Here is a 57,083-nt window from a genome sequence, read left to right on the forward strand (position 1 = left end):
CCGCACCCCGGAACCCGGGGTGCGGGGCCTCCCGCAAACGAGGTGTTGGCCAGCGCGACGTCAGTCGCGCGCCTCCGCGTCGGACGCCTTCGCCGTGCGCAGGTCCGCCATGAACCGGTCCACGATCCCGCTCTCGCGCGCGAAGTCCTCGACCGGCTCGCCGACGACCTTGCCCGCCAGCTCCGTCGCCAGCACGCCGACCTGCTCGCGCAGCTCCGCCTCCGCGACCGCACGCTCCGCGTCGATCACCGCGTGGCCCGCGGCGATGATCTCCTCGCGCTGGCGCTGGCCCTCGGCCCGCAGCTCCGCGATGATCGCGTTGCCCTGCTCGAGCGACTCCTGGCGCAGCCGGGCGGCCTCGTGCCGCGCCTCGGCCAGCAGGGCCTGGTACTCCTCGTGCACCCGCGCCGCCTCGGCACGGGTCTCCTCGGCCTCCTCGAAGCGGCCGTCGGTGGCCTGCTCGCGCTCGGCGAGGACCTTGTTGATCCGGGGCAGGACCACCTTCGCCATCAGGGCGAAGACGATGAAGAAGCACACCAGCCCGAGGACGAGCGGTGCGGGCTCGGGCTTGAGGGGTCCGACGTCGAGAGCAAAGTTCATGGCCATGGGAGCAGATTAGTCGAAGTCGCGGCCCGGCTCCGCAGCCGCACCCCACTGGCCGCGGCCGTGCGGGCTTAAAGGGCGCCCTTACCACCATCGGGCGAACCAGCTCCCACCAGGGGGTTACCGGGCGTGCGCGCTCGGTAGCTTGAGGCAGTTCGTGCAGGCCCGGGCCGGTGCCCGGGCCTGCCCTGCGCCATCAGCCAACCCAAAAAGGGGCAAGTCCACCATGCCTGCGCCCGCCGCCGACCATTCCCCCGCAGCGCTCGCGGGCGGCGCCCAAGGAACTCGCGCCCTGCGCCCCCTCGTCGACACCGCCCTGCACGCCCTGGCCCGCGGGGCCACCGCCCGCGGCGGCCCGCTCCCGGCCGGCGGCCCCCCGGCCGTCGACGCCCGCATCACCGCCGCCGCCACCCCCGTCCTCCCCGAGCACGGCACCGGACCGCATGAAGCCCTGCGCACCCTCGTCCAGGCGCTCGCCGAGGGGGCGGCCGACCCCGCCGACCCGCACTGCGCCGCCCATCTGCACGGTCCCGCCCTCGCCGTCGCGGCCGCCGCGGACCTCGCCGCCTGCGCCCTCAACCCCTCGCTCGACTCCTGGGACCAGGCCCCCTCCGCGACCGCGCTGGAGGCCCTGACCACCCGCGCCCTCGCCGCCCTCGCCTACCCCCGGCGCCCCGCCCCCGACGCCCTCGTCACCACCGGCGGCACCGAGTCCAACCAACTCGCCCTGCTCCTCGCCCGGGAGAACGCCCGCACCTGCGCCCACCGCCCGCTGCACGTGGTCTGCGGGGCCAACGCCCACCACAGCATCCCCCGTGCCGCCTGGCTCCTCGGCCTCCCCGCGCCCCACACCCTCCCCACCCCCACCGGCACCCTCGACCCCACGGACCTCGACAAGGCCCTCGGCGAGCACCACACCGACGCCCCCCGGCTCGTGGTGGCCACCGCGGGCACCACCGACGCCGGCCTCATCGACCCGCTGCCCCGCATCGCCGACGTCTGCGCCGCCCGCGGCGTCCCCTTCCACATCGACGCCTCCTACGGCGGGCCGCTGCTCTTCAGCGACACCCTCCGCCCCGCCCTCGCCGGCCTCGACCGCGCCGACAGCATCAGCCTCGACCTGCACAAGCTCGGCTGGCAGCCGATCGCCGCGGGCCTGCTCGCCGTCCCCGGCACCGAGGCCCTGGCCCCCCTCGGCCACCAGGCCGACTACCTCAACGCCCACGACGACATCGCCGCGGGCCACCCCGACCTCCTCCACCGCTCCCTGCGCACCACCCGCCGCCCCGACATCCTCAAGATCGCCGTCACCCTCCGCGCCCTCGGCCGCACCGGGCTCGGCGAACTCATCGAGCGCGTCTGCACACTCGCCCACCGCCTCGCCGATCTCATCGACGCCCACCCCTCCTTCGTCCTCCACTCCCGCCCCACGCTCAGCACCGTCCTCTTCCGCCCCGCGAACTCCGACGACCGCACCACCGGCAGCCTCCGCCGCCGCCTGCTCCACCACGGCCACGCCGTCCTCGGCCGTGCCACCACCCCCGAAGGCCTCTGGCTCAAGGCGACCCTCCTCAACCCCCACACCCGCACCGACGACCTCCGCAACCTCCTGGAACTCGTGGAAGGCCACACCACCGGATGACCACCCCGCAGCCCGCCCCCTCGGCGGCCGACCAGCCCCTGGACCTCGCCGGCATCGGCATCGGCCCGTTCAACCTGTCGCTCGCGGCCCTCGCCCACCCGCTGCCGGACCTCCGCGCGGCCTTCTACGACCAGAACACCGCCTTCCAGTGGCACCCCGGCCTGCTCATCGAGGGCACGACCGTGCAGGTCCCCTTCCTCGCCGACCTCGTCACCCTCGCCGACCCCACCAGCCCCTGGAGCTTTCTCAACTATCTGAGGACCCGCGAGCGCCTCTACCCCTTCTACTTCGCCGAGCGCCAGCACATCCAGCGCGCGGAGTACGACGCCTACTGCCGCTGGGTCAGCGAGAACCTCGACACCCTCCACTTCGACCACCAGATCGACGCGGTCCGCTGGAACCCCGAGCGCGTCCTCTTCGAGATCGACTACACCCAGCTCGACCGCGAGGGCGAGGCCGAGGCCCTCGGCCGCGCCTACACCCGCAGCCTCGTCCTCGGCGTCGGCACCGCCCCGTACGTCCCCGAGCCGCTGCGCCCGCTGGCCGAGGCCCCCGCCGTCCCCGTCATCCACTCCGCCGACTACCTGGCCCACCGCGAACGGCTGCTCGCCGCCGAGCACATCACCGTCATCGGCTCGGGCCAGTCCGGCGCCGAGATCTTCCTCGACCTGCTGCGCCAGCGCCCCGCCGGGCGCGAGAAGCTCCACTGGATCGCCCGCACCCCCGCCTTCGCGCCCATGGAGTACAGCAAGCTCGGGCTCGAACACTTCACGCCCGACTACACCCATTACTTCCGCGCGCTCCCCGAGGGCGTACGCGACCAGCTCCTGCCCCAGCAGTGGCAGCTCCACAAGGGCATCGCGCCCGACACGATCACGGCCATCCACGACGAGCTGTACCGCCGCAGCCTGCACGGCGGCTGGCCCGATGCCACGCTCACCCCGGGAGTCTTCGTCCGCACCGCCGGACGCGTCGGCACCACCCGTGTCGAACTGCACCTGGAACACACCCAGCAGAACGCCCGCTCGCGCCTCACCACCGACGCCGTCGTCCTCGCCACCGGCTACCGCGAGCGCCGCGTCGAGACCCTGCTCGCCGCCCTCGACCCCTATATCCGCCGCGACTCCAGCGGCCGCCCCCGCATCGACGAGCACCACCGTCTCGTCCTCGACCCGCTCGTCAAGGGCGCCATCCACGTCCAGAACGCCGAGATCCACACCCATGGCGTCGGCGCCCCCGACCTCGGCCTCGCCGCCTGGCGCAGCGCGACCATCCTCAACGCCGTCACCGGAAAGGCCGCCTACCCCCTCCCGGACCGCACCGCCTTCACCACCTTCGGCCTGGAGCCGCGACCCGTGCCGCGGCCCCAGCACCCGGCGTCAGAAGACCGGAACGCCATCCCGCGTCAGCTTCCAGTCCACTGAGCCGAACCGGCTCACGTCGATCGCCCCCTGCGTCTTCACCCAGTTGATGATCGTGTTGCGGATCTCCTCCGAATTCGCCCACAGCTGCCTGGCCTTCGCCACGTGCGGGAAGTTCCCGCCGCCGCTGGCCCGGTAGTTGTTCACCGCCAGCACGAACCGGGCCGCATCGTCCAGCGGCTTCCCGTCGAACGACAGCTTCGCGATCCGCTCGCCCGGAGCCTTCGCAATGTCGATCTCGTACGAGAGGCCGCTGAGGACGTCGTAATTGAAGTCCGGAATCGACTCGGCGTTCGTCAGCTTCGCCGGGTCGACGGGAGCGCCGGCCGCGGTCCGCGCGTAGTAGTGCGCCGAGAACTCCAGGTACGCCCGCAGCTGCGCACCCGTCATCAGGCGCGCCTCCAGCGTGTTCTCGAACGGGTAGAGCCCGGCCGCCTCCCGGATCGTCACCTTCCCCGCCGGCATCGCGGCCGTCCGCGAGAAGCACGACGCCTGCGACAGCACCGGCAGCGCGGCGTACTGCGTGCCGGCCAGCGCCGCCTTCACCGTCTCGACCTGCACGTGGTTGATGAGCTTGATGATGGGCGTGTCCTTGTACGGGGCCTCCGCCGCGCTCATCGCCGCCGACGACGTGCCGATCACCTGGTTCACGTACGTCACCACCTTGCGGTGCTGACCGGTGAGGAGGTCGGTGATCTTCTTGTCCTCGGCCACCGTGTTGGAGTTCAGCACCTTCGCCGACGCCGACTCCACGTGCCAGCCGCCCCGCTCCCACACCAGGGCGAAGTCGAACACCGTCAGCCGCTGGCCCCACTTCAGCGGCTCGGACAGCACCACCTGCTTGCCCGTGGCCTTGTTCGTCACCCGGAGCTCGGGAATCTCCACGTGCGCATGGCCCACCAGCACCGCATCGATCCCCGGCACCTTCTCGGCCACCAGCGCCGCCGAGTTCTCGACGTACGGCAGCTGGTCGCCGTACGACGAGGTGCCGCTCGCCCCCGCGTGGGCGGCCACGATCACCACGTCCGCGCCCATCGACCGCAGCTTCGGCACCCACTTCGCGGCCTGTTCCTCCAGGCCCGGGAAAAGCATCTTGCCCTGCACATTGGCCTTGTCCCAGATCGCGATCCCCGGATTCGTCAGGCCCAGAATCGCCACCCGCACATCACGGCCGTGCGGCGTGTGCACCCGCTTGATCACATACGGCCGGAACGCGGGCTTCATCGTCTTCGCGTCCAGTGCATTCGCCGCCAGCAGCGGAAAACGGCACTGCTCCTCGAACTTCCGCAGCACCGGAATGCCGTAATTGAACTCGTGATTGCCGACGGCCGCGGCGTCGTAGCCGATCGCATTCATCGCCGCCGCCATCGGGTGCACCGGACCGTGCGCCCGCGTGATCGGCTCCACCCGGGCGTAGTAGTACGACAGCTGGGTGCCCTGAATCGTGTCGCCCGCGTCGATGAGCAGGGTGTTGCGGCGCCCCTTCTCCTTGCGCACCCGGTCCACCAGCGTCGAAATCTTCGCCAGGCCCACGTCGTTGTTCGCCTTGTCCTGGAACCGGGCGTCGGTGAAGTAGTCCCAGTCGAAGACATTGCCGTGCAGGTCCGTGGTGCCCATCACGGTCAGCGCAAAGCGCTTCTTCCTGCCCCCGGACCGGTCCGGGCCGGCCTCCGCGGCCACGGCCGCGGGAGCGCCCAGCCCTCCCGCGAGCGCCACCCCCGCCCCGGTTGCAGCGGTACGCCCCAGAAAGTCCCTGCGGTCGATCGGCATACGTTCTCCCCATCCCTATCAGCACAACATGCCTACAACGCGCGTAGATTCTGACCGAGCAACCCGTCCTGCAACACCCTCGCCAGGTTGCCATCGGATAACTCCCCGGCCACCCTTGCCCGCATGACCGAACACACGATCCCCGCAGGCCAGGCCCACCTCCCGTACGGCACCCCCGACGCCCCCCGCATCGCCGTCCGCGGCGAGGCCCGCCTGGAGGTCGACCCCGAGATCGCCCGCATCGGCATCTGCATCAACGCTCGCGGCACCGACCGCCGCGCCGCCCTCGACGACCTGACCCGCCGCAACCAGTACGTCATCGACCTGGTCCGCGGCTACGGCAGCGAGGTCGAGCAGCTGGAGACCGGCTCCTTCACCATCACCCCTCAGCTCACCGAGCGCGGCCGGCACGAACGCGTCCGCGCCTATCACGGCACCGTCCACCTCACGGCGGTCCTCAACGACTTCACCGCCCTGGGCGAACTCGCCACGCGCCTCGCCGACCTCGACCTCACCCGCGTCGACGGACCCTGGTGGGCCCTCCGCCCCCACTCGCCGGCATACCGCGAGGCCCGGCAGCAGGCGGTCCGCGAAGCCGTCCAGCGCGCCCGCGAATACGCCGCGGCCCTCGGCGCGGAACTCACCGCCGTCGTCGAAATCGCCGATGCCGGTGCGGAAAACGCCGTCCAGCCCGGGCTGCCCCCCGCCCCCGGTGGAGTGATGCGCGCGGCCTACGGCGGAGCCGCTCCGGCACCCGCTCCCGCACTCGACCTCGAACCGCAGCGCCAGACCGTTTACGCCCACGTCAACGCGCGCTTTACGATGACCCGCCCGGTTCTCTGAGAACCCCCTGGAAGTGCTCATCAGAGCGGCACCCCGCACGTTTCACAAGTTGTCAACAAGCTTTTACATAACGGACGTTGGGGAGTTGCGGTGCGCCAATTCTCTACCCACTGGTAGGCCCTAAGGTCGTGCCATGCGCCGAGCGAAAATCGTCTGCACCCTGGGGCCTGCCACCGACTCGTACGAGCAGATCAAGGCCCTCGTCGAAGCCGGCATGGATGTCGCCCGCTTCAATCTCAGTCACGGCACCTACGCCGAGCACGAGGCGCGGTACCAGCGAGTACGCAAGGCGGCCGAGGAAACCGGCCGCAACGTCGGCATCCTCGCGGACCTTCAAGGCCCGAAGATCCGCCTGGGCCGCTTCCGCGAGGGCCCCGTACTCCTTGAACGCGGTGACGAATTCACCATCACCGTCGAGGAGATCGAGGGCGACCGGCACCGGTGCGGCACCACCTACGAGGGCCTCGCCGGGGACGTCACCAAGGGCGAGCGCATCCTCGTCGACGACGGCCGCGTCACCCTGGAGGTCACCGAGGTCGACGGTCCGCGGGTGAAGACCATGGTCATCGAGGGCGGCATGGTCTCCGACCACAAGGGCCTCAACCTGCCCGGCGTCGCCGTCTCCGTCCCCGCGCTCTCGGAGAAGGACATCGAGGACCTCCGCTGGGCCCTGCGCAGCGGCATCGACATCATCGCCCTCTCCTTCGTGCGCACCGCCCACGACATCGACCACGTGCACCGCGTGATGGACGAGGAGGGCCGCCGCGCCTTCGTCATCGCCAAGATCGAGAAGCCGCAGGCGGTCCACAATCTGGAGAGCATCGTCGCCGCCTTCGACGGTCTGATGGTCGCCCGTGGCGACCTGGGTGTCGAAATGCCCCTGGAATCGGTCCCGATCGTGCAGAAGCGGGCCATCAAGCTGGCGAAGCGGAACGCCAAGCCGGTGATCGTCGCCACGCAGATGCTCGACTCGATGATCGAATCCTCGCGCCCTACACGGGCGGAGGCCTCGGACGTCGCCAATGCGGTGATCGACGGCACGGACGCCGTCATGCTCTCGGGTGAGACGAGCGTGGGGAAGTACCCCGTCGAAACGGTGAAGACGATGGGCCGCATCGTGCGCGCGGCCGAGGAGGACGTCCTGGCGAAGGGCCTTCCCCCGCTGACCGAGCGCAGCAAACCCCGCACCCAGGGCGGTGCGGTGGCCCGCGCGGCCGCCGAGATGGGCGACTTCCTGGGCGCCAAGTTCCTGGTCGCCTTCACTCAATCCGGTGATACGGTGCGCCGGCTCTCGCGGTACCGGTCGCCGATCCCGCTGCTGGCGTTCACGCCGGAGCCGGCGACGCGGTCGCAGCTGAATCTGACGTGGGGAGTGGAGACGTTCCTGGGCCCGATGGTCCAGACGACGGACGAGATGGTCGAGCAGGTGGACGAGTACCTGCTGCGGATCGGCCGTTGCCGCAAGGGCGACATGGTCATCATCACGGCGGGCTCCCCGCCGGGCATGGCCGGAACCACCAACCTGGTGCGGGTGCATCACATCGGGGAGGACGATGCTCCGGCGACGACAGGGGCCGGTGGGGTCTGACGGCACCGCGTCAAGTTTTGTTCGTTGGTGCCTGCAGGTTTCGGCCACGCCCGGCCGGTCCCATGGGCCTCACACGTGTCCGGCCGTTCGGGGGAGCGGGGCGCATCGGCGCTGTGCAAGGGCGCACTGCGATGCACGCGCGGGCGCACTCTCCCCGCGCCGTGTGCCCGGCGAACGCCCGTCACGATGGCCGGAGTTGACGCTTATTCTCCCTCTGGACAGGTGCACACTGGATATACGCGTTCGAGGCACCGCCTCCGACGGCATCCCCTGGCCCGGCTCTGGGATCCACGCGTGCTGATCGGTTCAGGAGGGGTCTCTTGGTCACGGTCCTGCTGTGCGCGCACAACCTGCTGATCCGCACGGGCCTGCGGAAGGTCCTGGAGGACGACGCGTACATTCACGTGGCGGCGGAGACGGGGAGCGCCGACGAGGCCATCGAGCTCGCGCGTCGGCATCAACCGGACGTGGTGTTCGTCGAGTTGGACATGCCCCGCGGCGAAGGCCTGCGGATCGGGCGCATGCTGACCGGCACCGGGGACCGCCCGGCCGGAGTGGTGTTCATCGCGCAGTCCTTCGACTCGACCACTGCACTGCGGGGACTGCTCGCCGGGGCCCGCGCGTTCCTGGCGAAGAGCGACACCCCCCGTCAACTGGTGGCCGCGGTCCATGCGGTGGCAGGCGGGTACACCGTGCTGCCGTCGGCGGTCACCGCCGCGCTGGAGCCCTGGGCGATGCTCTCGACGGCCTTCGCGGCCCCGGGGTCCGCGGACGTCTTCGGCCTGCTGACGGACCGGGAACTGGAAGTGCTCCGGCTCATGGCCACCGGGATGTCCAACGCCGAGATCGCCGAGTTCCTGTCGCTCGGCGAGGCCACCGTGAAGTCGCACGTGTCGCGGCTGCTCTCCAAACTGGGCCTGCGCAACCGGTCCCAGGCGGTGGCCAGGGCCTACGGCACGGGGCTGATGGGCGTCCCCGCCCGGGCCGCCCAGTAGCCGGGCTGCCCGGCCGCACGGATCACGCGGTCGTCACGACGTCCAGGACGGCGAGACTGCCCGGCGCGATCTCCCGCAGGGACATGCGGAACAGCGCTATGCGGTCGGCGGTGTCGACGAAGAGCAGCATCAGCGGACGGTCCTGCGCGAGCCGCAGCCCCCGCCGCCGGCGCAGGGTCCGGGTCTCGCCGAAGCCCGCGACGCAGGGCAGCACGGTCGCGCCGCGCAGACCGTGCTGCCGGGCGTGCCGGACGATCTCGACGTACAGCGGGGAGTGCCCGACCGTGTCGGTGGTCCTCACGAACACCGTCAGACGATGCATGGTGGCCCCCCGCGGGGTGTCGTCGGATCGTTCGGGCGCGCCCTTCCGCCGCCCGGACCGGATCACTGCCTCAGTAGCGGTAGTGGTCGGGCTTGAAGGGGCCGTCGGGCGATATGCCGATGTAGTCGGCCTGTTGCTGCGTGAGCCGGGTCAGGTGGACGTTGAGCGCCTCCAGGTGCAGCCGGGCGACCTTCTCGTCGAGGTGCTTGGGCAGCCGGTGCACTCCGACGGGGTACTCCTGGGAGCGGGCGAAGAGTTCGAGCTGGGCGATGACCTGGTTGGCGAAGCTCGTCGACATGACGAAGCTGGGATGCCCGGTGGCGTTGCCGAGGTTGAGCAGCCGCCCCTCGCTCAGCACGATCACCGCGTGGCCGTCGGGGAACTCCCACAGGTCCACCTGGGGCTTCACGGTCACCCGCCGGACCCCCGGGAACGCCTCCAGGCCCGCCATGTCGATCTCGTTGTCGAAGTGCCCGATGTTGCCCACGACGGTCTGGTGCTTCATGCGGGCCATGTGCTCGGCCTTGACGATGTCCCGGTTGCCCGTGGCGGTCACGACGATGTCCGCCGTGGGGAGCATCTCCTCCAGGGTGGCGACGGAGTAGCCGTCCATGGCGGCCTGGAGCGCACAGATGGGGTCGACCTCGGTCACCGTCACCTTCGCCCCCTGGCCGCGCAGTGCTTCTGCACAGCCCTTGCCCACGTCCCCGTAGCCGCACACCACGACGGTCTTCCCGCCGATCAGCACATCCGTGCCCCGCTTGATGCCGTCGATGAGCGAGTGCCGGCAGCCGTAGCGGTTGTCGAACTTCGACTTGGTCACGGAGTCGTTGACGTTGATCGCGGGGAAGAGCAGATGACCCGAGCGGTGCATGTCGTACAGCCGCAGCACGCCCGTCGTCGTCTCCTCGGACACGCCCCGGACGCCCTGGGCGACGGTGGTCCAGCGCCGGGCGTCCTCGGCCAGGCTGCGCCGCAGGAGTTCCAGGATCACGGCCTCGTCCCGCGAGGCGGCCGAGGCTGCCGGCGGGACCGTGCCCGCCTTCTCGTACTCCACGCCCTTGTGGACCAGGAGCGTGGCGTCGCCGCCGTCGTCCACGATCAGGTGGGGCCCGCCCTCCGGCCAGGTCAGCGCCCGCTCGGTGCACCACCAGTACTCCTCCAGGGACTCGCCCTTCCAGGCGAACACCGGTACCCCGCGCGGCTCCCGGTCCGTTCCGTGCGGTCCGGCGACGACCGCGGCGGCCGCGTGGTCCTGCGTGGAGAAGATGTTGCAACTCGCCCAGCGCACCTGCGCCCCGAGCGCCACCAGCGTCTCGATCAGCACCGCGGTCTGCACGGTCATGTGCAGGGAGCCGGTGATCCGGGCGCCCTGCAGGGGCTGTGCGGCGGCGTACTCCTCCCGCAGGGCCATCAGGCCCGGCATTTCGTGCTCCGCCATGCCGATCTCGCGGCGGCCGAAGTCCGCCAGCGACAGGTCGGCCACCTTGAAGTCGGACACCACCGGCATCGGTTCCGGGGAAACAGCCGCCACCGCACACTCCCATCATCGGGTCGCGTCACAGGGATTCCGGAGGAAGTGTCGCTGTATTCACCGGCGGCATCATCCCCCTGACTGCTGAATTCCGGGATCCCTCCGGAGGGGGAGTTTCCAGCCGCTTCCGACTTCCGGTTGAGACCGCAGGGTTGAGGAGCGGAGCGCGGTGGTTGAACTCTGTTGGCTGCATGGACGGTTCGCCGTCGTCGGCGGTATCAAGTAATTCGGTGGCCGGGGGAGCCGTCGCGGAGGGGAGCGTGCGAATGTCTCTGAGTGTCGGCCAGGTTGCGCAGGTACTGATTGCGCTGATCCTGCTGGTGATCGTCGCGCACAGCACCGCGTACGCATTCAAGGCGCTGAAACAGCCGCCGGTCATCGGCGAGATTGTCGGCGGGCTGCTCCTGGGGCCGACGGTGCTCGGGTACTTCTGGCCGGGACTCCAGGAGGACCTCGTTCCGTCCAAGGGGCCCGCCGCCTCGGCGCTGGGGGTCGTGTACGAGCTGGGGCTCCTGCTCCTCGTCTATCTGACCGGTACGGAACTGCACGGCCGGGCCACCCGGGAGGAACGCCGGACGATCACGTTCGTCGCGCTCTCCGGCCTGTTGGTGCCGTTCGCCGTCGGGCTCGCGGTCGCCCAGGCCTTCGGCGTCGAGAAGCTGTCGGGCCCCCACGGGTCCCGGACCACGCTGGTGCTGGTGTTCGGCCTCGCCATCGCCCTCACGAGCATCCCGGTGATCTCCCGGATCATGCTGGACCTCGGCGTGCTGCGGACGCGGTTCGCGCGCATCATCCTGACCGTGGCGGTGATGGAGGACGTCGTCCTGTACGTCGTGCTCGCCATCGTGATGGGAATTGCCGGCGCCTCTTCCGGTGACGCGTACGGAATCGGGACGTTGCTGAAGGGTGAATCGCTCGGCTGGCAGGCGTGCTACTTCACCGTGGCGCCGGTCGTGTTCCTCCTGTTCCTCGTCCGTTACGGCCGGAGGCTGTTCGCCGCCCTCTCCGGAATGCGCTGGAACCTGCTGGCGCAGCGCAGTCCCACGGCTTTCCTGATGATTTTCGTGTTCGCGCTCTGCCTGGCCTGCAGCGGCCTGGGGATCGATCCGATATTCGGTGCCCTCACGGCGGGGATGTGCGAGGCGGGTGCGGCCCGCGGCGACCAGGCGCGGGAGACGCTCCGCACCATCTCGCTCGCCTTCTTCATCCCCGTGTATTTCGCGATCGTCGGGCTGAAGCTGGACCTGATCCACCATTTCGACGTCGTGTTCTTCCTGTGGTTCCTCGGCCTCGCCTGCGTGGTCAAGTTCACCAGCGTGTGGATCGGCGCCCGGCTGGCCGGGCAGGACCGCACCGCGTCGACCGACATCGCCGCGGCGATGAACGCCCGGGGCGGGCCCGGCATCGTGCTCGCCTCCACGACCTTCGGGGCCGGCATCATCGGCGAGGGCTTCTTCAGCTCCCTCGTGGTCCTGTCCATCGTCACCTCCCAGATGGCAGGGATCTGGTTGGCCAGGGCGGTGGACCGGGGCGGACCGCTGCTGGCCCGGTTCCCGGAGGAGCCCGTGCGGGCGGACACCCGGGCGGGTGCCAGAGACGACGACCGGCAGGAGGCTGCCAGCACATGACACGGGGCCCGGAACGCACGACCACGGCAACGCTCGTGAAATCGGCGGACGTCGGCATCGCCATCGTGGACGAGAACGTCATCTTCCGTGCAGGGCTCGTGCACTTCCTGTCCGCGGAGGACGCGTTCACGGTGGTGATGCAGGCGGCGACGGTGCAGGAGGCGGCGGAAGCCGTCGGGGCGCTGCAGCCGGAGGTGGTGCTCGTGGGCGTCGACCGCGTCACGGCCGACGTCCCCGAGGACCTGACGACGCTGCGCGCGGCCGCGCCGCTGGCGCGCGTCGTCGTCCTCCTGGCCCAGGAGGACCCCCTCGCCGTCAAGCGCCTGCTCACGGCCGGGGTCCAGGCGGCCATCCCCCGGCAGGCGTCCCCCCAGGAGCTTGCAGGAACGATTCGCGGCATCGTCCACGGCGCCGACCGCATCGTGCTGTCGGTGGCTCGCAGCACCCTGGCCTGCCTGCGGGGGCAGGGGGACCCGCAACTCACGGCGCGGGAACGGGAGATCGTGGCCCTCGTCGCCCGGGGGCTGCGCAACTCCCAGATAGCCCGCCACCTGGTCATCACCGAGGGAACGGTGAAGCGCCACCTCTCCAACGCCTACGCGAAGCTGGACGCCTCCTGCCGCACCGAGGCGGTCCGCAAGGCGGTGGAACGCGGCATGATCCCGCCGGTGGTGTCCGTCATGGCCCCGCCGGAGGGCTACGAGGCCGCCGGATAGGTCATGACGAGCACGGCGTCCACCCCGGGGCGCAGGGCCTCGTAGAAGTGCTCCACGTCCGCCGAGAACGTCACGAAGTCCCCCTCGTCCAGGTCCACCGGGGCGTCCACCGGGCCCACCCGGAGCGCTCCGCGCAGCACGACGATGCGCTCGACCGTCCCCTTGCCGTGGGCGGGGCTGTCGATGCGCCGGCCGGTCCGGGCGATGCGCACCCGCCAGATCTCGCTGAGCCCTCCCGCGCCGATCCGCTCCAGCAGCTCCTGCTTGCTCTTCTCCGGCTCGGCGGTGCCCCGCCGGAGCACGGGGGTCTGCGGCACCACGTCGACCAGGAGGTCGCCCAGGGGCAGGCGCAGGGCGACGGCGATGGCCGAGATCGTCTCGATCGTCGGGTTGCCCCGCCCGGACTCGATGCCGGACAGGGTCGCCCGGCTGACGCCGGACAGGCGCGACAGCTCCGCGAGCGACAGCTCGCGGAAGGCCCGCAGACGGCGCACCTGTGCGCCCACCGTCGCTCCCACGCCCGGTGCCGTGTCCGTCGTCGTTCGCTGACCGCCCATGCCGCAGTTCTCTCCCGTGCGCCCCGTACTCCAGGGACAGAGCGTACGGGTTGCAGCGCCCCGTAAGGGGCGCGGGGAACTGCGCGACAAGCCCCCACCGGCCCGCAGCCGACGCGCTACCCCAGGGGTCCGGGGCGAAGCCCCGAGTACTTCGACTGCGGGAGCGTCGGGGCTGGTCGCGCAGTTCCCCGCGCCCCTGACGGGGCGCCGGTCAGCGGCGCCGCACGGCCCGGCGGGCCAAGCGCTCCACCAGGTCCCGGCACTCCTCGTACCCGGTGGCCCAGAAGACCAGGCCGTGCCGGCGGACGTACATCACCTGGCTCTTGGCGGCCCCTTCCGTGACGGCCTCGGCCAGCGAGACGCTCCCGTACTCCTGCGGGGGCAGGACCAGGACGTCCCCTTCCTCCTCCAGCTCCCGGTCGATGATGCAGTGGTTGTGCACGATGTACGCGGCGCCGGTCCTCTCGCGCAGCAGGTGGTGCATATAGGCCTCGGCGGACGGGGGGCCGTCGCCCCGGCACCGGAGCGTCCAGCCGTCCCGGCCGGTGATCTCCGTGAAGTCGGCCGGTGCGAGGTCCTTGATGTAGACGCCGCTGGCCGTGACGAAGTGCCGGTTGTCCGCGTCCGTACAGCTGATGTTGCCCGCCGAGTCGATCTGGTGCGGGAAGCCGCCGGCCAGCACGCCGAGGGCGTGGGCCTGTTCGAAGAGGCTCCCGGGCGGGCGGGCGGCGGCCGGGGCGAGGCGCACGCCGATCCAGCGCGGACGGGCGGCGGGCTCCGCCGCCGGAGGGGCGGACAGCGTCACGGACTCCCGGGCGGGGGCGGCGTCGTCCGTGCCGGTGTAGAGGATCTCCCGGTGCCGTCCCACGAGTTCGACGATCCTCGGGCGGATGCGCTCCGGCTCCTCCTCGCCCAGGATCAGGGGCGCCAGCAGGCCGGCGACCTCGGTGAGGGCGGCCCGGTCCAGCCCCCTCCGGGTCACCTCCTGCACGCCGAACCTCAAGGTGTCCCGGTGGTTGAAGGCGACGACCCGGTTGGCCGAGATGTTCGCCCGCACCAGCCGGTCGAGCACCGCGGGGCCGCTGCCCACCGAGCGGGTGTCGACGAAGAACATGTGGTTGGCCGTGAAGCCGCGGTCCGCGGCGAGGACCGGCACACCGCGGGCGTACAACTCCTCTGCGAGGAAACGGGCGTTGGCCACGACGCGTGCCGCGTAGGCACGCCCGTCGTACCACATCTCGTGCAGGGCGACGAAGAGCGCGATGGTGGGGGCGGTGTGCTGGCTGCTCACCATGCCGGACGAGAGGGTGTAGCCGACGTTCTCCATCAGGGTGCGGTCGGTGCCGAGGACGATGCCCTTCTGCGGGCCGAAGAGCGTCTTGTGGGTGTTGGCCTGGAGGATGTCGGCGCCTTCGTGCAGCGGGTCCTGGAACTGCCCGCCCGCGATCAGCCCGAGGGTGTGGGACGCGTCGAACACCAGCGGGGCGCCGCCCGCGATCTCCTTGAGGTCCGCCAGGGGGAACGGGAAGAGGTAGTTCATCGCGTCCACGTAGAGGAGGGAGGGGCGCTCCCGCTCGATGACCTCACGTGTCCGGTCGATGTCCACGGACATGTTCTCGTCGTAGACGTAGGTGCAGCTGCGCCGGCCGAACGACCGGCAGATCAGTTCCGTCAGGAAGTGGCCGCCGTCCTTGGTGGCCACGCGCATGACCGTGTCCCCCGGCTCCGAGAGCGCGGCGAAGGTCGTCTGCATGGCGTGCAGCCCCGAAAGGCAGCGGAACTCGGCGTACTTGCTGCCGAAGAGCCGGTGGCAGACGCCGGTCGCCGACTGCTCGATCGTGCTGATCCGGTCGAGACCGCGCAGCAGGAGGTTGTTCAGGCGCGCCGGTGACGACTCCCTCATGTCCAGGTGCTCCAGGAGGTACCGCTCGGAGAGCGGGCTCGACAGCACCTGCTGGGCCAGCGGCGACAACACGGTCTCGTTCGCGGTCAGATGGAGGACCTCCGACTGCTCCTTCTCCTCGGCCGCCACGAGCTCGCGGATGGCCTGTATCGACAACGGCGTGCCGGTAACGGCTTCGGGTGGCACGGCTGCTGGCTCCTTCCGTCATCGGGCCCTTGGTCAAGGGCGGAAATGCGGCGCCGGGCCGGCCGCCGACCGGATACGGATCGGCGGCCGGCCCGGCGCACCGGTCGTCAGCGTGCTTCCACGCGGACCTTCAGACCGGCCTTCAGGTTGTAGGGGTAGGCGAGACTGGCGGCGTTGCGGGCCAGGGACAGGTACCCGCGGCTGTTGAGGTAGAAGGCGATGTTGCCGATCGCCCCGGCGTCCGCGAAGGTCGGGGTGAGGGGGGCCTCGAACGGCAGGACGTCGTCGAGGATGATCCGCAGGTGCTTCCCGTGGCCGATGCCGGCCTTCTCCAGGTCCACGCGGTGGATGTTGGTCCAGATGTTGCCGAAGGGGTGGTCGATCGCGGTGACGACGCCGGAGAGCGCCTCCCCGGAGATCTCGACCGAGGGCCGGTGGAAGCGGACGATCTCGCTGTCGTCGAGGCGGCGGCCCACCTCCGCCAGGGGGAAGCCGGCGGCGAGGTGGGCGGAGGGGATGGCCACCATCTCGCGGCTGTAGAAGGTCGGTTCCGGGGCCGCGGGGATGACCTTGGTGGACGTGACCTCGTAGGCCTCGATGTATCCGTGCTCTTCGAGCACGGTGGTCAGCAGGCCGTTGTTGGGCGCGATGTAGATGTACGAGCCGTCGGCCCGCTCGAAGCCGTCGCCGGAGCCGGCCCACTGGCCGCGGGCGCCGCCCTTGGCGGCCTGCCGGATCCGCACGGCCACGGAGCGGGTCGTGGTGCCGGTCGCGGGATAGGTGGTGGTGGCGAACACCGTGCCCTCGGGGAAGAAGCGGGGGAGGTCGACGATGTAGCGCGCACCCTCCTCGACGTCCCACGGCGTCATGGAGTGGCAGACGTCCACCACCGTGACGCCGGGGCAGATGCTGTGCATGAGGCCCTTGCACTGGGCCACCGAGTCGTCCGTGGTGCCGAGGTCGCTCATGAAGGCGATGATGGGGCGCTGAGAGCCGTTTGCAGCCACGCGAACTCCTTCTGCCTGTGATCACCCGGATTGCTGTGTCAACGAAGCTAGGCAGGAAGCGCAGCGATCTGAAGGGAACGGAGGTTCCGTATCTCTCTGCATCCAAAGCTGTAGCGGAACCCGCCCCCCTTTGCGTCATGCAACTGCCCTGCGGGCGCTGCTAGGTTGCGGGCCCACAACCATGCCAGCTGGAGGGTTCTGTCATGCGAGAATCGGGCGGCGCGGCCTTCTACTCGGCCGACCTCGGCATCATCGGCGGCAGCGGGCTCTATGCCTTCGACGGCCTGCAGGACGTGACGGAGGCCGAACTCAGGACTCCGTACGGCGACCCCAGCGGGCCGCTGGTCCTGGGCACGGCCGGGAACCGCCGCATCGCCTTCCTGCCGCGCCACGGGCGCGGCCACCGCATCGCCCCGTCGCAGGTCCCGGCGCGGGCCAACGTCTACGCGCTGAAGTCCCTCGGCGTCCGCGAAGTGATCAGCGTCAGCGCCGTGGGCAGCCTGCGCGGCGACTACGCCCCGGGCGACATGGTCGTCCTCGACCAGCTCTTCGACCGGACCGCGGGGCTGCGGCCCGCCTCGTTCTTCGGGGACGGGATGGTGGCCCACGTGTCGATGGCGGACCCGTACTGCGGCCGGCTGCGCCCCGTCCTCGAACAGGTGGCGGCCGAGGAGCATCCCACGGTCCACGGGTCCGGGACGTACTGCTGCATCGAAGGGCCCCAGTTCTCCACCCGGGCCGAGTCCGAGGTGTACCGCTCGTGGGGGATGGACGTCATCGGCATGACGGCGCTGCCGGAGGCGAAACTCGCCCGTGAGGCTGAACTCTGCTACACCGGGCTCGCCCTCGTGACGGACTACGACTGCTGGCACCCGGGCCACGCGTCGGTGGACGCCCAGGGGGTCGCGGAGATCATGGAGGCCAACGTGGCCGCAGCCCGCAGGGTCGTCATGCGGTTCGCCGAGTCGTCGAAGCCCGCCCCCTGCGTGTGCCAGCGGGCTCTGGACAAAGCCATTATGACGGACAGTCAGATCATTCGGGGAGGTCCGGGGAACACGGTGCCCACGCTCCTGCGCGACCGGATCGCGCCGGTGGTGTGAGCCCGCCCGTGTCCCGCCGGAGCCGCGGGCGCGGACGGTATGGTGCTCCGCAGGCCGGTCGGCACCGACGGGCCGCCCCCGGCGGGAGCGTCAACTCGGCGCCCTTCCCGCCCTGTTCCCAGCGCCGCTTCGGGCGGCTGAGAGGTGTCCGGTGGAAACCACGGAGAGCACGGAAGTCACGAAGAACATGTACGAGAAGCTGGTGGAGCTGCTCGACCGGCACGGTGCGGAGTACCGGCTGATCGACCACGAGCCGGAGGGGCGCACCGAGATCGTCAGCCCCATGCGGGGCAACGACGTCGCCGATGCCGCCAAGTGCATCGTCGTCATGATCAAGTTGGGCAAGAAGGTCACCAAGTACGTGCTGGCCGTCGTGCCCGGCGACGCACGCGTCGACCTCAACGGCATCAAGCAGCTGCTCGGCGGCACGTACGTGTCGTTCGCGAACACCGAGGCCGCGGAGCGCCTGGCGGGCAGTGTGGCGGGAACGATCCTGCCCTTCACCTTCCACCCGGACCTGGAGCTGATCGTCGACCCGTCGCTGGTGGAGAAGGAGGAGATCTTCTTCAATGCCGCGCGCCTCGACCGGTCCATGGCCCTCCGGGTCAAGGACTACGTCGCCATCACCTCCCCGCGGCTGGAGCGCATCGCGGCGCCGGCGAACTGAGGCCCCCGTCCGGCCGTGGCCGCCGGACGCCCTACCGCTGCCCATGGTGTTCGGTATAATAGATACTCCTGTCACTCTGCTGGACACCGTGGGGAGCGCGCTCACCTGCCTGTCCGGGCCGGGAGAGCCGTATGCCCTTACCCGCTCCCTCCCGCGGAGCCGCGCACGAGCACCGCCGTTCCCTCCTGATGTCCGACGCCTCCGTGCTGCTGGTGGCCGTGATCTGGGGATCCAGCTACGTCGTCATGCAGGACGTGGGCGAGTCCGTCTCCGCGGCGAGCTTCCTCTCCCTGCGGTTCCTGACGGCGCTGCCCGCCATCGCCCTGATCGCCGCCCCGACCCTGCGCAGGATCACCCGGTCCGAACTGCTGTCGGGCGCGTTCTTCGGCACGCTGCTCTTCGGGATCCTCATCCTGGAGACGGTCGGCGTGAAGCACACCTCGGCGGCCAACTCCGGCTTTCTCATCACCGTTTCGGTCGTCCTCATCCCCGTGCTCGAACGGGTCATCAGCCGCCGCCGGCAGTCCGTCATGGTGTACGCGGCCACGGTCACGGCGCTGGTCGGCTGCGGTCTGCTGGTGCTGCAGGGCGGGCTGCACCCGCAGTCGGGCGACCTCATCATCCTCGGGGCGGCACTGATCCGCGCCACCCAGATCACGCTGTTCGGCCGGCGCAGCGGCGCGAGTGCCGCCCAGTCGCTCTCCAACCTGACGCTCGTCGAGTTCGTCGTCGTCACTCTTCTCGCAGGCGCCGCCTCCTGTTTCACCCCGGAACCGGTCTGGCAGGCCGCCGGCGCGGTCAGCGGCCAGAACTGGCTGCTCATCGCCTACCTCGGGGTGCTCGGCACGTCGTACGCCTTCTTCATCCAGCTGCGCGCGGCCCGCACGTCGAGCTCGACGAGGGTGGGGCTGATCCTGGCCACCGAGCCGCTCTTCGCGGCGGTGTTCGCCGTGCTGACGGCCGGTGAGGGCATCGGGCCGGCGCAGGGCATCGGCGGCGGCCTCATCGTCCTCGCCGCAACGGTCGGCCGGCACTTCGAGGGGCGGGTCGCGGCGAGCCCGCCGACGCACGAGGAGGAGCCGGCCCCGGCGGACCGTGCAACGGCCGCCTGATCAGCCGTCGCCGTCGCCGGCGATACGGAAGGCGTGCACCTCGTCCAGGACGACCAGGCAGTCGGCCAACAGGTGTTCGGCACCGGCCAGGAAGGAGCGGAGGCGGTCCTCGACGTCGATGATCGTGATCACCAGCGGCAGATCGTCGCTGAACGACAACAGCCGGTCGGTGTGCAGGGCGGACGGTCTTCCGAAGCCCTCGGTGCCCCGCGAGAGCGTCGCTCCGGCGAGTCCGCGCTGCTGCGCCCTGCGGATGATCTCGTCGTGCAGCGGCCGTCCCTGCCAGGTGTCCCCCTCCGAGAGGAACACGGTCGCCCGGATCGCCGGACCGTTCAGACTCATCCCGCGGCTCCGGCTGCTCGATGCCTTGTCACGGTGCGTAGTGATGGTGCGTGTGAACGGACTCTGTGTGCCGGGTGCGGGATTCGAACCCGCAAGCCCTCTCGGGCAGATGTGTTTGAGACATCCGTGTATGCCATTCCACCAACCCGGCCGGGGCAGCCCGGACAGCTTACCTTGTGGGGGTCTGCGGCGTCGCGCAGGTAGGCTCATACGGCATCACCTGTACTGACGAGGAGTCCCGTGAGCGCCGCCGAGCCCCAGCCGCCCGTCGACGACGAGCCGCAGCACACCCCTCCCCAGACGACCCGTGTCGTCATCGCCGAGGACGAGGCCCTCATCCGGCTCGACCTCAAGGAGATGCTCGAGGAAGAGGGCTACTCCGTCGTCGGTGAGGCGGGCGACGGCGAGACCGCCGTTGCGCTCGCCCGGGAGCACCGGCCCGACCTGGTCATCATGGACGTGAAGATGCCCGTCCTCGACGGGATCTCCGCCGCGGAGCGGATCGCCGCCGAGTCCATCGCGCCGGTCCTCATGCTGACCGCCTTCTCGCAGCGTGACCTGGTCGAGCGGGCCCGCGACGCGGGCGCCATGGCCTACCTGGTCAAGCCGTTCAGCAAGAGCGACGTCGTCCCGGCCATCGAGATGGCCGTCTCCCGCTTCACCGAGCTCAAGGCACTGGAACAGGAGGTCGCCGACCTCTCCCAGCGGCTGGAGACGCGCAAGCTGGTGGACCGCGCGAAGAGCGTGCTGCAGACGCAGTACGGGCTGACGGAGCCGGCCGCGTTCCGCTGGATCCAGAAGACGTCGATGGACCGCCGTCTGTCGATGCAGCAGGTCGCCGAGGCGGTCATCCAGGACGCCGCGGAGAAGAAGGCCGCCAAGGAGCAGTAGTGCGCTTCGGCGTGCACGAAGGGCCCGTGTCCGGGTGCCGGACGCGGGCCCTTCGCGTTCAACCCTTCGCGTTCAGTCCTCGCCCAGATACGCCTTGCGGACCTTCTCGTTGTGGAGGAGTTCCGCCCCCGTGCCGGACAGCACGATCCTGCCGGTCTCCATGACGTGGCCCTGGTCGGCCAGGGACAGCGCGGCCTGGGCGTTCTGCTCGACGAGCAGGATGGTGGTGCCGCCGGCCCTGAGCCGGGCGATGGTCTCCATGATCTTCTGCATCATGATCGGGGAGAGGCCCATCGAGGGCTCGTCGAGCATGAGCAGCCTGGGACGGGACATCAGGGCCCGGCCCATGGCGAGCATCTGCTGCTCCCCGCCGGAGAGGGTGCCGGCGGCCTGCCCGGCGCGTTCCCCGAGGATCGGGAAGAGCTCGTAGACGTGCCGGACGTCCTGGGCGATCCCCTCCTTGTCCTTCCTGAGGAACGCTCCCAGCTGGAGGTTCTCGGCGATGGTGAGGCGGGGGAAGACGTGGCGGCCCTCGGGGGAGTGGGCGAGGCCGAGGGCGACGATGTCGTGGGCCGGGACGCCGGCCAGCGGGCGGCCGGCGAAGCGGATGCTGCCGCCGCGGGGCGCGAGCAGTCCGGAGAGGGTGCGCAGGGTCGTCGTCTTGCCTGCGCCGTTGGTGCCGATGAGGGTGACGATCCGGCCTTCCTCGACGGTGAAGCCGATGCCCTTGACGGCTTCGATCTTTCCGTAGGCGACGCGGAGGCCGGTGACCTCCAGGAGGGGTGCGGTCATCGTCCCTGTCCCTCCGGTTCGGCCGCGGCCTCCTCAGCCGCCTCCACTTCGGCGACTTCCTCCTGTCCGGGTGCTCCTTCGAACGGCGTGCCCAGATAGGCCGCGACGACGCGCTCGTCCCGCTGCACCGCCTCCGTCGTCCCCTCGACGAGCTTCTCGCCCTGCACGAGGACGGTGACGCGGTCGCAGAGGTTGAAGATGAAGCGCATGTCGTGCTCGATGACGAGGACGGCGGTGCCCCGGTCGCGGATGGCGAAGACGAGTTCCTCGGTGGCGCGGGTCTCCTGGGGGTTCATCCCGGCGGTGGGCTCGTCGAGCAGGAGCAGGCCGGGTTCGCTGGCGAGGGCCCGGGCGATCTCCAGGCGGCGCTGTTCGCCGTAGGGAAGGTTGCGGGCGAGGTGGCCGGCCTTGGCGGCGAGGCCGGTGAAGGCGAGGAGTTCGGCGGCGCGTTGGGCGGAGGCGGCCTCGGCGCGGTGGAAGGCGGGTCCGCGGACGAGGGCGGAGAGGAGGCCTTCCCTGGTGCGGGTGTGGCGGCCGACGAGGACGTTTTCGAGGACGGTCATGTTGGCGAAGAGGCGGATGTTCTGGAAGGTACGGGCGATGCCGGCCCGGGTGACGAGGTGGGGCTTGGACGGCAGGGTGCGCCCCCGGTAGGTGACGGTGCCTTCGGTGGGGGTGTAGAGGCCGGTGAGGCAGTTGAAGAGGGTGGTCTTTCCGGCTCCGTTGGGGCCGATGAGCCCGACGATCTGGCCGGGATGGACGGTGAGGCCGACGGAGCGTACGGCGGTGAGTCCGCCGAAACGCATGGTGACGCCGGTGGCGGCGAGCAGCGGGGTGCCGGTCATGGTGGTCATGCCTCCGCCTTGACTGCGGTGTCCTCGTGGAATTCGAGCTGTTGCCGCCGGTTGGGGATGATCCCTTCGGGGCGGAAGCGCATGAGGAGGATGAGGGCGGCTCCGAAGGCCAGGAGCTGGTAGTCCTGGAGGAACTGGAGCTTGGCCGGGATGAGATAGAGCAGGGCCGCGCCGAGGAGGGGGCCGGTGATGGTGCCCATGCCGCCGAGGATGACGGCGGCGAGCAGGAAGGCGGAGTTGGGCGGCACGGGCCCGGCGAAGACGTACTGCTCGGGCACGACGGTGTGTGCGACGTGGGCCTGCACGGTGCCGGCGAGTCCGGCGAGGGTGGCGCCGAGGGCGAAGGCGAGGAGCTTGAGGCGGAAGGCGTTGACGCCCATGGCGCCGGCCGCCGTCTCGTCCTCGCGGATGGCGACCCAGGCGCGCCCGATACGGGAGTTGCCGGCGCGGCTGAAGACGAGGACGACGATGACGGTGAACAGCAGCATCAGGAGGTAGTAGTTGGCGAAGGGACTGAGGGTGATGCCGCCGACGGAATGCTTGTCGCCGAAGCTGTAGCCGAAGATCTCCAGGTCGGGGATGTTGGGGATGCCGTTGGGGCCGTTGGTGACCGAAGGACCGGAGTGGCCGTCGAGGTTGTTGACGGCGAGGCGGAAGATCTCGCCGAACCCGAGGGTGACGATGGCCAGATAGTCGCCGCGCAGGCGGAGCGTGGGGGCGCCGATGACGACGCCGAAGACGAGGGAGGCCGCGGCGCCGGTGAGCACGGCCGCCCAGAACGGGAAGCGGACGTGCAGGGTGGAGGCGGTGGAGCCGGAGACGAGGGCGGCGGTGTAGGCGCCGACGCCGAGGAAGGCGACATAGCCGAGGTCGAGGAGTCCGGCGAGGCCGACGACGACGTTGAGGCCGAGCGCGACGGTGGAGAAGATCAGGATGTTGACGATGATGAGGGTGTATTCGTCGGTGGCCTGGGTGAGGGGGAAGAGGGCGGCGGCGACGAAGGCGGCGGTGACGGTGACGTTGCGGTGCCGCGCGGTGAGGCTTGCGAGCCGCGCGGTGAGGCCGGACCGGTGGAGCGCGGCGGCGCAGAAGCCGGTGAGGAACAGGAATCCGGCGAAGAGCTCGCCGTAGCCGGTGCCGATGCCGTAGGTGAGGACGGCGAGGGACACACCGAACGCGGCGGCGATGAGCAGGATTTCGGCCCAGCCGGGGAGCGGCCGTGCGGGGGGCAGGGGACGGCCGGTGCGGCCGGGGCGCAGGGTGCGCAGGACGCCGCGGACGGCGGCGAAGCGGCCCTTGGCGACGTCGGTGGTGGTCGTACCGCGGTCGAGGGGGAGGGCGAGGGCGCCGGTGAGGGTGAGCAGGGCCGCTGCGCCGGCCACCCAGCCGCCGGGTTCGAGGTTGGCGAGGCCGCCGAGTTGCACAGTGATGGCGATGAGGGTGTACCAGGTCGTGGCGAAGGTCCCGGCCGCGGTGTAGGCGGTGGCGCCGTGGCCGCCGGCGGGGTCGATCCAGCGGAGTCCCCTGGTGCCCCAGGCGGCCAGGAGGTGGACGAGGGTGAGCAGGGCGCCGGTGAGGGTGAGGAGTTGGAGTCCGCCGGGGTAGCCGGTGACGGTGAGGTTGCCTGGGAAGGCGTCGGTCCAGGTCCAGGAGAGGAACGTGGAGAGGACGGTGAGTGCGGCGCCGGTGGCGGTGAGGATGCGGGCGGTGATGAGGGGGAGCGGGATGATGGGAGCGGTCTCGACACCGCTGTGCTGCTGAGGGTTCTGCTGCGAGGTCATGGGTCTCACGCCCGATCCGCGACGCGTTCACCGAGCAGGCCCTGCGGCCTGACGAGGAGGACGACGATGAGGAGGACGAAGGCCCAGACGTCCTTCCAGCCTCCGCCGCCGAGTTGGCTCATGCCCGGGATGTTCTGGATGTAGGTGATGGCGGCGGCTTCGGCGATGCCGAGGACGACTCCGCCGAGCATGGCGCCGTAGATGTTGCCGATGCCGCCGAGGACGGCGGCGGTGAAGGCCTTGAGGCCGAGGACGAAGCCCATTTCGAAGTTGATCGTTCCGGTGCGCAGCCCCTGCGCGACGGCGGCGACGCCGGCGAAGGCCCCGCCGATGGCGAAGGCCACGGCGATGATGCGGTCGGTGTTGACGCCCATGAGCCGTGCGGTGTCGGGGTCCTGGGCGGTGGCCTGCATGGCGCGTCCGGTGCGGCTCCTGGCGACGAACCAGCCGAGGGCGAGCATGCACACGGGCGCGGCGATGAGCACGAAGAGGTCGTCGCGCTGGATCCGGAGGCTGCCGGTGAGCTGGAAGGAGTCGCCGAACTGGGGGAAGGGGCGGGGTTTCTTGGCGTTGGGGTAGAAGGCCCAGACGATCTGCTGGAGGGCGATGGACAGGCCGATCGCGGTGATCAGCGGGGCCAGGCGGGGAGCGTCGCGCAGCGGCCGGTAGGCGAAGCGCTCGGCGGCGACGGCGATGGAGACGGAGACGAGGGCGCCGCCGAGGAGCATCAGCGGGAGGGCTGCGGCGAGCGGGAGGCCGGGGAACCAGAGGTGGACGGTGAGGGCGCCGAAGGCCCCCGTCATGACGATCTCGCCGTGGGCGAAGTTGATGAGCTGGACGATGCCGTAGACCATGGTGTACCCGATGGCGACGAGGCCGTAGAGGGCACCGAGGGCGAGTCCGTTGACCAGTGTTTGCGGCAGTTCGTGCACCGCTGGCCTCCGAGGGAAGTGTCGGATGTGGCGCCGCGCGAGGGCGTTGCCGGCGTCCTCGCGCGGTGGAGTGCGGTGGTCCGTGTGCGGTTGTGGGCCGGGCGGTGCCGGCTGGCCGTCAGTCCTGGAAGGTGGCGCTCTTGAGGGCCTTCCAGGCGCCGTTGGTGACCTGATAGACCGTCAGCTGCTTGTTGGTGGTGTCCCCGTACTGGTCGAAGGAGACGTGCCCGGTGACGCCGTCGAAGGAGACCTTGGACAAGGCGTCGACGATCTTGCCGCGGGCGTCGGAGGGAACCTTTCCGTTGTTGTCGCCGACGGTCTGCTTGACGGCCTGGACGAGGGCCCAGGCGGCGTCGTAGGCATAGCCGCCGTATGCGGCGTAGGGGTCCTTGTATCCCGCGTCCTTGTAGTTCTTCACGAAGGCCTTGGCGGAGTCGAGTTGTTCGACGGGATAGCCGACGGAGGTCGCCAGGTCGCCGTCCTTGTTCTCGCTGGAGGCGTTGATGAATCCGGGGTCGTAGATGGCGTCGCCGCCCATGAGGGGAATGTGCGCCCCCGCCTTCTTCACCTGGCCGGAGAGCAGGCCGGCCTCGGGGAACTGGCCGCCGAAGTAGACGGAGTCGGCGCCCGAGTTCTTGATCTTCTCGGCGATGCTGGAGAAGTCGGTCTCCTTGACCGTGAGATGGTCGGTTCCGGCGACCTCGCCGCCCTGTTTCCGGAACTCCTCGGCGAAGATGGTGGCGAGCCCTGCGCCGTAGGCCTGTTTGTCGTCGACGACGAAGACCTTTTTCTTGTGGGCCTCCTTGAACAGGTACTGGGCGGCGAAGCGGCCCTGGATGATGTCGGTGGTGCAGGTGCGGAAGTAGGTGGCGAAGGGGCGCTTTTTCTCGCCCTTGGTCCAGCCGTTGCCCTGGCTGAGCGCGGGATTGGTGTTCGCGGGCGAGATCTGGGCGAGGCCGGCTTTCGCGAAGACGCCCTGCATGGACTGGGACACCCCGGAGTTGAGGGGTGCGACGGCGCCCAGGACGGCTCCGTCGGCGACGAGTTTGGCGGCGTTCTGCTGGCCGGTGCCGGGAACGGCCTGGTCGTCGAGGACTTCGGTCTTGAACGTGACGCCCTTGACTTCCTTGTTCTTGTTGGCGGTACGGACGGCGAGATCGACACTGTTCTTGATCCCCAGGCCCACGGGGGAGAGCGATCCGGTCATGGGGCCGTCGACGCCGATGACGACCGTGGTCTGCTTGCCGGTGTCGCCGCCGCCGGTGCCGCTTGTGCTGTCGCGTGACCCGCAGGCGGTCAGGGTGAGGGCGCCGGTGGTGAGTGCGGTGGTGAGGATGAGCAGGGAACGGCGTTGCACGGTGATTCCTTTCCCTCGCGCGGCGGCCTCGTGCCGAGGTGCCGGTTCGCCGGCCGGATGCGGCAAGGAAGGGATGGTGCTGGGGTGTTGACCGCCCGGCGGGGTGTGATGGGCCGTGACTTTAGGGGGTGCCCGGCGGTGGCGGGCAGTGGTGCAGGCCATGCTGTGACTGTCTTGTTATGACGCAGATCACGTTCCGGATATCTGTGCAGAGTGGGGCTCTTGGGAATGACTCGGCCCGGCCGCCATGACGAAACGTTACGGCGGCCGGGCCGGGCAGGAGAAGAGGCGCGGGAGAGAGCTCTCCCGACTCTGTCAGAAGGCCTTTCCGGAGGCCTCGGCGTCGCGCACCACGCAGGTGAGGCGCGCGGAGCAGACCCGCTTGCCCTGCTCGTCGGTGATGGCGACCTCGTAGGTGGCGCTGGTGCGCCCGCGGTGGACCGGCGTGGCGACGCCGGTGACCAGACCGGAGCGCACGCCGCGGTGGTGGGTGCAGTTGAGATCGACGCCGACGGCGAGCCGGGAGGGGCCGCCGTGCAGCATGGCGCCGATCGAGCCGAGGGTCTCGGCGAGCACCGCGGAGGCGCCGCCGTGCAGCAGGCCGTAGGGCTGGGTGTTGCCCTCGACGGGCATGGTGCCGACGACGCGCTCGGGCGAGGCCTCGGTGATGCGGACGCTCATGCGCTCACCGAGGTGTCCTGCGGAGAACAGGGTGGGAAGGTCCAGCCCGCTGTCCGCCCACTGGTCCAGGATCTCCTGCGGGAAGTGGGTGGTGCTGTGCTCGCCCATGTGCTGCGGCTCCGATCGTCGTTGGCCGTACGGGTCTACGGGCCGTACGGGGGTGAACCGTCCTGTGCCGGACCGTCCTATCAGGTGGCGACGGAGCCCTCTCCGGCCGGGTCGGGCCGTGCTGCGCTCTCCAGCCTGATGACGAGCGACTTGCTGGCGGGGGTGTTGCTGGTGTCGGCGGTGTGGTCGAGGGGGACCAGGACGTTGGTCTCCGGGTAGTAGGCGGCGGCACAGCCGCGCGCGGTGGGGTAGTGGACGACGCGGAAACCGGGGGCGCGGCGCTCGGTGCCGTCCGTCCACTCGCCGACGAGATCGGCGTACGAGCCGTCGGCGAGGCCGAGTTCGCGGGCGTCCTCGGGGTGGACCAGGACGACGCGGCGGCCGTTCTTGATGCCCCGGTAGCGGTCGTCGAGGCCGTAGATGGTGGTGTTGTACTGGTCGTGCGAGCGCAGGGTCTGCAGCAGCAGGCGGCCTTCGGGGGCACGGGGGTACTCGACGGGCGCGGCCGTGAAGTTGGCCTTGCCGGTGGCGGTGGGGAAGGTGCGGCTGTCGCGCGGGGCGTGCGGGAGGGTGAAGCCTCCGGGCCTGGCGACGCGGGCGTTGAAGTCCTCGAAGCCGGGGATCACGCGGGCGATGCGGTCGCGGACGGTGCCGTAGTCCTTCTCGAACTCCTCCCACGGGGTGCTGCTCTGCGCACCGAGGACGCGGCGGGCCAGGCGGCACACGATGGCGGGCTCGGAGAGCAGCCGGTCGCTCGCCGGGGCGAGGCGGCCGCGGGAGGCGTGGACCATGCCCATGGAGTCCTCGACGGTGACGAACTGCTCGCCGCCCGCCTGACGGTCGCGCTCGGTGCGGCCGAGGGTGGGCAGGATCAGCGCGCGGGCGCCGGTGACCACGTGGGAGCGGTTGAGCTTGGTGGAGACGTGGACGGTGAGCCGGGCGCGGCGGACCGCGGCCTCGGTGACGTCGGTGTCGGGAGTGGCGGAGACGAAGTTGCCGCCCATGGCGAAGAAGACCCTGGCCTCGCCGTCGCGCAGGGCGCGGATGGCGCGGACGACGTCGAGGCCGTGGTGCCGGGGCGGGGCGAAGCCGAACTCCTTCTCCAGCGCGTCGAGGAAGGCGGGGGCGGGGCGCTCGAAGATGCCCATGGTGCGGTCGCCCTGGACGTTGCTGTGCCCGCGGACGGGGCAGACGCCGGCGCCGGGGCGGCCGATGTTGCCGCGCAGGAGGAGGAAGTTGACGACCTCCCTGATGGTGGGGACCGCGTGCTTGTGCTGGGTGAGGCCCATGGCCCAGCAGACGACGGTGCGGCGGGAGGCGAGGACCATGCGCAGGGCGCTCTCGATCTCCTCGCGGCGCAGGCCGGTGGCGCGCAGGGTCTCGTCCCAGTCGGCCGCGCGGGCGGCGCGGGCGAACTCCTCGAAGCCGTGGGTGTGCTCGCGGACGAAGGCCTCGTCGACGGCGCCCTCGGTCTCCAGGACCAGGCGGTTGAGGAGGCGGAAGAGGGCCTGGTCGCCGCCGAGGCGGATCTGCAGGAAGAGATCGGTGAGCGGAGTGCCGCCGCCGGCCAGGCCCTTGGCGTTCTGCGGGTTCTTGAACCGCTCCAGGCCGGCCTCGGGCAGCGGGTTGACCGTGATGATCCTCGCTCCGCCGGACTTGGCCTTCTCCAGGGCGCTGAGCATGCGGGGGTGGTTGGTGCCGGGGTTCTGCCCGGCGACGATGATCAGGTCGGCCTTGTAGAGGTCTTCCAGCAGGACGCTGCCCTTGCCGATGCCGATGGTCTCCACCAGGGCCGAGCCGGAGGACTCGTGGCACATGTTGGAGCAGTCCGGCAGGTTGTTGGTGCCGAACTCGCGGGCGAACAGCTGGTAGAGGAAGGCGGCCTCGTTGCTGGTGCGGCCGGAGGTGTAGAAGACGGCCTCGTCGGGGCTGTCCAGCGCGGCCAGTTCCTCGCCGACGATGTCGAACGCCCGCTCCCAGGTGACCGGCTCGTAGTGCTCGGCGCCGTCCGCGAGGTACATGGGGTGGGTCAGCCGGCCCTGCTGGCCGAGCCAGTAGCCGCTGCGCTGCGCGAGGGAGGCGACGGAGTGCTCGGCGAAGAAGGCCGGGGCGACCCGGCGCAGCGTGGCCTCCTCGGCGACGGCCTTGGCGCCGTTCTCGCAGAACTCGGCGGCGTGGCGCTTGTCGGGCTCGGGCCAGGCGCAGCCGGGGCAGTCGAAGCCGTCCTTCTGATTGACCTTGAGGAGCGTGAGCGCGGTGCGGCGGACGCCCATCTGCTGGTGGGCGTGGCGCAGGGAGTGGGCGATGGCGGGCAGCCCGGCGGCGGCGTGCTGCGGGGCGGCGACGTCGGGTGCGTCCTGTACGGGATCGCCTGTGGGCGGCTTGCCTGCCATCTCGCTCCCCTTGAGCGGTCGGTGGTGCACGGTGTCGTACGGCGCCGATCCTGTCACGGGGCACCGACAGCGGGGGAGCCGAGGCCGGGTGGCCGTGATTGTCGGTGGGGCGTGGCAGGATCGGGGACGTGGCAGCAAAGGCATCGACATCCGGGACCGCAATGAGTGAACCGACCGGCAGCGAGGCGGCGGAGGGAGGCCGTCCGCGCCTGCTCCTGATGGACGGGCATTCCATGGCGTATCGGGCATTCTTCGCGCTGCCCGCGGAGAACTTCACCACCTCCGACGGCCAGACGACGAACGCCGTGTACGGCTTCGCCTCGATGCTGGCCAACACCCTGCGTGACGAGGCGCCCACGCACTTCGCGGTGGCCTTCGACGTCTCGCGCAAGACGTGGCGCTCGGACGAGTTCCCCGAGTACAAGGCGACGCGCTCCAAGACCCCCGACGAGTTCAAGGGCCAGGTCGCGCTCATCGGCGAGATGCTGGACGCGATGGGCGTCCAGCGCTTCGCCGTCGACGGCTTCGAGGCCGACGACGTGATCGCCACGCTGGCCACCCAGGCCGAGGCCGAGGGCTTCGACGTCGCGATCGTCACCGGCGACCGCGACTCCTTCCAGCTCGTCACGGACGCCGTCACCGTGCTCTACCCGACCAAGGGCGTCTCGGAGCTGACGCGCTTCACCCCGGAAAAGGTCCAGGAGAAGTACGGCCTGTCGCCGCAGCAGTACCCGGACTTCGCCGCGCTGCGCGGCGACCCCTCGGACAACCTCCCGGGCATCCCCGGCGTCGGCGAGAAGACGGCCGCGAAGTGGATCAACCAGTTCGGTTCGTTCGCCGAGTTGGTCGAGCGCGTCGAGGAGGTCAAGGGCAAGGCCGGGCAGAATCTGCGCGACCACCTGGAGGCGGTCAAGCTCAACCGCCGCCTCACCGAGATGGTGCGCGACGTGGAGCTGCCCGCCGGCCCCGAGGGCCTGGCCCGCGCCGCCTACGACCGGCAGGCGCTGGTGGCGCTCCTGGAGAAGCTGGAGATCCGCAACCAGGGTCTGCGCGACCGGCTGCTCGCCGTCGACCCCGGTGCCGAGGGCGCCGAGGAGCCCGCCCCGGCCGCCGGCGCCGAGGTGGACGGCACGGTGCTCGGCACGGGCGGGCTGGCCCCCTGGCTCGCGGAGCACGGCGCGGCCGCCCTGGGCGTGGCCGTCGTCGACAGCTGGTCGCAGGGCAGCGGCCGGGTCGCCGAGATCGCCCTGGCGACGGCGGAGGGCCCGGCGGCCTGGTTCGACCCGGCCGAGCTGGACGAGGCCGACGAGCAGGCGTTCGCCGCCTGGAGCGCGGACGCCGCCCGCCCCAAGGTGCTGCACGACGCCAAGGCCGCCATGCGCGTCTTCGCCGACCACGGCTGGCGCGTCGAGGGCGTCACCATGGACACGGCCCTCGCCGCCTACCTGGTCAAGCCCGGCCGCCGCTCCTTCGCGCTCGACGTCCTGTCCGTGGAGTACCTGGGCCGTGAACTGGCCACCGCCGCCGCGGGCGACGGGCAGCTGGCCTTCGGCGCCGACGAACAGGCCGAGGCCGACGCCCTGATGGGCCGCGCCCGCACCGTCCTGGACCTCGGCGAGGCGTTCGCCGCCCGCCTGGAGGACGTGGGCGCCGCCGGTCTGCTGACCGATGTCGAGCTGCCCACCAGCGCCATGCTGGCCGGCCTGGAGCGGGCCGGCATCGCCGCCGACCGCGGCTGGCTGGAGCGCATGGAGCAGCAGTTCGCCGCCGCCGTGCAGCAGGCCGTGCAGGAGGCGCACGCCGCCGCGGGCCGCGAGTTCAACCTGGGCTCGCCCAAGCAGCTGCAGGAGGTGCTCTTCGGCCAGCTGGGCCTGCCCAAGACGAAGAAGACCAAGACCGGTTACACCACCGACGCCGACGCCCTGGCCTGGCTCGCCTCCCAGACGGAGAACGAGCTGCCGGTCGTCATGCTGCGCCACCGCGAGCAGTCCAAGCTGCGCTCCACGGTCGAGGGTCTGATCAAGGCCGTCGCCCCCGACGGCCGCATCCACACCACCTTCAACCAGACGGTGGCGGCCACCGGCCGGCTGTCGTCCACCGACCCCAACCTGCAGAACATCCCGGTGCGCACGGACGAGGGCCGCGCCATCCGCCGCGGCTTCGTCGTCGGCGAGGGCTACGAGTCCCTGATGACCGCCGACTACAGCCAGATCGAGCTGCGTGTGATGGCCCACCTCTCCGAGGACGAGGGCCTGATCGAGGCCTTCGCCTCCGGCGAGGACCTGCACACCACCGTCGCCTCCCAGGTCTTCGGCGTCGCCAAGTCCGAGGTCGACCCGGAGATGCGCCGCAAGATCAAGGCCATGTCCTACGGCCTGGCCTACGGGCTGTCGGCCTTCGGCCTGTCCCAGCAGCTGAACATCGCGCCGGACGAGGCGCGCAGGCTGATGGACACCTTCTTCGAGCGCTTCGGCGGCGTCCGCGACTATCTGCAGCGCGTCGTCGAGGAGGCCCGGGCCACCGGCTACACCGAGACCATCCTCGGCCGCCGCCGCTACCTGCCCGACCTCAACAGCGACAACCGCCAGCGCCGCGAGATGGCCGAGCGCATGGCGCTCAACGCGCCGATCCAGGGCACCGCCGCCGACATCGTCAAGATCGCCATGCTGCGCGTGGGCGAGGCGATCACGGCCGGGGGCCTCTCCTCGCGGATGCTGCTCCAGGTGCACGACGAAATCGTGCTGGAGATCGCCCCGGGCGAGCGGGAGCAGGTCGAGGAGCTGGTCCGGCGCGAGATGGCCGGGGCCGTGGAGCTGCGCGCCCCGCTGGACGTCTCCGTCGGCGTCGGCGCCGACTGGGAGTCCGCGGCGCACTGATGCGAACGCCCCTGCCCGTCCCCGCCCGTCGGCGCGGGGCGGGCAGGAGTGCGTTTGCTGTTCCCCTCTTCGCCGCGTGTTGCTAGCGTGCCCCTCCCATTTTTCTGACGCTCCGTCAATTCACTGCCGGAGCAAGGGAGGCCGAGCCATGCGTGCACTGGCCGCCGCGGTCATCGGACTGGCCGCCGCCCTCGCCCTCGTCGCCGCGGTCACCGCCATCGGCCCGCCCCGCGGCCACACCTCTCCCCGGCCCCTGCTGACCTCGCCGCCCGCGCACCCATAGGCCGGGGGAGCGCGCCGTGCGCCGCCGAGCGAGCCTGGTCCTCCTCGCCCTCGCCGTGTTCTGCACCGCCCTGTCGCCACTGCTGCGCTGGTACGCCTTCCCCCGGCTGGCGAAGGTCCCCGCCGGGCGCTACCAGTCGGTCGTGATGGAGGCCAAGGACGCGACCCTCGTCGACTACGGCACCCTGCAGCCCCGGCGGGTGCCCAAGGTCACCATGATCGAGACCCTCAAGGGCAACACCGAACAGGCCGCCAGGGTCAGGGCCGAGACCGGGCGGGACGCCGTCGTCTGGGACACCCTCACCTACGTCGCCGGACCCGACGGAGCCATGGTCTCCCGCATCCCCGAGCGCTACGTCTTCGACGCCCACACCCAGCAGCCCCTGCACGCGGGCGGCGAGAGCGTCGACGGCACGCCCGTGCGCCGCGACGGCATCGAGTACAAGTGGCCCTTCCTGGTCCGCAAGCACGACTACCGCTACTTCGACATGCAGACCCGTACCTCCGCCCCCATCCACTACCGGGGCACCCGCACCTTCCACGGCCTGGACGTCTACTACTTCGAGCAGACGATCCCCTGGACCCGGGTCCCCGTTCCCAGGACGCTGCCTCTGGGCGTCACCCCCGACACCGTCCGGCAGCTCGGCCTGGAGCGCTGGTACACCACCACCCGCATGTTCTGGGTCGACCCCGTCACCGGGGCCCCGGTCAACGGCGAGGAGAACCACCGCGAGGAACTGCGCTGGACCGGGCACCCGGAGAAACAGCCGATCACCGCCTTCGCCGGGCACGTGGCGATGCGGCCGGACTACGTCGACTCCACCGTCGCCCTCGTGACGTCGCAGCGGCAACTGGTCCTGCTGCTCACGAGCTACCTCCCGTGGGGCCTGCTGGCCCTCGGCGCCGCGCTGCTGGCCCTCGCCCTGGCGCTGGAGATCCGCGGCCGGGACCGGCGTGCAATTCCGGGCGACCTGTCACACGATGGAGGGAAACCCGCACGGCCGGCCCGAGAGGGCCGCTGAGCAGAGGAGGCTCGCCGTGAAGGAGACGATTCCCGAGGACAAGAGCGCCGCGTCCGGGCCGAGCCGGCTGTACACCGGCAGTGAGCGGCCGTTCGACCCGGAGGACCTGGTCATGGCATCGGGCCATGACGTGACCCCGGAACGGGTCGAACTGGCCAGGCAACACATCCAGGAAAAGGGCGCGGCAGCACTGGAGCGGTACCTGCCGTAAGGCTTTTGCGCCCCGTCAGGGGCGCGGGGCTGTTCACATATGCGGCTCCGCCGCGTGGGCGCGACCAGCCACCGACGGCCTGCAGCCGAGGTACTACCCAGGGGCCCGGGGCGGAGCCCTGGGGACCTCGACTGCGGGCGCGTCGTGGCTGGTCGCGCAGTTCCCCGCGCCCCTGACGGGGCGCCGTGGTGCCGCGTGACGAAGATCCGCCGGACAGGCCCTACCGCCGCGGGTTGACCCGCCGCGTCGCCACCGCAGCGGCCGGATCCTCCGGCCACGGGTGCCGCGGATACCGCCCCCGCAACTCGGCCCGCACCGCCCGGTACCCGTCCCGCCAGAAGGACTCCAGGTCGGCCGTCACGGCGGCCGACCGCCCGGCCGGCGACAACAGGTGCACCAGCACCGGCACCCGTCCGCCCGCCACCCGGGGAGTCTCCCGCAGCCCGAACAGCTCCTGCAGCTTGACGGCCAGCACGGGCTGCCCGTCCCCGTACTCCACGCGGATCCGCGACCCGCTCGGGACCTCGATCCGCTCGGGTGCCAGCTCGTCCAGGCGCGCGGCGTCCCCGGACGCCCACGGCAGCAGCCGCTCCAGCGCCTTGCCCGCGTCCAGCCGCTCCAGGTCGGCCCGCCTGCGGGCCTGCCCGAGCTCCCAGCCGAGCCAGTCCTCCGCCCCGTCCAGCAGCGCCGCGTCCGACACGTCCGGCCACGGCCCGCCCAGTTCCCGGTGCAGGAACGCCATCCGCTGCCGCAGCCCGGCGGCCTCCGCCGGCCAGCGCAGCAGCCCGAGCCCCTCGCGCCGCAGCCCCTCCAGCAGCGCGGCCCGCACCAGGTCCGGGTCCGGGGCGGCCAGGGTGCCGGAACCCAGCTCCACCGCGCCCAGCCGCTCCACGCGCCGGGCCACCACGTCGCGCCGCTCCTCGGACCAGTGCACCTCCTCGCCCTGCGCCAGCAGGGCCCCGGCGGCCGCGCGGGCCGTGTCCTCGTCGATCACCGCACCGAGCCGCACCCGCGCCGACGCGGCCGCCACGGGGCGGTCCGCCACGGCCACGGCCACCCACGGCGCACCGCGCAGCTGTGTGCCGCCCCCGACCTCGGCCCGCGTCCCCGAAGCCATCAGGTACGAGCCCTCGCCCCGCGCCCGCGCCACCCGCTCGGGGAACGCGAGGGCGGCGACGAGCCCGGCCGCGGCGTCGTCCGTGAGCGGGTGGGAGCCGTTGCCGCTGTGCCCCTCGCCCTGCAGCGCGTTCTCCAGCCTGCGCGCCTCCTTATGCCACCGCGCCCCGTACGCGTCGTTGCCGCGCCGGGCGGCGCGCCAGGCCGCCGCCAGGTCGTCCCCGTACTCGCGCGGCGGCTCCTCGCTCAGCAGGGCCACGATCCCGGCCGCCCGGCGCGTGCCGACCTCACGCGCGCCGTCCAGCAGGGCACGCGCCAGGCGCGGATGCACACCCAGGCGCGCCATCGCCCGGCCGCGCTCCGTCGGACGCCCCGACGCATCCACGGCACCGGTCGCTTCCAGCACCGCCCGGGCCGCCGCCAGGGCACCCGCGGGCGGCGGGTCCAGCAGGGCCAGCCCGGACGCGTCCGGATCGCCCCAGCAGGCGGCCTGCAGGGCGAACGCCGCCAGGTCCGCGACGGCGATCTCCGGCGCCGGGAACCGCGGCCGCCCGCCGTCCTCCGCCTCGGCCCAGCAGCGCAGGACGAGCCCCGGGGCCTCGCGGCCCGCCCGGCCCATCCGCTGCGTCGCGGTCGCCTCGGAGACCCGCACGGTCGTCAGCGAGCCGAGACCCCGGGCATGATCCATGCGCGGCTCCCGCGCCAGGCCCGAGTCCACGACGATGCGCACCCCGGGCACGGTCAGGCTGGACTCCGCCACGGACGTCGCGAGGATCACCCGCCGCCGCCCGCCGGGACCGCGCAGCACCGCGTCCTGCACGGCGGCCGGGGCCCGCCCGTGGAGCTGGAGCACCTCCGCGTCCACGCCCGCGAGCAGCCCGGCCACCCGGCCGATCTCGCCCACGCCGGGCAGGAAGCACAGCACGTCCCCGTCCCGCATGGTCAGCGCGCGCCGCACCGTGGCCGCCACGTGGGCCAGGTGCGCAGGGTCCACCCGGGTGCCGTGCGGCGGGCGGATGCCCGCGGGCGGCGCGGCGAAGAGGACGCGGACCAGGTGCCCTTCGCCTCCGCCGTGGACCACCGGCGCCGGGCCCGTGCCGTCCAGCACGCTCAGCAGCTGCGACCACGCCGCGGTGTCCGAGGTCGCGGAGGCCGCGACGATCCGCAGGTCCGGGCGCAGGGTGGCCCGGACGTCCACGAGGAAGGCCAGCGCGGTGTCGGCGTCCAGGTGCCGCTCGTGGCACTCGTCCATCAGCACCACGTCGACGCCGGTGAGCTCCGGGTCCCGCTGGATCCGCTGCAGCAGGACGCCCGTGGTCACCACCTCGACCCGGGTGCCGGGGCCGACGCGGCGCTCGCCGCGCACGGTGAAGCCGACCAGGCCGCCCGGCTCCTCGCCGAGCAGCCACGCCATGCGCCGGGCCGCGGCCCGCGCGGCCATGCGCCGGGGTTCGGCGACGAGCACGCGGCGCGGTGTGCCGTCGCCGTGGCCCGGCAGCAGCCCGGCCACCGCGAGCGGCACCATCGTGGTCTTGCCGGTGCCGGGAGGCGCGTGCAGCACCGCCGCCCCGCGCTCGTCCAGTGCCGCCTCCAGCCCGGGCAGCGCGGCGCGCACGGGCAGCCGGTCGAGGGCGTCGGTGCGGAGGGTCACCGGTCCCGCTCGCACACGAAGACCGCCGTGCCCGGGATCAGGTGCCCGCGCAGCGGGGACCAGCCGCCCCACTCCTGCCGGTTCCAGTCGGGCCACTCCGGCTCGACCAGGTCGAGCAGCCGGAAGCCGCCCGCCACCACGTCGCGCACCCGGTCGCCGACCGTGCGGTGGTGCTCCACGTAGACGGCCCGGCCCGTCTCGTCCTCTTCCACGTAGGGCGTGCGGTCGAAGTAGGAGGCGGCGACGGACAGGCCCTCGGGGCCCGGCTCGTCGGGGAAGGCCCAGCGGAGGGGGTGGGTGACCGAGAAGACCCAGCGCCCGCCGGGCCGCAGCACCCGGTGCACCTCGCGCATCACACGCACCGGGTCGGCGACGAAGGGCATGGCCCCGTAGGCCGAGCACGCCAGGTCGAAGGAGCCGTCGGCGAAGGGCAGGGCGCCGGCGTCCGCCTCCACCAGCGGGAAGTCCGCGCCGATCCGGAGCGCGTGCTGCAGCTGCCGGTGGGAGAGGTCCAGGGCGACCGGGTGCGCCCCCTGGGCGGCCAGCCAGCGCGAGCACTGGGCCGCGCCGGCGCCGATCTCCAGGACGCGCAGCCCGGCGAGCCCGGCCGCCGGGCCGAGCAGCGCGGCCTCGGCCTCGTCGAGGCCCTCGGGGCCCCACACGAAGCGGTCGTCGCCCAGGAAGCCGCCGTGCTCCTGCTGGTACTCGTCGGCGTTGCGGTCCCACCAGCCGCGGCTGGCCCGGCTGCTCTCGGTGACGCCGCTGTCCCGCCGGGTGGCCTCCGGTTCCGGACCGGACTCGAATTCTTGGATCATGGCGTAATCTTCGCTCGCGTTCGCCCCTGGACCGGCCCGCGGGTGTGTGCCTCCGGGGCCCCCGTGGCCTCGCACAACCCGAGTTGTGCCGGATATGTGGCGATTCGTACCGGGTGTGCGCCTTCGCGCATTGACCGTCTCCCGCTGCCCCCGTATGCTACAAGTTGCGCTGCGGGCCTGCGCGCCTCAGACGGAGCAGGCCGCGCTCGCACTTGTTGTATGTCCCCTCGGTTGTAGAGGCGCTTCCGCTGGCCCCCGGGTCACGGAAAGTGCGCTTCCAAGGCTGTCCGGCTTCGGCGGTGCGATACGGGCTCTCGGCGTAGCAGTACCTACGACTTCAATGTCCGTACCGGAGCCCTTTCCCACATGACGAGCAGCACCGAGACCACCGCCACCACCCCGCAGGTTGCGGTCAACGACATCGGTAACGAGGAAGCCTTCCTCGCCGCGATCGACGAGACGATCAAGTACTTCAACGACGGCGACATCGTCGACGGCGTCATCGTGAAGGTCGACCGGGACGAGGTCCTGCTCGACATCGGTTACAAGACCGAGGGTGTCATCCCCTCCCGCGAGCTCTCGATCAAGCACGACGTCGACCCGAACGAGGTCGTCAAGGTCGGCGACGAGATCGAGGCCCTGGTTCTCCAGAAGGAGGACAAGGAAGGCCGCCTGATCCTCTCGAAGAAGCGTGCCCAGTACGAGCGCGCCTGGGGCACCATCGAGAAGATCAAGGAAGAGGACGGGATCGTCACCGGTACCGTCATCGAGGTCGTCAAGGGTGGTCTCATCCTCGACATCGGCCTCCGTGGCTTCCTCCCGGCCTCCCTGGTCGAGATGCGCCGCGTCCGCGACCTCCAGCCCTACGTGGGCAAGGAGCTCGAGGCCAAGATCATCGAGCTGGACAAGAACCGCAACAACGTGGTCCTGTCCCGCCGTGCCTGGCTGGAGCAGACCCAGAGCGAGGTCCGTCAGACCTTCCTCACCACCCTGCAGAAGGGTCAGGTGCGCTCCGGCGTCGTCTCCTCCATCGTCAACTTCGGTGCCTTCGTGGACCTGGGCGGCGTCGACGGTCTCGTCCACGTCTCCGAGCTGTCCTGGAAGCACATCGACCACCCGTCCGAGGTCGTCGAGGTCGGCCAGGAGGTCACGGTCGAGGTCCTGGACGTCGACATGGACCGCGAGCGCGTCTCCCTGTCGCTCAAGGCGACGCAGGAAGACCCGTGGCAGCAGTTCGCCCGGACCCACCAGATCGGTCAGGTCGTCCCGGGTAAGGTCACCAAGCTCGTTCCGTTCGGTGCGTTCGTCCGCGTCGACGAGGGCATCGAGGGCCTGGTCCACATCTCCGAGCTGGCCGAGCGCCACGTGGAGATCCCGGAGCAGGTCGTCCAGGTCAACGACGAGATCTTCGTCAAGGTCATCGACATCGACCTCGAGCGCCGCCGCATCAGCCTCTCGCTGAAGCAGGCCAACGAGTCCTTCGGTGCCGACCCGTCCGTGGTCGAGTTCGACCCGACCCTGTACGGCATGGCCGCGTCCTACGACGACCAGGGCAACTACATCTACCCCGAGGGCTTCGACCCCGAGACCAACGACTGGCTCGAGGGCTTCGAGAAGCAGCGCGAGGAGTGGGAGCGCCAGTACGCCGAGGCGCAGTCCCGCTTCGAGCAGCACCAGCAGCAGGTCATCAAGTCCCGCGAGGCGGACGCCGAGGCTGCCGCCGCCGGCGACCAGGCCGCTGCGGCCGCCCCGGTCTCCGGTGGCTCGTACTCCTCGGAGTCGGCCGACAACTCCGGCGCCCTGGCGTCGGACGAGGCTCTCGCCGCCCTGCGCGAGAAGCTCGCCGGCGGTCAGTGAGCCGTGGTCCTTCGGGACCGCAGCTGCTGACAGCTGACTGAAGAAGGGCCCGTTCCCCCTCAAGGGGAACGGGCCTTATCTCTTGTTCTCCCCTCCCGCGGGAATGGCCGCGCCTGCCAAGGACGTTCCCCTGTACGGAACATGAGGAGGAGCGGTCACCGTGTTGGATCCGCAGGGATTGTACGAATGGGAGCCCAAGGGGCTCGCCGTGGCCGACCTGGCTCTCGCCCAGGACACGGCCGGTCTGGTCATGCTCTACCACTTCGACGGCTACATCGACGCCGGCGAGACCGGTGCGCAGGTCGTCGAGCGGCTTCTGGACGGGCTGCCGCACCAGGTGGTCGCCCGCTTCGACCACGACCGGCTCGTCGACTACCGCGCCCGCCGGCCCCTGCTGACCTTCCGGCGCGACCACTGGAGCGGCTACGAACCCCCGGCGATCGAGCTGCACCTGGTGCAGGACGCCACCGGCGCCCCCTTCCTGCTGCTCGCCGGCCCCGAGCCGGACGTGGAGTGGGAGCTCTTCGCCGCGGCCGTGCGGCAGCTGGTGGAGCGGCTCGGGGTACGGCTGTCCGTCAACTTCCACGGCATCCCCATGGGCGTCCCCCACACCCGCCCCGTCGGCATCACCCCGCACGGCAACCGCGTCGACCTCATGCCCGGTCACCGCCGCTACTTCGACGAGGCCCAGGTGCCCGGCAGCGCCGAGGCGCTCGTCGAGTTCCGGCTGGCCGAGGCGGGCCACGACGTCCTGGGCGTCGCCGCCCACGTCCCGCACTACCTGGCCCGGTCCGCCTATCCCGACGCCGCGCTGATCGCCCTGGAGGCGGTCACCGCCGCCACCGGGCTCGTCCTGCCGGACACCGCGCACGGCCTGCGGACCGCGGCGCTGCGCACCCAGGAGCAGATCGAGCGCCAGATCGCCGAGGGCGACGAGGAACTCGTCGCCCTCGTACGGGGACTTGAGCACCAGTACGACGCGGTGGCCGGCGCCGATACCCGCGGCAACCTGGTCGCCGAGCCCGTCGACCTGCCCTCGGCCGACGAACTGGGCGCCGAATTCGAGCGGTTCCTCGCCGACCGGGAGGGCGACGGCGGCCGCTGACCGCCCGGCGGATAGCGTGGGGTCCATGCTGACAGTGGGCCTCACAGGCGGAATCGGCGCGGGCAAGAGCGAGGTGTCGCGGCTGCTCGTCTCCTACGGAGCGGTGCTCGTCGACGCGGACCGGATCGCGCGCGAAGTGGTCGAACCCGGCACCCCCGGACTGGCCGCGGTCGTCGCGGAGTTCGGGCCGGAGATCCTCGCCGCGGACGGCAGCCTGGACCGGCCGCGGCTCGGCGCGATCGTCTTCGCCGACGAGAAGCGGCTCGCCGCCCTCAACGCCATCGTGCACCCCCTGGTCCGGGCCCGCTCCGCCGAACTGGAGGCGGCCGCGGGCCCCGATGCGGTCGTCGTCAACGACGTGCCCCTGCTGGCCGAGAACGGCCTGGCCCCGCTGTACGACCTGGTCGTCGTCGTGGACGCGGCGGACACGACCCGGCTCGACCGGCTCGTCCGCCTGCGCGGCATGACCGCCGACGAGGCCCGCGCCCGGATGGCCGCCCAGGCGACCCGCGAGGAGCGGCTGGCCGTGGCCGATCTGGTCATCGACAACGACGGCCCGCTCGCCGCCCTGGAACCCCGGGTGCGCGAGGTGTGGGCGGAACTGTGCCGCCGGGCCGCACATGGCGTGCGGGAGGGCGGGCAGGAATAGGACGTCGCCCGGCGACGTTCCGAGGCGGTGTCGCACGCACGCGCATGTGTGTGCGCATCTGCCGTGTACGTGCTGTACCGAGGGAAGGAACGCGGACGTGTCCGAGCAGGCGCCCGAGACCCACGTGATCGACTTCCGGGCGGCGGAGCAGTTGCTGGCCGTGAAGGACCCGAGGGGTGCGATCAAGCTCCTCGACTCGGTCATCACTGCCCACCCGGAGAACACCGCGGCCCGGCTGCTGCGGGCCCGCGCGTTCTTCGACGCGGCCCAACTCCGGCCCGCCGAGCTCGAGTTCCAGCTCGTCATCGAGCGCGAGCCCGACAACGCGTTCGCCCACTTCGCCCTGGGCCGCACGCTCCAGCGGGCCGCCCGGCACGCCGAGGCCCTCCGGCACTTCCGCCTCGCGGCGGCTCTCGACCCGCGGCCGGACTTCGTGGAGGCGGCGCGCTTCGGGGAGAAGTGAGGGCAGGGCGGGTTCATCCTCCCGGGTGAGGCCCCGTCGGACACCCCCTACGGCCCGCGGCGACGTTCGTCGACGGGCTCGTACGGGGGTATGTCCCGCCCCGGCTGGTAGTGCGGGCCCTGCCGGATATGCCGGATGATCATGCTGAGGTCCACCAGGGTCACCAGCATCAGCAGCCCGCAGGCCACGGCCCAGCCGGGGCGCCCCGCGAGGGCGAAGGCGGCGGTGCCGGCCGCGGTGACGAGCGCTCCCCAGGCGGCGAGGCCGCACCTGAGGCGCAGGGGACTGCGGGCGGTCATGGGTTCGTTGCCTGTGCGCATCATGATGGTCCATCTCCTGCCTCCAGGGTCCACCCGGCAGCGGGCTTTCGCTGCCTTCGCGACCTGGCGTGAATATGCCGCCGAGGCAGCGCCCAGGGGCACCTGAGACGTTTCCCGCCGAGGACGGGTCGTACCCTGTGGGGAACAGAGGACGGCGGCGATGCGGCTTGTGCGCACGTGCCGGAGCGCGATGGGGGCTGTGTGAACCACGGGGGGCCGGAGTGGCGGATCGAGGTGCTCGCCGGCGGCGACACGTTGCGGCAGGAACGTCTCACGCGGGCGCTGCACGAGGAACTCCTGAAGACCGACGGTGTCACCGCCGGATTCGTGGATCCCGCGGCGCCCGCCGGTAATGGCCGCAAGGGCGGGGCCGCTGGGGACGTGGCCCTGTGGGCCGCTGTCGGCGCCGCGGCCCGGCCCGCATCCCAGGTGCTGATCACCGCCATCAAGGAGTGGTGCGAGAAGGAACGGCAGCGGAAGGTCGAACTCACCTACCGTGACGGCAGTTCCCTCACGATTCCCGCCCGCCCGGACGAGGCGCAGCAGCGGGTCGTCCGGGAGTTCCTGGACGCGGTCGGCGAGACCCCGGAGAATGAGTCCGAGTGACCCGTCTTGTCCGCCGCAAGGCCCTGCTGATCGGCAACGAGCACTACGACGACGGCCGGTTCGGCCGCCTGCCGTCCACCCAGGTGGACACCTGGCTGCTGCAACAGGTCCTGGAGAACCGCAACATCGGCGCGTTCACCTCGGTCAAGCGGCTTGCCGACCTCGACGCGGACGACATGCGTTGCGAGATCGGAGAGTTCCTGGAGAGCTGTGAGGCCGACGAGCTGGCCTTCCTGTACGTGTCCGGACACGGGGTGCGGCTGGTCCAGGCCGGGGGCGAATTTCATTTCGTGGCCAAGGACACCGACTTCGACGGGGTCGCCGCCACCGGGGTGAGCGCGAGCTTCGTCAACGAGCGGCTGGAGGCCTGCTGGGCACCGCAGAAGGTCGCGCTCATCGACTGCTGCCAGAGCGGCGGATTCGCGGTGGGCCTGCGGACCTCGGACCGGACGGCACAGCCCGCCGCCAAGTCCGGTGAACGGGCCCTGCTGACCAGCCGGGGCGTCTACGTCCTGTCGTCGTCCCGGGCGGGCGAGGATTCGTACGCCGGAGCCGAGACGCCCGACGGCGTAGAGCCGTCCGCGTTCACCGGTGAGGTCGTCGAGGCGCTCCGTACGGGCAAGGTCGGCAAGGACGGCACGGGCGAGGTGACGGTGGACGACCTCTTCCAGTACGTCAACAGGCGGATGCGGGCCGGCAGCGCCCGGCAGATACCCGTGCAGTCCACGCACGGCGTCGACGACCGCATCATCCTGGCGAGCTGTCCGCTCGGCCGGGCCCCGCAGCTCCTGCCGCTCACACGCCGGCCGGCCGGCACGGCCGTTCCGGAGCACGGGCAGGAAGGGACGGCCAAAGCGGCGGGTTCCCAGCCCACTTGGGCGGGCCTCCTGGACTACTACCGGGAGTGTCTGCTGGCCGAGGACGAGGACACGCCCCTCCTCGCGGTGAACGACGCCGGTACGTCCTATGTGTGCCTACAGGGCTCGGAGCGGTTCCTGTCCGGTGATCTGGACGACGACGCCTGCGCCCCGGTGCCCCCCGAGGCCGACGGTCTCGTCGCGGCGGCGGCCGAACAGGACGTCGAACTCTGGGCCGGCTATCCGGCAGTGGTGCTCAACGGTCCCCGAACCGGCCGCCCTTGGAGCTCGCCGAAGTTCGCGCCCCTGCTCGTACGCCGTGTCGAGGTCGTGCACGAGGACGGCGGCACCCGCCTCAAGCCGTACGGGCCGGTGCTGCCCCACCCGCGGCTCGCCCACGACTGGCTCGGCGAGGACGCGGCGGCAGAGCTCGCCGAGACCTATCACCCGAGCTGGCACGCCGGGCAGCACGACCGGATGGCGGTCGACGTGCGCAACATCCTCAGCCAGGAGTACGAGCTTCCGTGCGTGCAGGAGCCGAGACCGGACCGGCTGGAGGACCGGATCGACATCCGTACCCCGGGCAACGGCGCCCGCAATGCCGCTGTCCTCTTCCTCGCCCAGCGCGACAACAGGGCGACGAAGAAGCTTCTCGCCGATTTCGACAACATCGCCAAAAAGACCGCCCAGATCAAGAACACGGCGCTCGCCGCGCTCTCGCCCGACCCCGCAGAGCGGACCGGGCTCCCCGCAGAGGCTGCGGCGCAGGACGTGCGGCTGGTGACGCCGCTGCTTTCCAACGAGGCACAGTCCTCCGTGCTGCGCGCAGCGATGACCCGTCGCCTCACGGTGGCCACGGGCCCGCCCGGCACGGGCAAGAGCCAGCTGGTGGCCAACCTCGTCGCCACCGCGGTGGCCGCAGGGCAGAGTGTGCTCGTCGCCTCCACCAACAACCAGGCGGTCGACGAAGTCTGGCGCCGTTGCGAAGAGCTGTCGCCCGGAAGCGTCGTACGCACCGGTTCGTCCTCGGGCGGGACGGACTACGCGGAAGCAGAGGCGAAGACCCTCCGGGAGCTGATGGCCGCCCCCGCGCCCGAGCGCAACATCACCACGGCGGCGATGGACGTCGATGTGGCGACCGAGCAGCTGAGCGCCGTACGCGAGGAGTTCGCCGACACCGCGGCCACCGAGCGGGCCCTGCTGACGGCCGGCCGGGCCCGCGAGGAACACGCTGCTCGGCTGCGCCGGTCCGTCGAAGACCTCGCCGGACTGCTGGCCGCGGTGGGCGACCTGGACGGGCTGGGGCACAAGGCCGCGCGTGCGGCCAGGGCCCGGTTCTTCGGCGAGGCGCGCCGCAGACGACTGCTGCGCCGCGTCGGGCTCGCGTCGTACGACGGGACCACCGCGGAAGCCTGTGCCGCCCTCGCGGACCTCGTCGGCGCCGAGGCGTCATGGCGGGCGGGGCAGGCGCGGGCGACGGCCGGGCGGGACGACGCCGGGCTCGGCGCCGTCCTCGACACCGCCGAGTCGGCCGTCCGCTCGTCCTCCGCCGCGCTGCTCGACAGCACGGTTCGCGGGAACGCCCGGACAGGGCGCTCGCGCATCATGGGGTTGCTGACGGCCCGCAATGCCGGCGGCAGCGACTGGCCCGCAGTGCGGGACGTGCTGCCCGCAGCGCGGGGCTGGGCCGTCACCAGCCTCTCGGCCCGCCGATTCCCGCCGGATGCGGGGCTCTTCGACCTGGTGATCATCGACGAGGCGAGCCAGTGCGCCATCCCTCACGTGCTTCCGCTGCTGTTCCGTGCCCGCCGTGCGCTGGTCATCGGCGATGCCATGCAGCTGGCCCACATCACCCGGATCAGTCCTGAACGGGAAGCCATGGTCCGCCGCGAGGCGGGGCTGCGCGCCCACTGGCTGGAGCGCCACCGCCTCGCCTACCGCCGCCACTCCGCATTCCACGCGGCCCAGCAGGCCGCCGGCGGCACGCTCCTCCTCGACGAACACTTCCGTTGCCACCCCGACATCGCAGAGGTCTCCAACCGTCTCTTCTACGACGGCCGGCTGACCGTCCTCACCGACCCCCGGACCAAGCCGTCGCTGGAGCGCAGCGCCGTCATCTGGGCGCCGGTGAAGGGGCAGGCCCGTCGCCCGTCGTCCGGCACCTCCTGGGTCAACGCCGCCGAGATCGACACGGTCGAGGCGAGTGTCGCCTATCTGGTGAGGCAACTGCCCGAGGAGACCGGGGCGTCCATCGGCGTGGTCACGCCCTTCAAGGCCCAGGAGGAGGCCCTGAAGAGGAGGCTCAAGCCGTACGAGCACCGGGTGCGCACGGGCACGGTGCACACGTTCCAGGGCGGCGAACGCGACGTCATGATCTTCTCGCTGGTGGCGGCGGAGGGCATGCACCGGCAGTCGGTCGGCTGGGTCGAGGGGCAGCTCAACCTCTGGAACGTCGCCATCACGCGGGCGCGTTCACACCTGATCGTGGTGGGTGACGCAGAACTGTGGCAGCGGCGCGGCGGCGTCGGAGCCGCGCTGCACCAGGCGGCCGGTGCAGCGGCCTCCGGCGATGCCGGGCGAGAGACCGACGAGTTGCTGATGCGCCTGTACAAGTCGCTGTCCATGACGTCCGGTTCGGCAGACTCGGTGGTGGAGCTGGGCGCGATGGTGCGCGGGTATGCGGCCGATGCGATCGTGCGGCCGGCCGACGACAGTACGGCCACGGTCGTGCTCCTGGACCGGGGGCCCGGCGAGGGCGACGACGCGGCACGGCACCTGCGGCTGATGCTTCGGCGCCGGGAGCTGCTGGACGACGGCGGCCGGGGCGGGGACACCGCAGTCAGGTTCCCCGCCTGGAAGCTGTACGACGTGGGGTAGGCGCGGAAGGTCGCCGGGACCGGCTCAGAACAACGGTTCCGGCAGCACGCCCTCCAGGGCCAGCAGCGCCCGCTTGGTCTCCGTCCCGCCGCCGAAGCCGCCCAGCCCGCCGCCGGCCTCGACGACGCGGTGGCACGGCACGACGACCGGGATCGGGTTGCTGCCCATGGCCATGCCCACGGCCCGGGCGGCGCCGGGTTCGCCGAGGCGGTCGGCGAGGTCCTGGTAGGCGACGACCGTGCCGTAGGGGACGCCGGAGTGCAGCTCGCGCAGGGCGCGGCGGTTGAAGCCCGAGGTCAGTGACCAGTCCAGGGGGAGGGAGAAGCACTGCAGCCGGCCCGCGAAGTATGCCTCCAGCTGGGCGGAGGCCTCGGCGAGGAGGGCGTCCGGGGCCCCGGGGGCGGAGCCCAGACGGCCGGCCAGGCGTTCGACGGCGCGTGCCGAGACCTGTGTGTCGGCGCCGAACACGACGCTGACCAGGCCTTCCCGCGTCGCGGCGAGGCCGAGCGGGCCTATGGGCGTGCCGAGCGTCGTCCAGGACCAGGGCCGTTCGGGTGCATCCGTCACGGGGCCAGCGTAGGGCGTGTCCGGCGGATCTTCGCCACGCGTCACCACGGCGCCCCGTAAGGGGCGCGGGGCTGTTGCTCCCCCAGCTACCGCTGGGAGGTACCCCCAGCGGCTCCGCCGCGTGGGCGCGACCAGCCACGATGTGCCCGCAGCCGACGCACTACCGGACAGGCTCCGGAACGCCCGGCCCCCGCCCGGTCACAAGGCGGCCGGCTCGGGCGGAATGCCCGCGAAGGGGTCCTCGCCGGACTCCTCGGCGAGTGCGGCCTCGATGACGTGCGGTGCGTTGCTGATGATGGCGTCCACGCCCAGGCGGCCGAGCCGGACGGCCCGCGCGGGGTCGTCGACGGTCCACGCGGCGATCTCCAGACGGCGCCCGTGGGGACCGTTCAGCGCGTGCACGGCGCGCACCCACTCGGCGGTGACGTTCCCGTGGTCGGGGTTGATCTGGTCGGCGAAGGCGGCGTACGCGCGCAGGTCGGCGGCCTTCGGGGCGCCCAGGAACCCCTTCTTGAGGTCCGGGCGCAGACGGTGGAGCGTGCGCAGCGACGTCGCGTTGAAGCTCTGCACGACCAGCCTGTCCTTGACGTGCCGCCGGTCCAGCCAGCCGGCCCGGCGCAGCTCGTCCACCGTCTGCTGCTCGACGCCGGGGTAGAGCTCGGGCGCCTTCATCTCCAGCAGCAGGCGCTGGTGGTTGTGGTCGACGCGGCGCAGGTAGCTGCTCAGGGTGGGCACCCGCTCGCCGGCGAAGCGGCGGTCGTACCAGCTGCCCGCGTCCAGCGCCTCGATCTCGGCGAGCGTGAAGTCGCCGACCTTCCAGGGGGCGCGCCCCGGAAAGCGCTGCCGGGCGTCCGTGGTGCGCTCCAGGGTGGTGTCGTGCAGGACGACCAGCTGCCCGTCCCGGGTGCGCTGGACGTCGTTCTCGACCCACCGGATGCCCAGGCTCGCCGCTCTGTCGATCGAGGCCAGCGTGTTCTCCGGCGCCTGGACCGGCACCCCGCGGTGGCCGATGGTGACCGGGAGCTCCTGGCGCCCGAGGGCGTGCGCGGGGGGCGTGCCGAGTGCGGGCAGGGCGAGGGACAGGCCGAGCAGGGCGCCGGTCACGGAGGGGACGGGGCGGATGCGCATCGGGAGCTCCTCGCGGGCGGTCGCGGCGTGCGGGCCGGGGCCCGGCGGTGTCCGGTCCTGTGTACGAGAGTCGTGACGACCTGGGTACCGAGGGTCGGTGGAGGGAGGGGCGAGGGGCACGCCTCCGCACACACCACACGTACGCGATGCGGGCCGCTCCGGCACGCCGGGACGCCCTGCCCGGGGGCCCCTCCGGCGGTCCTGCGCCCGGGAACCCCGGGGCGGGAGCCGGGCGGGCGGCCCGCTGTCGGTGGTGGGCCGTACGGTGGTCTCATGCGGCCCGTTTCCAAGATCGAACGCAAGGTGGCGCCTTTCGAGGTCGTCAGCCCCTTCCAGCCCAGCGGTGACCAGCCGGCGGCCATCGCGGAGCTGGAGCGGCGCATCCGCGCAGGCGAGAAGGACGTCGTCCTGCTCGGTGCGACCGGCACCGGCAAGTCGGCCACCACGGCATGGATGATCGAGAAGCTCCAGCGGCCCACGCTCGTCATGGCGCCGAACAAGACCCTCGCCGCCCAGCTCGCCAACGAGTTCCGCGAGCTCCTGCCCAACAACGCCGTCGAGTACTTCGTCTCGTACTACGACTACTACCAGCCCGAGGCCTACGTCCCGCAGTCGGACACCTACATCGAGAAGGACTCCTCGATCAACGAGGAGGTCGAGCGCCTGCGCCACTCCGCCACGAACTCGCTGCTCACCCGGCGCGACGTGGTCGTGGTCGCCTCGGTGTCCTGCATCTACGGCCTGGGCACGCCGCAGGAGTACGTGGACCGCATGGTGCCGCTCAAGGTCGGCGAGGAGATCGACCGCGACCAGCTGCTGCGCCGTTTCGTCGAGATCCAGTACACGCGGAACGACGTGGCCTTCACCCGCGGCACGTTCCGGGTGCGCGGCGACACCATCGAGATCTTCCCGGTCTACGAGGAACTGGCCGTCCGCATCGAGATGTTCGGCGACGAGATCGAGGCCCTCTCCACGCTCCACCCGCTCACCGGCGAGGTCATCTCCGAGGACCAGGAGCTCTACGTCTTCCCCGCCAGCCACTACGTCGCGGGCCCGGAGCGGATGGAGAAGGCCGTTACGGGCATCGAGGCCGAGCTGGAGGCGCGGCTGGCCACCCTGGAGAAGCAGGGCAAGCTGCTGGAGGCGCAGCGGCTGCGCATGCGCACCACCTACGACATCGAGATGATGCGCCAGGTCGGCTCCTGCTCCGGCATCGAGAACTACTCGCTGCACATGGACGACCGCGAGCCCGGCTCCCCGCCCAACACCTTGCTGGACTTCTTCCCCGACGACTTCCTGCTCGTCATCGACGAGTCGCACGTCACCGTCCCGCAGATCGGCGCCATGTACGAGGGTGACGCCTCCCGCAAGCGCACCCTCGTCGAGCACGGCTTCCGGCTGCCGTCGGCCATGGACAACAGGCCGCTGAAGTGGGAGGAGTTCACCGAGCGCATCGGGCAGACGGTCTACCTCTCGGCAACCCCGGGGAAGTACGAACTCTCCCGCGGCGACGGCTTCGTGGAGCAGATCATCCGGCCCACCGGCCTGGTCGACCCGGAGGTCGTGGTCAAGCCGACCGAGGGGCAGATCGACGACCTGGTGCACGAGATCCGCAAGCGCGCCGAGAAGGACGAGCGCGTCCTGGTCACCACGCTGACCAAGAAGATGGCCGAGGACCTCACGGACTACTTCCTGGAACTGGGCATCCAGGTGCGCTATCTGCACAGCGACGTCGACACGCTGCGCCGCATCGAGCTGCTGCGCGAGCTGCGGGCGGGCGAGTACGACGTGCTGGTCGGCATCAACCTGCTGCGCGAGGGTCTCGACCTGCCCGAGGTGTCGCTCGTCGCCATCCTCGACGCCGACAAGGAGGGCTTCCTGCGCTCCGGCACGTCGCTGATCCAGACCATCGGGCGTGCAGCGCGCAACGTCTCCGGCCAGGTCCACATGTACGCGGACAAGGTCACCCCGGCGATGGAGAAGGCCATCGAGGAGACCAACCGCCGCCGGGCGAAGCAGATCGCCTACAACAAGGAGCGGGGGATCGACCCCCAGCCGCTGCGCAAGAAGATCGGTGACATCGTCGCCACGCTCGCGCGCGAGGAGATGGACACCGAGGAGCTGCTGGGCACGGGCTACCGCCAGGGCGCCGACAAGGGCAAGAAGGGCAAGGCCCCCACACCCGCGAAGGCCAAGGCCAAGGGCAGGGCGGCGGCCGTGCCGACGGACCGTCCGGCCGCCGAACTCGCCCAGCAGATCGAGGAGATGACCGACCGCATGCGGGCCGCGGCCGCGGAGCTGCAGTTCGAGGTGGCGGCCCGGCTGCGCGACGAGGTGAGCGAACTGAAGAAGGAGCTGCGGCAGATGAAGGAGGCGGGCCTCGCCTGACGGCAGGCCCGGCCGGGCATGTTGCAGGACCGCCACAAACCGCCCTCCTCGGGCGCCCGTCCGCGGCGCCGGTGCATAGGGTCGTTGCCGGGGCCGCGTATCTGCGCGGCCGCGGGGGCGTACGAGGAGGGGCTGCGCGTGACGGTCAACTTGTCCAAGGGCCAGGGAATCAGCCTGCAGAAGGCCGACGGGGGAAGCCTGACCGCAGTGCGGATGGGGCTGGGCTGGCAGGCGGCCCCCCGCCGCCGCGGGCTGTTCGGCTCGCGCACCAGGGAGATCGACCTCGACGCGTCGGCCGTGCTCTTCGCCGACGGGCAGCCGGTCGACGTGGCCTTCTTCCAGCAGCTGGTCAGCAAGGACGGCTCGGTGCGGCACACCGGCGACAACCTCGTGGGCGGCGCGGGCCAGGGGGACGACGACGAGTCCATCCTCGTCGACCTGCAGCGCGTCCCCGCGCACATCGACCAGATCGTCTTCACGGTGAACTCCTTCACCGGCCAGACCTTCGCCGAGGTGCGCAATGCGTTCTGCCGCCTGGTCGACGAGAACACCGGCCGGGAGCTGGCCCGCTACACCCTCGACGGCGGCGGCCCGTACACCGCTCAGATCATGGCCAAGGTGCACCGGAACGGCGGCGGCTGGCAGATGACGGCCATCGGCACCCCGGCCGACGGCCGCACGTTCCAAGACCTGCTGGTGCAGATCCAGGCGGTGCTGTAACGGCTGTATCGGTGGAGCCACGCGGGACGGAACCGCACGGCTCTTGGTATTCCCTTTACCTTTCCTTGGGTTTTCTTGTACCGTTGTCGTAGCGGCGACGAGTGTCGTCGCTGCTGCCGTAGCCGTACGAGGAGCCGGAGGACCGGTGGACGTTTCCCTGACCATGTGGGTGCTGACCATCGCCGGCCTGTGCGCCCTCGTCGCCGCGGACTTCTTCATCGGCGGCCGCAAGCCGCACGAGGTCTCCGTCAAGGAGGCCGGCATCTGGACGGCGGTCTGGGTCGCCCTGGCCGCGCTCTTCGGGCTCGGGCTGCTGCTCTTCGCCGGCGGCAAGCCCGCCGGCGAGTTCTTCGCGGGCTTCATCACGGAGAAGTCGCTGAGCGTCGACAACCTCTTCGTCTTCGTCCTGATCATGGCGAAGTTCGCGGTGCCCCCGGTGTTCCAGCAGCGGGTGCTCATGGTCGGCGTCCTCATCGCCCTGGTGCTGCGGGCCGTCTTCATCGGCGCGGGCGCGGCGATCATCGCCAACTTCTCCTGGATCTTCTACCTCTTCGGGGCGTTCCTCATCTGGACCGCCTGGAAGCTCATCCAGGAAGCGCGCGCGGGCGAGGAAGAGGAGGAGTTCGAGGAGAACCGCTTTCTCAAGGCGGTCGAGCGCCGCTTCCCGTCCACGGACCGCTACCACGGCACCCGGCTGTTCATCGTGGAGAACGGCAAGCGGCTGATGACGCCGATGCTGATCGTGATGCTGGCCATCGGCACGACCGATGTGCTCTTCGCGCTCGACTCCATCCCCGCGATCTTCGGCCTGACCCAGGACCCGTACATCGTCTTCACCGCCAACGCCTTCGCCCTGATGGGGCTGCGGCAGCTGTACTTCCTCATAGGCGGCCTGCTGAAGAAGCTGGTCCACCTCTCCTACGGCCTGTCGGTCATCCTCGGCTTCATCGGCGTCAAGCTCGTCCTGCACGCCCTGCACGAGGGCGGGGTGAACGTCCCCGAGATCAGCATCCCGGTCTCGCTCGGCGTCATCTGCGCCGTGCTGGCCGTCACCACGGTCACCAGCCTGCGGGCGTCCAGGAAGCAGGAGCAGGCCGAAGCGGCGGCAGCCGCCGCTCCGGCGGAGGAGCGCGAGGGCGTCCGCGCCTGAGGCCGCCGGAGCCGTCGAGGCCGTCGCCGCCGGGGCGTGAGCGGCGTCAGACGGGCGTCGGATCGGCGGCGGCGCGGGCGGCTGCCGTGGGGCGGGTCTCGGGCAGCAGGAAGAAGCAGGCCAGGCTGAGCAGGGCGACCCCGGTCAGATAGACGGCGACGGCCCACGGCGGCCGGTCGCCCCGGGCCAGGGCCGTCGCCACCAGCGGGGTGACGGCACCGCCCAGCACGCCTCCCAGGTTGTAGCCGACGGTGGCGCCGGTGCAGCGCACCTCGGGCTCGTAGAGCTCCGGGAGGTACGCACCGACGACGGCGAAGGCGAGCACGAAGGCCAGCATCGCCACGACGAAGCCCAGCAGGATCAGCGCCGGGCGCCCGGTGCGCAGCAGGGTGATCAGCGGAAACATCCACAGCGCCAAGGCCGTGCAGCCGAGGAGGCACAAGGGGCGGCGCCCCCGGCGGTCGCCGAGGAGGGCGACCAGCGGGGTGGCCACCCCGGAGGCCGCGACGGCCGTCATGATGCAGCCGAGCATGACGGTGCGGTCCACCCCCAGCTGCTCGGTCGCGTAGGACAGGGACCAGGTGGTGACCGTGTAGAAGACGGCGTAGCCGACGGACAGCCCGCCGGCGGTGAGCAGCACGAGGCGCCAGTGGCCGCCGCGCACGACCTCGGCCAGCGGCAGGGAGGCCCGCTGCTTGCGCTCGGCCAGTCCGAGGAATTCCGGGGTCTCGGCGACCTGGGCGCGCAGCAGCAGCCCGGCCGCGGCCAGGACTCCGGCCGCCCAGAACGGCACCCGCCAGCCCCACGCGAGGAACTCCTCGTCGGAGAGGGTGGCCGACAGGGCCAGGGTGATGCCGTTCGCGAGGACGAAGCCCACCGAGGGGCCGGTCTGCGGAAGGCTCGTCCACAGGACGCGGCGGTGGGCGGGGGCGTGCTCGGCAGTGAGCAGGACGGCGCCTCCCCACTCCCCGCCGAGCCCCAGGCCCTGCAGGAAGCGCAGGACGAGGAGGAGCAGGGGAGCGGCGAGGCCGATGTCGGCGTAGGTGGGCGCGAGGCCGACGCCCACGGTGGCGACGCCGGTCAGCAGCAGGGAGGCGATGAGGACGGGCTTGCGCCCGTGCCGGTCGCCGATGTGCCCGAACAGCACGGAGCCCACGGGGCGGGCAATGAACCCGGCGCCGAAGGTGCCGAAGGCCGCGAGGGTGCCGACGAGAGGGGAGACGGTGGGGAAGAAGAGCGGGCCGAGGACGAGCGCCGCCGCGGTGCCGTAGCTGAAGAAGTCGTAGAACTCGATGGCGGTGCCTGCCATGGAGGCGGCCGCCAGGCGGATCATGGCCGGGGGACGGGCACGGTTCATGCAGTGCCCAACTTCCCTCGGCGCCCCGGGCAACGGGAGCTCCGGGGCGTACGGGGGCGTTGCCGGGGGCGCGGCGAAACCGCGCCGTCCGCCGAGTGTGCGGACGGCGGGCTACCCCCGGAGCCTCACCAGCCGCGCTCGCGCCACTCCGCGACGTGCGGCCGCTCGGCACCGAGGGTGGTGTCGTTGCCGTGGCCGGGGTAGACCCAGGTCTCGTCGGGCAGTTGCCCGAAGATCTTGGTCTCGACGTCGTCGATCAGGCTGGCGAAGGCCTTCGGGTCGTTGTGGGTGTTGCCCACGCCGCCGGGGAAGAGGCAGTCGCCGGTGAACACATGGGGGTGTCCGTGCGGGTCGTCGTAGACCAGGGCGATGCTGCCCGGGGTGTGGCCGACCAGGTGGCGGGCGGTCAGCTCGACGCGTCCGACGCGGATGACGTCCCCGTCCTCGACGGGCACGTCCGTCGAGACGGGGATGCCCTCGGCGTCGTACCGCCCCGCGTAGGTGCGGGCGCCGGTGACGTCCACGACCTCGCTCAGGGCGCCCCAGTGGTCGGCGTGCCGGTGGGTGGTCACCACGGAGGCGATCCCGCTGTCGCCGATCAGGGTGAGCAGCGTCCTCGGCTCGGCGGCGGCGTCGATCAGCAGCTGCTCGTCGGTCGCCCGGCACCGCAGCAGATAGGCGTTGTTGTTCATCGGGCCGACCGCGACCTTCGAGATCATCAGATCGGTCAACTCGTGTACGTCTGCAGGTCCGCCGACCTCGACCACTCCGCTGTATGTCATGCCGTCAACCCTATAGCGGGGGCAGGGCGGGCAGCGGGTCGGCACCGGCGTGGAGTCCGGTGCCGTCGCGGCGGCCGGCGAGCCAGCCGAGGAGGGCCGGGGCGGGGCCGGTGACGGTGATCGGGGTGCCCTCGGTGCGGCCGGTGGACCACTGGCCGCCCCCGGTCGCGGTCAGGGCGAACGCGGGGACGTCGGGGTGGCCGGTGAAGCGCCGGGCGAGGAAGTCGATGTAACGGGCGGTGAACTCGGCTGGGAGGTCCTCGAGTTCGTGGCCGACGCCGAGGTCGACGTGGTGCAGCTCGACCTCGGCGAGCCGCCGGAAGGGGACGCGGGACGCGCTGTCGGTCACGCCGTTGCGCATGGTGACCGTGCGGGACCAGTCGGCGGGGACGGCGGCCTGCTCCAGGAACCGGGCCGTGCTCTCCTCCAGGTCCCTGAGCTGGGCGTCCAGGGGGCGGGGCGCGTCGCGCTCGATGTCCGTGTCGCGGAGCTCGGCGCTCGCGTACATGGGGCGGCCGGCCAGGACGTTCACCAGGGCGTCCGCGTTGCGGGAGACGTGGGCCAGGACGTGGCCGCGGCTCCAGCCGGGGAGCCGTGACGGCGCGGCCACGGCGGCGTTGTCCAGTCGGGCGACCGAGGCGAGCAGGCGCTGTGTCGCGTCCCGCACGGAGGCCAGGTCGTGCACATGATCGATCATGGCCCGACCATAGCGCCGCCACTCCTTCGGGTGAAGGATGTGGACTCACGCCCTAAATCGAATGTGCGTGCTATATCGTCGGGGGTGGCATCGCCGACGACGTCCGTGTGTCAGACGCTCCCCGTACCCTGGGTCGGTGGGGCGCGGCCCACCCCCGCAGCTCCCTCCGGAGCCGACTCTCAAGAAAGGTGCCGACCGGCGTGGCAGACCGTCTCATCGTCCGTGGCGCACGCGAGCACAACCTCAAGAACGTCTCGCTCGACCTCCCGCGCGACTCCCTCATCGTCTTCACCGGGCTCTCGGGGTCGGGCAAGTCGTCCCTCGCGTTCGACACGATCTTCGCGGAGGGGCAGCGCCGTTACGTGGAGTCGCTCTCCTCCTACGCACGGCAGTTCCTGGGCCAGATGGACAAGCCCGACGTGGACTTCATCGAGGGCCTCTCCCCGGCCGTCTCCATCGACCAGAAGTCCACCTCGCGCAACCCCCGCTCGACGGTGGGCACCATCACCGAGGTCTACGACTACCTCCGCCTCCTCTTCGCCCGCATCGGCAAGCCGCACTGCCCCGAGTGCGCCCGCCCGATCTCCCGGCAGTCGCCGCAGGCCATCGTGGACCGGGTGCTGGAGCTCCCCGAGGGCAGCCGCTTCCAGGTGCTCTCCCCGCTGGTGCGCGAGCGCAAGGGCGAGTTCGTCGACCTCTTCTCCGACCTGCAGACCAAGGGCTACAGCCGGGCCCGGGTCGACGGTGCGACGATCCAGCTCACCGACCCGCCCAAGCTGAAGAAGCAGGAGAAGCACACCATCGAGGTGGTCGTCGACCGCCTCACCGTCAAGGACGGAGCCAAGCGCCGGCTCACCGACTCCGTCGAGACGGCCCTGGGCCTCTCCGGCGGCATGGTCATCCTCGACTTCGTCGATCTCGCCGAGGACGACCCCGAGCGCGAGCGGATGTTCTCCGAGCACCTCTACTGCCCGTACGACGACCTGTCCTTCGAGGAGCTGGAGCCGCGCTCCTTCTCCTTCAACTCGCCCTTCGGCGCCTGCCCCGACTGCACCGGCATCGGCACGCGCATGGAGGTCGACCCCGAGCTGATCGTCCCCGACCCGGACAAGTCGCTGGACGAGGGCGCGATCAGCCCCTGGTCGCACGGCCACACGAAGGACTACTTCAGCCGCCTCGTCGGCGCCCTGGCCGACGAGCTCGGCTTCCGCACGGACATCCCCTGGGCCGGCCTCCCGCAGCGCGCCAGAAAGGCCCTGCTGAACGGCCACAAGACGCAGATCGAGGTGCGCTACCGCAACCGCTACGGCCGCGAGCGCGCCTACACCACCGCCTTCGAGGGCGCGGTGCCCTTCGTCAAGCGGCGCCACTCCGAGGCGGAGAGCGACTCCAGCCGCGAGCGCTTCGAGGGCTACATGCGCGAAGTGCCGTGCCCGACGTGTGAGGGCACGCGTCTCAAGCCGATCGTCCTCGCCGTCACTGTGCAGGGCCGCTCCATCGCGGAGGTCTCCGCGATGTCGATCAGCGAGTGCGCCGACTTCCTGCGCGGCATGAAGCTCACCGGCCGCGAGAAGAAGATCGCCGAGCGCGTGCTCAAGGAGGTCAACGAGCGCCTGAAGTTCCTGGTCGACGTCGGCCTGGACTACCTCTCGCTCAACCGCGCCGCCGGCACCCTCTCCGGCGGCGAGGCCCAGCGCATCCGGCTCGCCACCCAGATCGGCTCCGGCCTGGTCGGCGTGCTCTACGTGCTCGACGAGCCCTCCATCGGCCTGCACCAGCGCGACAACCACCGCCTCATCGAGACCCTCGTCCGCCTGCGCGACATGGGCAACACCCTCATCGTCGTCGAGCACGACGAGGAC

48 protein-coding genes and 1 tRNA gene (1 of these 49 running past the window's edge) are annotated in these 57,083 nt (G+C 71.3%); 25 read left to right on the top strand and 24 right to left on the bottom strand.

Features of this window, described 5'->3' with window-relative positions; genetic code table 11:
* Positions 1-60: 60 nt before the first annotated feature.
* Complete coding sequence (locus tag ACWD4B_RS17900; RefSeq protein ID WP_451421616.1) at positions 61-606, bottom strand: F0F1 ATP synthase subunit B; 546 nt, start codon at positions 604-606, stop codon at positions 61-63.
* Between the two features lie 223 nt (positions 607-829).
* On the opposite strand from ACWD4B_RS17900, the gene ACWD4B_RS17905 reads away from it, so the two are divergent.
* Complete coding sequence (locus tag ACWD4B_RS17905) at positions 830-2,245, top strand: aminotransferase class V-fold PLP-dependent enzyme (RefSeq protein WP_336412489.1); 1,416 nt, start codon at positions 830-832, stop codon at positions 2,243-2,245.
* A complete protein-coding gene (locus ACWD4B_RS17910) occupies positions 2,242-3,669 on the top strand; it encodes a lysine N(6)-hydroxylase/L-ornithine N(5)-oxygenase family protein (protein WP_451421617.1) in 1,428 nt (475 codons plus the stop codon). Before ACWD4B_RS17905 ends, ACWD4B_RS17910 begins: the two co-directional genes overlap by 4 nt.
* Here ACWD4B_RS17910 and ACWD4B_RS17915 read toward each other — a convergent pair.
* A complete protein-coding gene (locus ACWD4B_RS17915) occupies positions 3,625-5,436 on the bottom strand; it encodes a bifunctional metallophosphatase/5'-nucleotidase (RefSeq protein WP_451421618.1) in 1,812 nt (603 codons plus the stop codon). The two genes, ACWD4B_RS17910 and ACWD4B_RS17915, sit on opposite strands and share 45 nt — an antisense overlap.
* Positions 5,437-5,559: 123 nt before the next feature.
* On the opposite strand from ACWD4B_RS17915, the gene ACWD4B_RS17920 reads away from it, so the two are divergent.
* The 3 genes from ACWD4B_RS17920 (at position 5,560) to ACWD4B_RS17930 (ending at position 8,862) form a co-directional block, all read left to right on the top strand.
* Entirely contained in the window at positions 5,560-6,279 is a 720-nt protein-coding gene (locus ACWD4B_RS17920; protein WP_451421619.1) for an SIMPL domain-containing protein, read from the top strand.
* Positions 6,280-6,412: 133 nt separating this feature from the next.
* The gene (gene pyk / locus ACWD4B_RS17925) at positions 6,413-7,867 is read left to right on the top strand and encodes a pyruvate kinase (RefSeq protein WP_451421620.1); all 1,455 of its coding nucleotides are present in this window, start codon (positions 6,413-6,415) and stop codon (positions 7,865-7,867) included.
* Positions 7,868-8,187: 320 nt separating this feature from the next.
* Positions 8,188-8,862 (top strand): LuxR C-terminal-related transcriptional regulator, encoded by a 675-nt coding sequence (locus tag ACWD4B_RS17930; protein ID WP_451421621.1) that lies wholly within the window; start codon positions 8,188-8,190, stop codon positions 8,860-8,862.
* Positions 8,863-8,884: 22 nt separating this feature from the next.
* Here ACWD4B_RS17930 and ACWD4B_RS17935 read toward each other — a convergent pair whose 3' ends face one another.
* Together ACWD4B_RS17935 and ahcY are read right to left on the bottom strand one after the other, a co-directional pair.
* Positions 8,885-9,169, bottom strand: coding sequence for a DUF190 domain-containing protein (locus tag ACWD4B_RS17935; RefSeq protein WP_451421622.1), 285 nt, complete (start codon positions 9,167-9,169; stop codon positions 8,885-8,887).
* An 85-nt stretch (positions 9,170-9,254) separates the two neighbouring features.
* Positions 9,255-10,694, bottom strand: a complete 1,440-nt coding sequence (gene ahcY / locus ACWD4B_RS17940) for an adenosylhomocysteinase (RefSeq protein ID WP_451421652.1) — start codon at positions 10,692-10,694, stop codon at positions 9,255-9,257.
* A 215-nt stretch (positions 10,695-10,909) separates the two neighbouring features.
* Between ahcY and ACWD4B_RS17945 the strand changes: the two genes are divergently transcribed.
* On the top strand, positions 10,910-12,346 hold the full coding sequence (locus ACWD4B_RS17945; RefSeq protein ID WP_451421623.1) for a cation:proton antiporter: 1,437 nt from the start codon (positions 10,910-10,912) through the stop codon (positions 12,344-12,346).
* A complete protein-coding gene (locus ACWD4B_RS17950; protein WP_451421624.1) occupies positions 12,343-13,062 on the top strand; it encodes a response regulator transcription factor in 720 nt (239 codons plus the stop codon). The genes ACWD4B_RS17945 and ACWD4B_RS17950 overlap by 4 nt, the downstream gene beginning before the upstream one ends.
* Here ACWD4B_RS17950 and ACWD4B_RS17955 read toward each other — a convergent pair.
* The 3 genes from ACWD4B_RS17955 to ACWD4B_RS17965 all read right to left on the bottom strand — a co-directional run bounded on the left by ACWD4B_RS17955 (position 13,044) and on the right by ACWD4B_RS17965 (position 16,715).
* The gene (locus ACWD4B_RS17955) at positions 13,044-13,619 is read right to left on the bottom strand and encodes a helix-turn-helix domain-containing protein (RefSeq protein WP_451421625.1); all 576 of its coding nucleotides are present in this window, start codon (positions 13,617-13,619) and stop codon (positions 13,044-13,046) included. The genes ACWD4B_RS17950 and ACWD4B_RS17955 overlap by 19 nt on opposite strands.
* Positions 13,620-13,830: 211 nt before the next feature.
* Entirely contained in the window at positions 13,831-15,708 is a 1,878-nt protein-coding gene (locus ACWD4B_RS17960) for a fluorothreonine transaldolase (protein WP_451421626.1), read from the bottom strand.
* Between the two features lie 107 nt (positions 15,709-15,815).
* Positions 15,816-16,715, bottom strand: a complete 900-nt coding sequence (locus ACWD4B_RS17965; RefSeq protein ID WP_336412478.1) for an adenosyl-fluoride synthase — start codon at positions 16,713-16,715, stop codon at positions 15,816-15,818.
* 203 nt (positions 16,716-16,918) lie between these two features.
* On the opposite strand from ACWD4B_RS17965, the gene mtnP reads away from it, so the two are divergent.
* From mtnP to ACWD4B_RS17980, 3 genes are all read left to right on the top strand, one after another.
* Positions 16,919-17,815, top strand: coding sequence for an S-methyl-5'-thioadenosine phosphorylase (gene mtnP, locus ACWD4B_RS17970; RefSeq protein WP_451421627.1), 897 nt, complete (start codon positions 16,919-16,921; stop codon positions 17,813-17,815).
* Positions 17,816-18,002: 187 nt separating this feature from the next.
* Complete coding sequence (locus ACWD4B_RS17975; protein WP_336412664.1) at positions 18,003-18,482, top strand: YbaK/EbsC family protein; 480 nt, start codon at positions 18,003-18,005, stop codon at positions 18,480-18,482.
* Positions 18,483-18,613: 131 nt separating this feature from the next.
* Positions 18,614-19,594 (top strand): DMT family transporter, encoded by a 981-nt coding sequence (locus tag ACWD4B_RS17980; protein ID WP_451421628.1) that lies wholly within the window; start codon positions 18,614-18,616, stop codon positions 19,592-19,594.
* Here the strand turns inward: ACWD4B_RS17980 and ACWD4B_RS17985 are convergent, their stop codons facing one another.
* Together ACWD4B_RS17985 and ACWD4B_RS17990 are read right to left on the bottom strand one after the other, a co-directional pair.
* Complete coding sequence (locus ACWD4B_RS17985; RefSeq protein ID WP_336412475.1) at positions 19,595-19,936, bottom strand: DUF190 domain-containing protein; 342 nt, start codon at positions 19,934-19,936, stop codon at positions 19,595-19,597.
* A gap of 68 nt (positions 19,937-20,004) precedes the next feature.
* Positions 20,005-20,087: transfer RNA gene (locus tag ACWD4B_RS17990), tRNA-Leu, on the bottom strand.
* Between the two features lie 89 nt (positions 20,088-20,176).
* Between ACWD4B_RS17990 and ACWD4B_RS17995 the strand changes: the two genes are divergently transcribed.
* Complete coding sequence (locus ACWD4B_RS17995) at positions 20,177-20,827, top strand: ANTAR domain-containing response regulator (protein WP_390777526.1); 651 nt, start codon at positions 20,177-20,179, stop codon at positions 20,825-20,827.
* Positions 20,828-20,899: 72 nt separating this feature from the next.
* Here the strand turns inward: ACWD4B_RS17995 and ACWD4B_RS18000 are convergent, their stop codons facing one another.
* The 7 genes from ACWD4B_RS18000 to ACWD4B_RS18030 all read right to left on the bottom strand — a co-directional run bounded on the left by ACWD4B_RS18000 (position 20,900) and on the right by ACWD4B_RS18030 (position 29,725).
* The gene (locus ACWD4B_RS18000; RefSeq protein ID WP_451421629.1) at positions 20,900-21,619 is read right to left on the bottom strand and encodes an ABC transporter ATP-binding protein; all 720 of its coding nucleotides are present in this window, start codon (positions 21,617-21,619) and stop codon (positions 20,900-20,902) included.
* Positions 21,616-22,473, bottom strand: coding sequence for an ABC transporter ATP-binding protein (locus ACWD4B_RS18005; RefSeq protein WP_451421630.1), 858 nt, complete (start codon positions 22,471-22,473; stop codon positions 21,616-21,618). The genes ACWD4B_RS18000 and ACWD4B_RS18005 overlap by 4 nt, the downstream gene beginning before the upstream one ends.
* Positions 22,470-24,254, bottom strand: coding sequence for a branched-chain amino acid ABC transporter permease (locus ACWD4B_RS18010; RefSeq protein ID WP_451421653.1), 1,785 nt, complete (start codon positions 24,252-24,254; stop codon positions 22,470-22,472). The genes ACWD4B_RS18005 and ACWD4B_RS18010 overlap by 4 nt, the downstream gene beginning before the upstream one ends.
* A 5-nt stretch (positions 24,255-24,259) precedes the next feature.
* Positions 24,260-25,186: a branched-chain amino acid ABC transporter permease gene (locus ACWD4B_RS18015; RefSeq protein ID WP_451421631.1), complete on the bottom strand. Its 927-nt coding sequence runs from the start codon at positions 25,184-25,186 to the stop codon at positions 24,260-24,262.
* Positions 25,187-25,304: 118 nt separating this feature from the next.
* Complete coding sequence (locus ACWD4B_RS18020) at positions 25,305-26,543, bottom strand: branched-chain amino acid ABC transporter substrate-binding protein (protein WP_451421632.1); 1,239 nt, start codon at positions 26,541-26,543, stop codon at positions 25,305-25,307.
* Between the two features lie 315 nt (positions 26,544-26,858).
* Positions 26,859-27,332, bottom strand: coding sequence for a PaaI family thioesterase (locus ACWD4B_RS18025; RefSeq protein ID WP_451421633.1), 474 nt, complete (start codon positions 27,330-27,332; stop codon positions 26,859-26,861).
* An 80-nt stretch (positions 27,333-27,412) separates the two neighbouring features.
* The gene (locus ACWD4B_RS18030) at positions 27,413-29,725 is read right to left on the bottom strand and encodes an FdhF/YdeP family oxidoreductase (protein WP_451421634.1); all 2,313 of its coding nucleotides are present in this window, start codon (positions 29,723-29,725) and stop codon (positions 27,413-27,415) included.
* A 161-nt stretch (positions 29,726-29,886) separates the two neighbouring features.
* Between ACWD4B_RS18030 and polA the strand changes: the two genes are divergently transcribed.
* The 4 genes from polA to ACWD4B_RS18050 all read left to right on the top strand — a co-directional run bounded on the left by polA (position 29,887) and on the right by ACWD4B_RS18050 (position 34,116).
* Positions 29,887-32,601 carry a DNA polymerase I gene (gene polA, locus ACWD4B_RS18035; protein ID WP_451421635.1) on the top strand — a complete coding sequence of 905 codons (2,715 nt, stop codon included), beginning with the start codon at positions 29,887-29,889 and terminating at the stop codon, positions 32,599-32,601.
* 148 nt (positions 32,602-32,749) lie between these two features.
* Positions 32,750-32,884: an SPW_0924 family protein gene (locus ACWD4B_RS18040; RefSeq protein ID WP_451421636.1), complete on the top strand. Its 135-nt coding sequence runs from the start codon at positions 32,750-32,752 to the stop codon at positions 32,882-32,884.
* Positions 32,885-32,900: 16 nt separating this feature from the next.
* Positions 32,901-33,905 carry a DUF3068 domain-containing protein gene (locus tag ACWD4B_RS18045; RefSeq protein ID WP_451421637.1) on the top strand — a complete coding sequence of 335 codons (1,005 nt, stop codon included), beginning with the start codon at positions 32,901-32,903 and terminating at the stop codon, positions 33,903-33,905.
* A gap of 16 nt (positions 33,906-33,921) precedes the next feature.
* Complete coding sequence (locus tag ACWD4B_RS18050) at positions 33,922-34,116, top strand: hypothetical protein (RefSeq protein ID WP_451421638.1); 195 nt, start codon at positions 33,922-33,924, stop codon at positions 34,114-34,116.
* A gap of 220 nt (positions 34,117-34,336) precedes the next feature.
* Here ACWD4B_RS18050 and hrpB read toward each other — a convergent pair whose 3' ends face one another.
* Both hrpB and ACWD4B_RS18060 read right to left on the bottom strand, forming a co-directional pair.
* Complete coding sequence (hrpB, locus tag ACWD4B_RS18055; RefSeq protein WP_451421639.1) at positions 34,337-36,883, bottom strand: ATP-dependent helicase HrpB; 2,547 nt, start codon at positions 36,881-36,883, stop codon at positions 34,337-34,339.
* Positions 36,880-37,698: a class I SAM-dependent methyltransferase gene (locus tag ACWD4B_RS18060; protein ID WP_451421640.1), complete on the bottom strand. Its 819-nt coding sequence runs from the start codon at positions 37,696-37,698 to the stop codon at positions 36,880-36,882. Before ACWD4B_RS18060 ends, hrpB begins: the two co-directional genes overlap by 4 nt.
* A 366-nt stretch (positions 37,699-38,064) precedes the next feature.
* Between ACWD4B_RS18060 and rpsA the strand changes: the two genes are divergently transcribed.
* The 4 genes from rpsA (at position 38,065) to ACWD4B_RS18080 (ending at position 41,772) form a co-directional block, all read left to right on the top strand.
* Positions 38,065-39,555: a 30S ribosomal protein S1 gene (gene rpsA, locus ACWD4B_RS18065; protein ID WP_451421641.1), complete on the top strand. Its 1,491-nt coding sequence runs from the start codon at positions 38,065-38,067 to the stop codon at positions 39,553-39,555.
* A gap of 160 nt (positions 39,556-39,715) precedes the next feature.
* Entirely contained in the window at positions 39,716-40,660 is a 945-nt protein-coding gene (locus ACWD4B_RS18070; protein ID WP_451421642.1) for a PAC2 family protein, read from the top strand.
* A gap of 25 nt (positions 40,661-40,685) precedes the next feature.
* On the top strand, positions 40,686-41,309 hold the full coding sequence (coaE, locus tag ACWD4B_RS18075) for a dephospho-CoA kinase (protein WP_451421643.1): 624 nt from the start codon (positions 40,686-40,688) through the stop codon (positions 41,307-41,309).
* A 97-nt stretch (positions 41,310-41,406) separates the two neighbouring features.
* Entirely contained in the window at positions 41,407-41,772 is a 366-nt protein-coding gene (locus ACWD4B_RS18080; RefSeq protein ID WP_336412458.1) for a tetratricopeptide repeat protein, read from the top strand.
* 47 nt (positions 41,773-41,819) lie between these two features.
* On the opposite strand, the gene ACWD4B_RS18085 is transcribed toward ACWD4B_RS18080, so the two are convergent.
* The gene (locus ACWD4B_RS18085; RefSeq protein ID WP_451421654.1) at positions 41,820-42,092 is read right to left on the bottom strand and encodes a DUF6343 family protein; all 273 of its coding nucleotides are present in this window, start codon (positions 42,090-42,092) and stop codon (positions 41,820-41,822) included.
* Positions 42,093-42,293: 201 nt separating this feature from the next.
* Here ACWD4B_RS18085 and ACWD4B_RS18090 point away from each other — a divergent pair, with 201 nt between their 5' ends.
* Positions 42,294-42,698 (top strand): hypothetical protein, encoded by a 405-nt coding sequence (locus ACWD4B_RS18090; RefSeq protein ID WP_451421644.1) that lies wholly within the window; start codon positions 42,294-42,296, stop codon positions 42,696-42,698.
* Complete coding sequence (locus ACWD4B_RS18095) at positions 42,695-46,432, top strand: caspase, EACC1-associated type (RefSeq protein ID WP_451421645.1); 3,738 nt, start codon at positions 42,695-42,697, stop codon at positions 46,430-46,432. The genes ACWD4B_RS18090 and ACWD4B_RS18095 overlap by 4 nt, the downstream gene beginning before the upstream one ends.
* Before the next feature lie 24 nt (positions 46,433-46,456).
* On the opposite strand, the gene ACWD4B_RS18100 is transcribed toward ACWD4B_RS18095, so the two are convergent.
* On the bottom strand, positions 46,457-46,999 hold the full coding sequence (locus tag ACWD4B_RS18100; protein ID WP_451421646.1) for a methylated-DNA--[protein]-cysteine S-methyltransferase: 543 nt from the start codon (positions 46,997-46,999) through the stop codon (positions 46,457-46,459).
* Positions 47,000-47,197: 198 nt separating this feature from the next.
* Complete coding sequence (locus tag ACWD4B_RS18105) at positions 47,198-48,127, bottom strand: glycerophosphodiester phosphodiesterase (RefSeq protein WP_451421647.1); 930 nt, start codon at positions 48,125-48,127, stop codon at positions 47,198-47,200.
* A gap of 273 nt (positions 48,128-48,400) precedes the next feature.
* On the opposite strand from ACWD4B_RS18105, the gene uvrB reads away from it, so the two are divergent.
* The 3 genes from uvrB (at position 48,401) to ACWD4B_RS18120 (ending at position 52,385) form a co-directional block, all read left to right on the top strand.
* Positions 48,401-50,515 (top strand): excinuclease ABC subunit UvrB, encoded by a 2,115-nt coding sequence (gene uvrB / locus ACWD4B_RS18110; RefSeq protein ID WP_451421648.1) that lies wholly within the window; start codon positions 48,401-48,403, stop codon positions 50,513-50,515.
* 138 nt (positions 50,516-50,653) lie between these two features.
* A complete protein-coding gene (locus ACWD4B_RS18115) occupies positions 50,654-51,235 on the top strand; it encodes a TerD family protein (protein ID WP_390777508.1) in 582 nt (193 codons plus the stop codon).
* Positions 51,236-51,380: 145 nt separating this feature from the next.
* The gene (locus tag ACWD4B_RS18120) at positions 51,381-52,385 is read left to right on the top strand and encodes a TerC family protein (RefSeq protein WP_451421649.1); all 1,005 of its coding nucleotides are present in this window, start codon (positions 51,381-51,383) and stop codon (positions 52,383-52,385) included.
* Positions 52,386-52,431: 46 nt separating this feature from the next.
* Here the strand turns inward: ACWD4B_RS18120 and ACWD4B_RS18125 are convergent, their stop codons facing one another.
* The 3 genes from ACWD4B_RS18125 to ACWD4B_RS18135 all read right to left on the bottom strand — a co-directional run bounded on the left by ACWD4B_RS18125 (position 52,432) and on the right by ACWD4B_RS18135 (position 55,221).
* Positions 52,432-53,718, bottom strand: coding sequence for an MFS transporter (locus ACWD4B_RS18125; protein WP_451421655.1), 1,287 nt, complete (start codon positions 53,716-53,718; stop codon positions 52,432-52,434).
* Between the two features lie 149 nt (positions 53,719-53,867).
* Positions 53,868-54,524 carry an MBL fold metallo-hydrolase gene (locus tag ACWD4B_RS18130; RefSeq protein ID WP_336412452.1) on the bottom strand — a complete coding sequence of 219 codons (657 nt, stop codon included), beginning with the start codon at positions 54,522-54,524 and terminating at the stop codon, positions 53,868-53,870.
* 10 nt (positions 54,525-54,534) lie between these two features.
* Positions 54,535-55,221 (bottom strand): maleylpyruvate isomerase family mycothiol-dependent enzyme, encoded by a 687-nt coding sequence (locus ACWD4B_RS18135; protein ID WP_451421650.1) that lies wholly within the window; start codon positions 55,219-55,221, stop codon positions 54,535-54,537.
* A 200-nt stretch (positions 55,222-55,421) separates the two neighbouring features.
* On the opposite strand from ACWD4B_RS18135, the gene uvrA reads away from it, so the two are divergent.
* Positions 55,422-57,083: the 5' portion of an excinuclease ABC subunit UvrA gene (uvrA, locus tag ACWD4B_RS18140; protein ID WP_451421651.1), read on the top strand. 1,311 nt of this gene lie beyond the right edge of the window; the window shows 1,662 of its 2,973 coding nt (coding positions 1-1,662); its start codon is at positions 55,422-55,424; its stop codon lies off the right edge, out of view.

Source organism: Streptomyces sp. NPDC002536 (genome assembly GCF_053594995.1).

Excerpts from the sequence above, each read along its gene's own strand:
- ACWD4B_RS17900 (WP_451421616.1), bottom strand. The coding sequence starts at position 606 with ATGGCCATGAACTTTGCTCTCGACGTCGGACCCCTCAAGCCCGAGCCC.
- ACWD4B_RS17905 (WP_336412489.1), top strand. The coding sequence starts at position 830 with ATGCCTGCGCCCGCCGCCGACCATTCCCCCGCAGCGCTCGCGGGCGGC.
- ACWD4B_RS17910 (WP_451421617.1), top strand. The coding sequence starts at position 2,242 with ATGACCACCCCGCAGCCCGCCCCCTCGGCGGCCGACCAGCCCCTGGAC.
- ACWD4B_RS17915 (WP_451421618.1), bottom strand. The coding sequence starts at position 5,436 with ATGCCGATCGACCGCAGGGACTTTCTGGGGCGTACCGCTGCAACCGGG.
- ACWD4B_RS17920 (WP_451421619.1), top strand. The coding sequence starts at position 5,560 with ATGACCGAACACACGATCCCCGCAGGCCAGGCCCACCTCCCGTACGGC.
- pyk (WP_451421620.1), top strand. The coding sequence starts at position 6,413 with ATGCGCCGAGCGAAAATCGTCTGCACCCTGGGGCCTGCCACCGACTCG.
- ahcY (WP_451421652.1), bottom strand. The coding sequence starts at position 10,694 with ATGCCGGTGGTGTCCGACTTCAAGGTGGCCGACCTGTCGCTGGCGGAC.
- ACWD4B_RS17945 (WP_451421623.1), top strand. The coding sequence starts at position 10,910 with ATGGACGGTTCGCCGTCGTCGGCGGTATCAAGTAATTCGGTGGCCGGG.
- ACWD4B_RS17950 (WP_451421624.1), top strand. The coding sequence starts at position 12,343 with ATGACACGGGGCCCGGAACGCACGACCACGGCAACGCTCGTGAAATCG.
- ACWD4B_RS17955 (WP_451421625.1), bottom strand. The coding sequence starts at position 13,619 with ATGGGCGGTCAGCGAACGACGACGGACACGGCACCGGGCGTGGGAGCG.
- mtnP (WP_451421627.1), top strand. The coding sequence starts at position 16,919 with ATGCGAGAATCGGGCGGCGCGGCCTTCTACTCGGCCGACCTCGGCATC.
- ACWD4B_RS17975 (WP_336412664.1), top strand. The coding sequence starts at position 18,003 with ATGTACGAGAAGCTGGTGGAGCTGCTCGACCGGCACGGTGCGGAGTAC.
- ACWD4B_RS17980 (WP_451421628.1), top strand. The coding sequence starts at position 18,614 with ATGCCCTTACCCGCTCCCTCCCGCGGAGCCGCGCACGAGCACCGCCGT.
- ACWD4B_RS17985 (WP_336412475.1), bottom strand. The coding sequence starts at position 19,936 with ATGAGTCTGAACGGTCCGGCGATCCGGGCGACCGTGTTCCTCTCGGAG.
- ACWD4B_RS18000 (WP_451421629.1), bottom strand. The coding sequence starts at position 21,619 with ATGACCGCACCCCTCCTGGAGGTCACCGGCCTCCGCGTCGCCTACGGA.
- ACWD4B_RS18005 (WP_451421630.1), bottom strand. The coding sequence starts at position 22,473 with ATGACCACCATGACCGGCACCCCGCTGCTCGCCGCCACCGGCGTCACC.
- ACWD4B_RS18010 (WP_451421653.1), bottom strand. The coding sequence starts at position 24,254 with ATGACCTCGCAGCAGAACCCTCAGCAGCACAGCGGTGTCGAGACCGCT.
- ACWD4B_RS18025 (WP_451421633.1), bottom strand. The coding sequence starts at position 27,332 with ATGGGCGAGCACAGCACCACCCACTTCCCGCAGGAGATCCTGGACCAG.
- ACWD4B_RS18030 (WP_451421634.1), bottom strand. The coding sequence starts at position 29,725 with ATGGCAGGCAAGCCGCCCACAGGCGATCCCGTACAGGACGCACCCGAC.
- polA (WP_451421635.1), top strand. The coding sequence starts at position 29,887 with ATGAGTGAACCGACCGGCAGCGAGGCGGCGGAGGGAGGCCGTCCGCGC.
- ACWD4B_RS18040 (WP_451421636.1), top strand. The coding sequence starts at position 32,750 with ATGCGTGCACTGGCCGCCGCGGTCATCGGACTGGCCGCCGCCCTCGCC.
- ACWD4B_RS18060 (WP_451421640.1), bottom strand. The coding sequence starts at position 37,698 with ATGATCCAAGAATTCGAGTCCGGTCCGGAACCGGAGGCCACCCGGCGG.
- rpsA (WP_451421641.1), top strand. The coding sequence starts at position 38,065 with ATGACGAGCAGCACCGAGACCACCGCCACCACCCCGCAGGTTGCGGTC.
- coaE (WP_451421643.1), top strand. The coding sequence starts at position 40,686 with ATGCTGACAGTGGGCCTCACAGGCGGAATCGGCGCGGGCAAGAGCGAG.
- ACWD4B_RS18085 (WP_451421654.1), bottom strand. The coding sequence starts at position 42,092 with ATGCGCACAGGCAACGAACCCATGACCGCCCGCAGTCCCCTGCGCCTC.
- ACWD4B_RS18105 (WP_451421647.1), bottom strand. The coding sequence starts at position 48,127 with ATGCGCATCCGCCCCGTCCCCTCCGTGACCGGCGCCCTGCTCGGCCTG.
- uvrB (WP_451421648.1), top strand. The coding sequence starts at position 48,401 with ATGCGGCCCGTTTCCAAGATCGAACGCAAGGTGGCGCCTTTCGAGGTC.
- ACWD4B_RS18125 (WP_451421655.1), bottom strand. The coding sequence starts at position 53,718 with ATGATCCGCCTGGCGGCCGCCTCCATGGCAGGCACCGCCATCGAGTTC.
- ACWD4B_RS18130 (WP_336412452.1), bottom strand. The coding sequence starts at position 54,524 with ATGACATACAGCGGAGTGGTCGAGGTCGGCGGACCTGCAGACGTACAC.
- ACWD4B_RS18135 (WP_451421650.1), bottom strand. The coding sequence starts at position 55,221 with ATGATCGATCATGTGCACGACCTGGCCTCCGTGCGGGACGCGACACAG.